61 protein-coding genes and 1 pseudogene (1 of these 62 running past the window's edge) are annotated in these 56,807 nt (G+C 50.7%); 43 read left to right on the top strand and 19 right to left on the bottom strand.

Annotated features, from left to right (window positions below):
- The 8 genes from malX to add form a co-directional block, all read left to right on the top strand.
- Positions 1-1,219, top strand: partial view of a maltose/glucose-specific PTS transporter subunit IIBC gene (malX, locus tag FDW92_RS12760; protein ID WP_042308591.1) — the 3' portion only. 374 nt of this gene lie to the left of the window's left edge; 1,219 of the gene's 1,593 nt are visible here — the last part of the coding sequence; the start codon falls outside the window, past its left edge; the stop codon is at positions 1,217-1,219.
- 10 nt (positions 1,220-1,229) lie between these two features.
- Positions 1,230-2,402 carry a MalY/PatB family protein gene (locus FDW92_RS12755; RefSeq protein WP_042308593.1) on the top strand — a complete coding sequence of 391 codons (1,173 nt, stop codon included), beginning with the start codon at positions 1,230-1,232 and terminating at the stop codon, positions 2,400-2,402.
- A 476-nt stretch (positions 2,403-2,878) separates the two neighbouring features.
- Complete coding sequence (locus FDW92_RS12750) at positions 2,879-3,064, top strand: general stress protein (RefSeq protein WP_006684659.1); 186 nt, start codon at positions 2,879-2,881, stop codon at positions 3,062-3,064.
- A 92-nt stretch (positions 3,065-3,156) separates the two neighbouring features.
- Positions 3,157-3,654, top strand: a complete 498-nt coding sequence (locus FDW92_RS12745) for a ferritin-like domain-containing protein (protein ID WP_038640435.1) — start codon at positions 3,157-3,159, stop codon at positions 3,652-3,654.
- Between the two features lie 24 nt (positions 3,655-3,678).
- Positions 3,679-4,185 carry a ferritin-like domain-containing protein gene (locus FDW92_RS12740; RefSeq protein ID WP_042308595.1) on the top strand — a complete coding sequence of 169 codons (507 nt, stop codon included), beginning with the start codon at positions 3,679-3,681 and terminating at the stop codon, positions 4,183-4,185.
- Positions 4,186-4,235: 50 nt separating this feature from the next.
- Positions 4,236-5,642 (top strand): cytochrome ubiquinol oxidase subunit I, encoded by a 1,407-nt coding sequence (locus tag FDW92_RS12735; RefSeq protein ID WP_042308597.1) that lies wholly within the window; start codon positions 4,236-4,238, stop codon positions 5,640-5,642.
- On the top strand, positions 5,642-6,652 hold the full coding sequence (gene cydB, locus FDW92_RS12730) for a cytochrome d ubiquinol oxidase subunit II (RefSeq protein ID WP_042308600.1): 1,011 nt from the start codon (positions 5,642-5,644) through the stop codon (positions 6,650-6,652). Before FDW92_RS12735 ends, cydB begins: the two co-directional genes overlap by 1 nt.
- 161 nt (positions 6,653-6,813) lie before the next feature.
- Positions 6,814-7,815 (top strand): adenosine deaminase, encoded by a 1,002-nt coding sequence (gene add / locus FDW92_RS12725; RefSeq protein WP_042308602.1) that lies wholly within the window; start codon positions 6,814-6,816, stop codon positions 7,813-7,815.
- 76 nt (positions 7,816-7,891) lie between these two features.
- On the opposite strand, the gene FDW92_RS12720 is transcribed toward add, so the two are convergent.
- Positions 7,892-8,932: an oxidoreductase gene (locus tag FDW92_RS12720; protein WP_042308603.1), complete on the bottom strand. Its 1,041-nt coding sequence runs from the start codon at positions 8,930-8,932 to the stop codon at positions 7,892-7,894.
- Between the two features lie 240 nt (positions 8,933-9,172).
- Here FDW92_RS12720 and blr point away from each other — a divergent pair, with 240 nt between their 5' ends.
- Complete coding sequence (gene blr / locus FDW92_RS12715) at positions 9,173-9,298, top strand: division septum protein Blr (RefSeq protein WP_038643149.1); 126 nt, start codon at positions 9,173-9,175, stop codon at positions 9,296-9,298.
- On the opposite strand, the gene FDW92_RS23065 is transcribed toward blr, so the two are convergent.
- Positions 9,256-9,474 carry a hypothetical protein gene (locus FDW92_RS23065; protein ID WP_167371241.1) on the bottom strand — a complete coding sequence of 73 codons (219 nt, stop codon included), beginning with the start codon at positions 9,472-9,474 and terminating at the stop codon, positions 9,256-9,258. The genes blr and FDW92_RS23065 overlap by 43 nt on opposite strands.
- A 114-nt stretch (positions 9,475-9,588) precedes the next feature.
- On the opposite strand from FDW92_RS23065, the gene ydgT reads away from it, so the two are divergent.
- The 11 genes from ydgT (at position 9,589) to gstA (ending at position 19,432) form a co-directional block, all read left to right on the top strand.
- Positions 9,589-9,804 (top strand): transcription modulator YdgT, encoded by a 216-nt coding sequence (ydgT, locus tag FDW92_RS12710; RefSeq protein ID WP_008784684.1) that lies wholly within the window; start codon positions 9,589-9,591, stop codon positions 9,802-9,804.
- A 91-nt stretch (positions 9,805-9,895) separates the two neighbouring features.
- Entirely contained in the window at positions 9,896-10,336 is a 441-nt protein-coding gene (locus tag FDW92_RS12705; RefSeq protein WP_042308613.1) for a DUF2569 domain-containing protein, read from the top strand.
- 76 nt (positions 10,337-10,412) lie between these two features.
- Positions 10,413-10,994, top strand: coding sequence for an electron transport complex subunit RsxA (gene rsxA, locus FDW92_RS12700; protein ID WP_003029144.1), 582 nt, complete (start codon positions 10,413-10,415; stop codon positions 10,992-10,994).
- Positions 10,994-11,572 carry an electron transport complex subunit RsxB gene (rsxB, locus tag FDW92_RS12695; RefSeq protein ID WP_042308606.1) on the top strand — a complete coding sequence of 193 codons (579 nt, stop codon included), beginning with the start codon at positions 10,994-10,996 and terminating at the stop codon, positions 11,570-11,572. The genes rsxA and rsxB overlap by 1 nt, the downstream gene beginning before the upstream one ends.
- Positions 11,565-13,589 carry an electron transport complex subunit RsxC gene (gene rsxC, locus FDW92_RS12690; RefSeq protein ID WP_137400632.1) on the top strand — a complete coding sequence of 675 codons (2,025 nt, stop codon included), beginning with the start codon at positions 11,565-11,567 and terminating at the stop codon, positions 13,587-13,589. The genes rsxB and rsxC overlap by 8 nt, the downstream gene beginning before the upstream one ends.
- A complete protein-coding gene (gene rsxD / locus FDW92_RS12685) occupies positions 13,590-14,642 on the top strand; it encodes an electron transport complex subunit RsxD (protein ID WP_038640414.1) in 1,053 nt (350 codons plus the stop codon).
- Between the two features lie 9 nt (positions 14,643-14,651).
- Positions 14,652-15,272 (top strand): electron transport complex subunit RsxG, encoded by a 621-nt coding sequence (rsxG, locus tag FDW92_RS12680; RefSeq protein ID WP_042308621.1) that lies wholly within the window; start codon positions 14,652-14,654, stop codon positions 15,270-15,272.
- Positions 15,273-15,275: 3 nt separating this feature from the next.
- Complete coding sequence (locus tag FDW92_RS12675) at positions 15,276-15,968, top strand: electron transport complex subunit E (RefSeq protein WP_038640410.1); 693 nt, start codon at positions 15,276-15,278, stop codon at positions 15,966-15,968.
- The gene (gene nth / locus FDW92_RS12670) at positions 15,968-16,603 is read left to right on the top strand and encodes an endonuclease III (RefSeq protein WP_038640407.1); all 636 of its coding nucleotides are present in this window, start codon (positions 15,968-15,970) and stop codon (positions 16,601-16,603) included. The genes FDW92_RS12675 and nth overlap by 1 nt, the downstream gene beginning before the upstream one ends.
- Before the next feature lie 613 nt (positions 16,604-17,216).
- A complete protein-coding gene (gene dtpA / locus FDW92_RS12665) occupies positions 17,217-18,722 on the top strand; it encodes a dipeptide/tripeptide permease DtpA (RefSeq protein ID WP_042308624.1) in 1,506 nt (501 codons plus the stop codon).
- Between the two features lie 104 nt (positions 18,723-18,826).
- Positions 18,827-19,432, top strand: a complete 606-nt coding sequence (gstA, locus tag FDW92_RS12660) for a glutathione transferase GstA (RefSeq protein ID WP_042308627.1) — start codon at positions 18,827-18,829, stop codon at positions 19,430-19,432.
- Positions 19,433-19,505: 73 nt separating this feature from the next.
- On the opposite strand, the gene pdxY is transcribed toward gstA, so the two are convergent.
- The 5 genes from pdxY to anmK form a co-directional block, all read right to left on the bottom strand.
- On the bottom strand, positions 19,506-20,366 hold the full coding sequence (pdxY, locus tag FDW92_RS12655) for a pyridoxal kinase PdxY (RefSeq protein ID WP_042308629.1): 861 nt from the start codon (positions 20,364-20,366) through the stop codon (positions 19,506-19,508).
- A 64-nt stretch (positions 20,367-20,430) separates the two neighbouring features.
- Entirely contained in the window at positions 20,431-21,705 is a 1,275-nt protein-coding gene (tyrS, locus tag FDW92_RS12650; RefSeq protein WP_032939770.1) for a tyrosine--tRNA ligase, read from the bottom strand.
- Positions 21,706-21,831: 126 nt separating this feature from the next.
- Positions 21,832-22,488, bottom strand: a complete 657-nt coding sequence (gene pdxH / locus FDW92_RS12645; RefSeq protein ID WP_038640396.1) for a pyridoxamine 5'-phosphate oxidase — start codon at positions 22,486-22,488, stop codon at positions 21,832-21,834.
- A 59-nt stretch (positions 22,489-22,547) separates the two neighbouring features.
- On the bottom strand, positions 22,548-22,871 hold the full coding sequence (mliC, locus tag FDW92_RS12640; protein WP_042308632.1) for a C-type lysozyme inhibitor: 324 nt from the start codon (positions 22,869-22,871) through the stop codon (positions 22,548-22,550).
- Between the two features lie 93 nt (positions 22,872-22,964).
- Positions 22,965-24,086 (bottom strand): anhydro-N-acetylmuramic acid kinase, encoded by a 1,122-nt coding sequence (anmK, locus tag FDW92_RS12635; protein WP_042308634.1) that lies wholly within the window; start codon positions 24,084-24,086, stop codon positions 22,965-22,967.
- A 273-nt stretch (positions 24,087-24,359) separates the two neighbouring features.
- Between anmK and slyB the strand changes: the two genes are divergently transcribed.
- On the top strand, positions 24,360-24,827 hold the full coding sequence (gene slyB, locus FDW92_RS12630; RefSeq protein ID WP_003029175.1) for an outer membrane lipoprotein SlyB: 468 nt from the start codon (positions 24,360-24,362) through the stop codon (positions 24,825-24,827).
- A 46-nt stretch (positions 24,828-24,873) separates the two neighbouring features.
- Here slyB and slyA read toward each other — a convergent pair whose 3' ends face one another.
- A complete protein-coding gene (gene slyA / locus FDW92_RS12625) occupies positions 24,874-25,314 on the bottom strand; it encodes a transcriptional regulator SlyA (RefSeq protein WP_019076732.1) in 441 nt (146 codons plus the stop codon).
- Positions 25,315-25,506: 192 nt separating this feature from the next.
- On the opposite strand from slyA, the gene FDW92_RS12620 reads away from it, so the two are divergent.
- The 3 genes and pseudogenes from FDW92_RS12620 (at position 25,507) to FDW92_RS12610 (ending at position 28,646) form a co-directional block, all read left to right on the top strand.
- Positions 25,507-25,743, top strand: a complete 237-nt coding sequence (locus FDW92_RS12620) for a DUF1656 domain-containing protein (RefSeq protein WP_038640388.1) — start codon at positions 25,507-25,509, stop codon at positions 25,741-25,743.
- Between the two features lie 2 nt (positions 25,744-25,745).
- Positions 25,746-26,609, top strand: a complete 864-nt coding sequence (locus tag FDW92_RS12615; protein ID WP_038640386.1) for an HlyD family secretion protein — start codon at positions 25,746-25,748, stop codon at positions 26,607-26,609.
- Positions 26,606-28,646: pseudogene (locus FDW92_RS12610) on the top strand (FUSC family protein). The gene FDW92_RS12615 and the pseudogene FDW92_RS12610 overlap by 4 nt, the downstream one beginning before the upstream one ends.
- On the opposite strand, the gene sodC reads toward FDW92_RS12610, so the two are convergent.
- The 3 genes from sodC to FDW92_RS12595 all read right to left on the bottom strand — a co-directional run bounded on the left by sodC (position 28,622) and on the right by FDW92_RS12595 (position 30,416).
- Complete coding sequence (gene sodC, locus FDW92_RS12605) at positions 28,622-29,149, bottom strand: superoxide dismutase [Cu-Zn] SodC (RefSeq protein WP_042308639.1); 528 nt, start codon at positions 29,147-29,149, stop codon at positions 28,622-28,624. The pseudogene FDW92_RS12610 and the gene sodC overlap by 25 nt on opposite strands.
- Positions 29,150-29,230: 81 nt before the next feature.
- Positions 29,231-30,127, bottom strand: coding sequence for an aldo/keto reductase family oxidoreductase (locus FDW92_RS12600; protein WP_042308642.1), 897 nt, complete (start codon positions 30,125-30,127; stop codon positions 29,231-29,233).
- A gap of 49 nt (positions 30,128-30,176) precedes the next feature.
- Positions 30,177-30,416, bottom strand: a complete 240-nt coding sequence (locus tag FDW92_RS12595; protein ID WP_038640381.1) for a DUF1289 domain-containing protein — start codon at positions 30,414-30,416, stop codon at positions 30,177-30,179.
- A 100-nt stretch (positions 30,417-30,516) separates the two neighbouring features.
- Between FDW92_RS12595 and FDW92_RS12590 the strand changes: the two genes are divergently transcribed.
- The 4 genes from FDW92_RS12590 to rnt all read left to right on the top strand — a co-directional run bounded on the left by FDW92_RS12590 (position 30,517) and on the right by rnt (position 33,516).
- The gene (locus FDW92_RS12590) at positions 30,517-31,116 is read left to right on the top strand and encodes a TetR/AcrR family transcriptional regulator (protein WP_042308645.1); all 600 of its coding nucleotides are present in this window, start codon (positions 30,517-30,519) and stop codon (positions 31,114-31,116) included.
- A gap of 54 nt (positions 31,117-31,170) precedes the next feature.
- Positions 31,171-32,268 carry an alkene reductase gene (locus FDW92_RS12585; protein ID WP_042308647.1) on the top strand — a complete coding sequence of 366 codons (1,098 nt, stop codon included), beginning with the start codon at positions 31,171-31,173 and terminating at the stop codon, positions 32,266-32,268.
- A gap of 97 nt (positions 32,269-32,365) precedes the next feature.
- Complete coding sequence (gene gloA / locus FDW92_RS12580; RefSeq protein ID WP_042308649.1) at positions 32,366-32,773, top strand: lactoylglutathione lyase; 408 nt, start codon at positions 32,366-32,368, stop codon at positions 32,771-32,773.
- Positions 32,774-32,868: 95 nt separating this feature from the next.
- Entirely contained in the window at positions 32,869-33,516 is a 648-nt protein-coding gene (gene rnt, locus FDW92_RS12575; protein WP_016152990.1) for a ribonuclease T, read from the top strand.
- Positions 33,517-33,569: 53 nt separating this feature from the next.
- On the opposite strand, the gene grxD is transcribed toward rnt, so the two are convergent.
- The gene (gene grxD / locus FDW92_RS12570) at positions 33,570-33,917 is read right to left on the bottom strand and encodes a monothiol glutaredoxin 4 (protein ID WP_003832760.1); all 348 of its coding nucleotides are present in this window, start codon (positions 33,915-33,917) and stop codon (positions 33,570-33,572) included.
- Between the two features lie 334 nt (positions 33,918-34,251).
- Here grxD and FDW92_RS12565 point away from each other — a divergent pair, with 334 nt between their 5' ends.
- Positions 34,252-35,079: a C40 family peptidase gene (locus tag FDW92_RS12565; protein ID WP_042308651.1), complete on the top strand. Its 828-nt coding sequence runs from the start codon at positions 34,252-34,254 to the stop codon at positions 35,077-35,079.
- A gap of 127 nt (positions 35,080-35,206) precedes the next feature.
- Complete coding sequence (sodB, locus tag FDW92_RS12560) at positions 35,207-35,788, top strand: superoxide dismutase [Fe] (protein ID WP_003029205.1); 582 nt, start codon at positions 35,207-35,209, stop codon at positions 35,786-35,788.
- Between the two features lie 39 nt (positions 35,789-35,827).
- On the opposite strand, the gene FDW92_RS12555 is transcribed toward sodB, so the two are convergent.
- Entirely contained in the window at positions 35,828-36,997 is a 1,170-nt protein-coding gene (locus tag FDW92_RS12555) for an MFS transporter (RefSeq protein ID WP_042308654.1), read from the bottom strand.
- 175 nt (positions 36,998-37,172) lie between these two features.
- Entirely contained in the window at positions 37,173-37,262 is a 90-nt protein-coding gene (gene cydH, locus FDW92_RS12550) for a cytochrome bd-I accessory subunit CydH (protein WP_003029209.1), read from the bottom strand.
- A 297-nt stretch (positions 37,263-37,559) separates the two neighbouring features.
- Here cydH and purR point away from each other — a divergent pair, with 297 nt between their 5' ends.
- On the top strand, positions 37,560-38,585 hold the full coding sequence (purR, locus tag FDW92_RS12545; RefSeq protein ID WP_038640368.1) for an HTH-type transcriptional repressor PurR: 1,026 nt from the start codon (positions 37,560-37,562) through the stop codon (positions 38,583-38,585).
- On the opposite strand, the gene punR is transcribed toward purR, so the two are convergent.
- Positions 38,582-39,514 (bottom strand): DNA-binding transcriptional activator PunR, encoded by a 933-nt coding sequence (gene punR / locus FDW92_RS12540; protein ID WP_038640367.1) that lies wholly within the window; start codon positions 39,512-39,514, stop codon positions 38,582-38,584. The two genes, purR and punR, sit on opposite strands and share 4 nt — an antisense overlap.
- Positions 39,515-39,627: 113 nt before the next feature.
- Here punR and punC point away from each other — a divergent pair, with 113 nt between their 5' ends.
- Entirely contained in the window at positions 39,628-40,833 is a 1,206-nt protein-coding gene (gene punC, locus FDW92_RS12535) for a purine nucleoside transporter PunC (protein ID WP_042308656.1), read from the top strand.
- A 290-nt stretch (positions 40,834-41,123) separates the two neighbouring features.
- Positions 41,124-42,323, top strand: a complete 1,200-nt coding sequence (gene cfa / locus FDW92_RS12530; protein ID WP_137400631.1) for a cyclopropane fatty acyl phospholipid synthase — start codon at positions 41,124-41,126, stop codon at positions 42,321-42,323.
- On the opposite strand, the gene FDW92_RS12525 is transcribed toward cfa, so the two are convergent.
- The gene (locus tag FDW92_RS12525) at positions 42,298-42,939 is read right to left on the bottom strand and encodes a riboflavin synthase (RefSeq protein ID WP_042308659.1); all 642 of its coding nucleotides are present in this window, start codon (positions 42,937-42,939) and stop codon (positions 42,298-42,300) included. The two genes, cfa and FDW92_RS12525, sit on opposite strands and share 26 nt — an antisense overlap.
- A 217-nt stretch (positions 42,940-43,156) precedes the next feature.
- Between FDW92_RS12525 and mdtK the strand changes: the two genes are divergently transcribed.
- Complete coding sequence (mdtK, locus tag FDW92_RS12520) at positions 43,157-44,530, top strand: multidrug efflux MATE transporter MdtK (protein WP_042308660.1); 1,374 nt, start codon at positions 43,157-43,159, stop codon at positions 44,528-44,530.
- Between the two features lie 38 nt (positions 44,531-44,568).
- On the opposite strand, the gene FDW92_RS12515 is transcribed toward mdtK, so the two are convergent.
- Positions 44,569-45,267 carry an RluA family pseudouridine synthase gene (locus tag FDW92_RS12515; protein ID WP_042308662.1) on the bottom strand — a complete coding sequence of 233 codons (699 nt, stop codon included), beginning with the start codon at positions 45,265-45,267 and terminating at the stop codon, positions 44,569-44,571.
- Between the two features lie 134 nt (positions 45,268-45,401).
- On the opposite strand from FDW92_RS12515, the gene FDW92_RS12510 reads away from it, so the two are divergent.
- The 7 genes from FDW92_RS12510 to FDW92_RS12480 all read left to right on the top strand — a co-directional run bounded on the left by FDW92_RS12510 (position 45,402) and on the right by FDW92_RS12480 (position 51,767).
- A complete protein-coding gene (locus FDW92_RS12510) occupies positions 45,402-46,193 on the top strand; it encodes a PhzF family phenazine biosynthesis protein (protein ID WP_042308665.1) in 792 nt (263 codons plus the stop codon).
- Positions 46,194-46,232: 39 nt separating this feature from the next.
- Entirely contained in the window at positions 46,233-46,541 is a 309-nt protein-coding gene (locus FDW92_RS12505) for a monooxygenase (RefSeq protein ID WP_042308667.1), read from the top strand.
- Positions 46,542-46,766: 225 nt separating this feature from the next.
- On the top strand, positions 46,767-47,162 hold the full coding sequence (locus tag FDW92_RS12500) for a RidA family protein (RefSeq protein ID WP_042308669.1): 396 nt from the start codon (positions 46,767-46,769) through the stop codon (positions 47,160-47,162).
- A gap of 27 nt (positions 47,163-47,189) precedes the next feature.
- Positions 47,190-48,158 carry a threo-3-hydroxy-L-aspartate ammonia-lyase gene (locus FDW92_RS12495; RefSeq protein ID WP_137400630.1) on the top strand — a complete coding sequence of 323 codons (969 nt, stop codon included), beginning with the start codon at positions 47,190-47,192 and terminating at the stop codon, positions 48,156-48,158.
- A gap of 124 nt (positions 48,159-48,282) precedes the next feature.
- Positions 48,283-48,924: a helix-turn-helix transcriptional regulator gene (locus tag FDW92_RS12490; protein WP_042308673.1), complete on the top strand. Its 642-nt coding sequence runs from the start codon at positions 48,283-48,285 to the stop codon at positions 48,922-48,924.
- A gap of 402 nt (positions 48,925-49,326) precedes the next feature.
- Entirely contained in the window at positions 49,327-49,821 is a 495-nt protein-coding gene (locus FDW92_RS12485) for a molybdopterin-dependent oxidoreductase (protein ID WP_042308675.1), read from the top strand.
- Between the two features lie 17 nt (positions 49,822-49,838).
- Positions 49,839-51,767: a GGDEF domain-containing phosphodiesterase gene (locus FDW92_RS12480; protein ID WP_042308677.1), complete on the top strand. Its 1,929-nt coding sequence runs from the start codon at positions 49,839-49,841 to the stop codon at positions 51,765-51,767.
- 88 nt (positions 51,768-51,855) lie between these two features.
- On the opposite strand, the gene FDW92_RS12475 is transcribed toward FDW92_RS12480, so the two are convergent.
- Together FDW92_RS12475 and FDW92_RS12470 are read right to left on the bottom strand one after the other, a co-directional pair.
- Positions 51,856-53,058 (bottom strand): glycoside hydrolase family 88 protein, encoded by a 1,203-nt coding sequence (locus FDW92_RS12475; RefSeq protein WP_042308679.1) that lies wholly within the window; start codon positions 53,056-53,058, stop codon positions 51,856-51,858.
- A 16-nt stretch (positions 53,059-53,074) separates the two neighbouring features.
- Complete coding sequence (locus FDW92_RS12470) at positions 53,075-54,352, bottom strand: oligosaccharide MFS transporter (protein WP_042308681.1); 1,278 nt, start codon at positions 54,350-54,352, stop codon at positions 53,075-53,077.
- Positions 54,353-54,637: 285 nt separating this feature from the next.
- Here FDW92_RS12470 and FDW92_RS12465 point away from each other — a divergent pair, with 285 nt between their 5' ends.
- Both FDW92_RS12465 and FDW92_RS12460 read left to right on the top strand, forming a co-directional pair.
- Positions 54,638-55,501, top strand: coding sequence for an AraC family transcriptional regulator (locus FDW92_RS12465; RefSeq protein WP_042308683.1), 864 nt, complete (start codon positions 54,638-54,640; stop codon positions 55,499-55,501).
- Positions 55,502-55,650: 149 nt separating this feature from the next.
- The gene (locus FDW92_RS12460; protein ID WP_042308685.1) at positions 55,651-56,760 is read left to right on the top strand and encodes an AI-2E family transporter; all 1,110 of its coding nucleotides are present in this window, start codon (positions 55,651-55,653) and stop codon (positions 56,758-56,760) included.
- Positions 56,761-56,807 lie beyond the last annotated feature (47 nt).

Here is a 56,807-nt window from a genome sequence, read left to right as displayed (position 1 = left end):
TGATGCGGCGATCCTGAAAGCCAACAACGTGCAAAATATTCTGGGGATCCAGTCGATCGACACCGGGATCCTCGGCGCCGTTATCGCTGGGATCATCGTCTGGATGCTGCATGAACGCTTCCATAACATTCGTCTGCCGGATGCCCTGGCCTTCTTCGGCGGCACTCGCTTCGTTCCCATCATCTCCTCGGTGGTGATGGGCCTGGTCGGTCTGGTTATTCCCCTGATTTGGCCGGTTTTCGCCATGGGCATTACCGGACTCGGTCACATCATCAACAGTGCAGGTGAATTTGGTCCTATGCTGTTTGGTACCGGCGAACGTCTGTTGTTGCCTTTTGGTCTGCATCATATTCTGGTGGCATTGATCCGCTTTACCGAAGCGGGCGGCACGCAGGAAGTCTGTGGTCATAGCGTGAGCGGTGCATTGACTATTTTCCAGGCTCAATTGAGCTGTCCGACAACGCAAGGTTTCTCTGAAAGCGCAACCCGCTTCCTGTCCCAGGGTAAAATGCCGGCGTTCCTCGGCGGGTTACCGGGTGCAGCGTTAGCGATGTACCACTGCGCACGTCCAGAGAATCGTCATAAAATTAAAGGGTTATTAATTTCCGGTCTGATTGCCTGTGTAATTGGTGGTACGACCGAACCTCTCGAGTTCTTGTTTCTGTTCGTGGCCCCGGTTCTGTACGTGATCCATGCTTTGCTTACCGGTCTCGGCTTCACCGTGATGGCGGTGCTTGGCGTTACCATCGGTAACACTGACGGTAACCTGATCGACTTCGTGGTATTCGGCATCCTGCATGGATTATCTACCAAGTGGTATCTGGTCCCTGTCGTCGCAGCTATCTGGTTTGCGGTGTATTACGTCATCTTCCGCTTCGCCATCACGCGCTTCAATCTGAAGACACCGGGTCGCGAAGTCGAAATGGCCAGCACTATCGAAAAGGTGATGGCTGGATCGCCAGGTAAATCGGGTTATAACGTGCCAGCTATTCTGGCGGCGTTGGGCGGCGCGGAAAACATTGTTAGCCTGGATAACTGCATTACTCGTCTGCGCTTGTCAGTGAAAGATATGTCGCTTGTTAACGTACAAGCTCTGAAGGACAATCGTGCCATTGGCGTAGTACAACTCAATCAGCATAACCTTCAGGTTGTTATTGGTCCGCAGGTCCAGTCAGTGAAAGACGAAATCGCGGTTCTGATGAACACCGTACAGGCTTAAGGACAACAATATGTTTGATTTTTCTAAGGTTGTGGACCGACACGGCACCTGGTGTACCCAGTGGGATTATGTTGCCGACCGTTTTGGCTCAGCGGATCTTCTGCCGTTCACCATCTCTGACATGGATTTTGCAACTGCCCCCTGCATTCTTGAGGCACTTACCCAGCGCCTGTCCCATGGCGTGTTGGGTTACAGCCGTTGGAAAAATGATGAATTTTTGGCGGCTATTCAGCACTGGTTTCTTACGCGTCACAATACAAAAATCGATCCTCAGTCGCTGGTATATGGTCCCTCGGTCATCTATATGGTGTCAGAGCTGATTCGCCAGTGGTCTTCCGCGGGTGATGCGGTGGTTATTCACACCCCGGCTTACGACGCGTTTTACAAAGCTATTGAGGGTAATCAGCGCGTGGTGCGCGCTGTCGAACTTGAAAAACGTACTGACGGTTGGTACTGCGACATGACCGCACTGGAGAATGCCCTGTCTCGCCCAGAGAGCAAAATTCTTCTGCTCTGTAGCCCACAAAATCCGACGGGCAAAGTGTGGACGCGTGATGAGCTGGAAACCATGGCGGAACTGTGTCAGCGCCATGGTGTAAAAGTCATTTCCGATGAGATCCATATGGATATGGTATGGGGTGATCACCCGCATATCCCCTGGAGTAACGTCGCGCGTGACAGCTGGGCGCTGCTCACTTCCGGCTCAAAAAGTTTTAATATTCCGGCACTGACCGGGGCTTACGCGATTATTGAAGACACTCAAAGCCGTAACGATTATCTCAGCGCATTAAAAGGTCGCGATGGTCTTTCCTCACCTGCGGTGCTGGCGCTGACAGCACATATTGCCGCCTATCAACAGGGCGCAAGCTGGCTTGATGCGCTGCGGGATTATCTTGCCAGCAATCTGCATTACGTCGCCCGCGAGCTTAATGCCGCATTCCCCGAACTGAGCTGGCAGGTTCCACAGTCTACCTATCTGGCGTGGATTGACCTGCGTCCGCTTAACATTGATGATCACACATTACAGGAAGCGCTTATCCACCAGCAGAAAGTTGCCATCATGCCAGGATACACCTACGGCGAAGAAGGACGCGGTTTTGTGCGCCTGAATGCCGGATGTCCGCGCTCAAAACTTGAAAAAGGCGTTCAGGGGTTGATTAACGCCATCCGTACAATACGTTAAACAGGTTTGCGCAATGAAAACCTCATTGCGCGCCTTCTCTACCTGACGCTTTACCACCCTGTTTATCCAGCATCGTCGAAAAGCCCGCGTTATCCCTTGCACCGGGGAAAGAAGTTGAGCGTAGACAAAAATGAATATCATGACATTTAATAATGCTATTTTATGTCTGAGCGGAACGCTTCGGTTTTATAATTTATAATTTAAGAAAATTTACAAGAATAACCCTGATTGAGCACTCATATTTTTATTCCCTCTAACTCTCAGACGGTTACGATTATTTATTAATCAAACATCATTCATAATAAGCGAAGCGGTATTTTCCGCAATCCATTGAAAATTATCAATACGGACTGATTCACCTATCAGCATTAAATTTGACTTAATACAAATAGCCGCTAACTTTAAGCCTTGAACAACGACGGATACGAAATTATTTTTTTGTATCTGACTGACATAACCGATATATGAGGTGATATATGGCAGAGCATCGTGGTGGTTCCGGTAACTTCGCAGAAGACCGAGAAAAAGCATCAGAAGCGGGCCGTAAAGGCGGTCAACATAGCGGTGGTAACTTCAAAAACGATCCACAACGCGCATCTGAAGCAGGTAAAAAAGGTGGGCAAAGCAGCCACGGCGGTGGCCGTAAGTCTGACAACTCCTGATAGTTAGCGTTATTTTCATCTTTTAATTAAAAGAGTGTCCTGCGGGTCTGTATGGGGCTCGCAGTTATTTTTAACCTCTAAAGGATATTAATATGCATATGAAAAGCATTGAAGACGTATTTATTCACCTACTTTCAGATACCTATAGCGCTGAAAAACAGTTAACGCGCGGACTGGCTAAACTCGCCAGAGCCGCCTCAAGCGAAAAACTCAGCAAAGCGTTTAATGCCCACCTGGAAGAAACCCAGGGGCAAATTGAACGTATTGACCAAATCGTTGAGCAAGAACCGGGAATTAAGATTAAACGCATGAAATGTGTGGCGATGGAAGGCTTAATTGAAGAGGCTAATGAGGTTATAGAAAGCACCGAGAAAAATGAAGTACGCGATGCAGCATTAATCGCAGCCGCACAGAAAGTGGAACATTATGAAATTGCCAGCTACGGCACACTGGCAACCCTGGCAGAACAACTGGGGTATAAAAAAGCCGTAAAACTCCTCGCAGAAACGCTTGAAGAAGAGAAACAAACCGATCTGAAATTAACCGATCTGGCGGTTGGTAACATTAATAAAGACGCTGAAAAACGATAACCATACTGACTCGAGGAAATTACGATGAATCACTTAGAACATTACCATGACTGGCTACGCGATGCGCACGCGATGGAAAAGCAAGCGGAGTCAATGCTGGAATCGATGGCGAGTCGTATCGATAATTATCCTGATTTGCGTGCCAGAATTGAGCAACATATTAATGAAACAAAAAGGCAAATTACCCTGCTGGAAGAGATCCTCGATCGAAACGATATCTCGCGTTCTGTATTAAAAGACTCCATGAGTAAAATGGCCGCTTTTGGTCAGTCGATTGGCGGCATGTTTCCTTCTGACGAAATTGTAAAAGGCGCAATCAGCGGCTATGTATTCGAGCAATTTGAAATAGCCTGCTACACATCGCTTTTGGCCGCTGCCACAAAGGTCGGTGATACCGCCTCTATCCCCGCTATCGAAACGATTCTCGCTGAAGAACGTGAGATGGCCGACTGGCTGGTTAAACATATTCCGCAAACGACAGAACAATTTCTCTTACGCTCTGACGCTGACGGTGTTGTAGCCAAAAAATAATCTCATTACGCTCTGCTTCAGGCAGAGCTTCCTCGGATGGGGTCTGTACCGTGCCTGAACTTGACGCTTTTTATTTAGCCCGTTTTCAGTTCGCCTTCACTGTCTCTTTCCATATTCTTTTTCCCGCGATTACGATTGGACTGGCCAGCTATCTGGTGGTGCTGGAGGGGATGTGGCTGCGCACGCGAAACAATCTCTGGCGCTCGCTCTATAATTTCTGGCTGCAAATCTTCGCCGTCAATTTTGGGATGGGTGTCGTATCCGGCCTGGTCATGGCTTATCAGTTTGGTACCAACTGGAGCGGCTTTTCGCAATTTGCCGGCAGTATTACCGGACCACTGCTGCTTTATGAAGTCCTGACCGCCTTTTTCCTCGAAGCGGGCTTCCTTGGCGTAATGCTATTCGGCTGGAACAAAGTATCTCCAGCGCTGCATTTCTTCACCACCTGTATGGTGGCGCTGGGCACGTTGCTATCTACCTTCTGGATCCTGGCTTCCAATAGTTGGATGCAAACACCTCAAGGTTTTAGCCTCGAAAATGGGCATGTCATTCCCCAGGATTGGCTGGCTATCGTATTTACCCCTTCCTTTCCGTATCGCTTATTGCATATGTCGATTGCTGCTTTTCTGAGTAGCGCGATGTTCGTTGGCGCATCTGCCGCCTGGCATTTACTGCGGGGTAACGATACTCCTGCCATTCGTAAAATGTTTTCGATGGCGCTGTGGATGGCTCTGATTGTCGCCCCTATTCAGGCGGTTGTTGGAGATATGCATGGCCTCAATACCCTTGAGCATCAGCCTGCAAAAATAGCGGCCATTGAGGGGCACTGGGAGAACCCCCCCGGAGAGGCAACGCCATTGACGCTGTTTGGCATGCCTGACATGGAGGAAGAGCGCACCAAATACGCTCTGGCGATCCCTGCGCTGGGCAGTCTGATTCTGACCCATAGTCTGGACAAGCAGGTTCCTGCGCTGAAGGATTTTCCCAAGGAAGATCGCCCCAACTCCGCGATTGTATTTTGGTCGTTTCGCATCATGGTTGGCATGGGCGTGTTGATGATCGCCCTGGGTATCTGCAGTGTCTGGTTACGTTGGCGCAAGCGCCTGTACCATTCCCGTCCATTCCAATGGTTTGCACTTTTGATGGGGCCGGCCGGACTATTGGCCTTATTGGCCGGTTGGGTGACCACGGAGGTTGGCCGCCAGCCCTGGGTCGTATACGGCTTTTTGCGCACCCGTGATGCCGTTTCGTTGCACAGTACAACGCAAATGGTCATCAGTTTGCTGGTATTTATCGTCGTTTACAGCACCGTCTTTGGCGTGGGTTACCACTACATATTCAGACTGATTAAAAAAGGTCCTCAGCCGGTCAGTGAACTGACCTCACAAACCGATGGCACCCCTGCGCGTCCGCTTTCCGCCGCAGAACCGGTAACGGATGAAGAGGAGAAAATCTGATGGACATCGATATCACCGTAATCTGGTTTATTATCATTGTCTTTGCCACGCTGATGTACATCGTAATGGATGGTTTCGATTTGGGCATTGGTATGTTGTTTAGCATTGTACATGCCCCCGGCGAACGAGATGTGATGGTGAACAGTGTGGCCCCCGTCTGGGACGGGAATGAAACCTGGCTGGTGCTCGGTGGGGCCGGTCTCTTTGGCGCCTTCCCTCTGGCTTATGCTGTGATTGCTGACGCACTGGCAATTCCACTCACGATGATGCTAATTGGGTTGATTTTTCGCGGTGTGGCGTTTGAGTTTCGCTTTAAAGCCACGCCGTCGCATCGGCTATTTTGGGATTACGCATTTGCCGGTGGATCGTTGCTGGCGACCGTGAGTCAGGGGATCGTTGTTGGCGCCGTGATTAACGGTTTCGATATAGCAGACCGTCGCTTTGCCGGGTCGGCATTGGATTGGTTGACCCCATTTAATGTATTTTGCGGCCTCGGACTGGTTGCCGCCTATCTGTTACTCGGCAGCACCTGGCTGATAATGAAAAGCGATGGCGCGCTTCAGGAACGGATGCGTAAATTAACGCGCCATGTTCTGCTCGCTCTGCTGGCGGTTATTGCCGTGGTCAGCATCTGGACACCCCTTAACTGGCAATACATTGCAGAACGCTGGTTCACGCTACCTAATTTCTACTGGTTTGTGCCGGTCCCCATTCTGGTGACGATACTCAGTCTGTGGATTTGGCGTCTGAGCAGCGACAACACCAGCCATGCACGACCTTTTATCCTGACGCTGGGATTGATCTTTCTGGGATTTAGCGGCTTAGGTATCAGCCTGTGGCCCTATATTATTCCGCCGCATGTTACCTTGTGGGATGCAGCGGCTCCCCCTGCAAGCCAGATGTTTATGCTGGTTGGCACGCTTATTATTATTCCGGTCATTCTGATGTATACAGCATGGAGCTACTATGTCTTTCGCGGCAAAGTATCTGACGGAGAAGGCTACCATTGACCAGGATAGCGCGCCGATCGCCTGACTCATTGAAAACCTGAAATATATGTCCACAATGTTCCACTTTTACAAAGTGTTGGCGCACTTTATTCAAAGTTTTTAGAGAATTATGATTCTGTTGTATAATGCCCTGCACTTTACCTAAAAATACGAGTGCGACCATGATTGATACTTCTCTCCCCTTAACCGACGTCCATCGCCACCTTGATGGTAACATCCGTGCCCAAACGATCCTCGATCTGGGTCGCCAGTTTAATTTAACCCTCCCGGCGCAGACGCTGGAAACGTTGATTCCTCATGTGCAAGTGACGTCAACCGAGCCTGATTTGGTCAGCTTTTTATCCAAACTGGACTGGGGCGTAAAGGTTCTGGCCTCGCTGGACGCCTGCCGCCGCGTCGCGTTTGAAAATATTGAAGATGCCGCACGCAACGGCCTGCACTATGTTGAACTACGTTTTTCCCCAGGCTATATGGCAATGGCCCACCAACTCCCTGTAGCAGGCGTGGTTGAAGCCGTAATTGCAGGCGTGCGCGAAGGCTGCAAAGCCTTTGGCGTTGAAGCGCGTTTAATTGGCATTATGAGTCGTACCTTCGGCGAAGCCGCCTGCCTGCAGGAACTTGATGCGCTGTTAGCACACCGTGATCATATTACTGCGCTGGATTTGGCCGGTGACGAACTGGGCTTCCCGGGTAGTTTGTTCCTGTCACACTTCAACCAGGCACGCGATGCAGGCTGGCATATCACCGTCCATGCCGGCGAAGCCGCGGGACCAGAAAGTATCTGGCAGGCCATTAAAGAATTGGGCGCTGAACGCATTGGTCATGGTGTTAAAGCGGTCGAAGATCGTGCGTTGATGGATTACCTCGCCGAGCATCGTATCGGCATTGAATCCTGCCTGACATCGAACATTCAGACCAGCACCGTCGCTGCGCTGGCGACCCATCCGCTGAAAACATTCCTTGAACATGGCGTTGTGGCCAGTCTGAATACGGACGACCCGGCAGTTCAGGGTGTCGATATTATTCACGAGTACACTATTGCCGCGCCTGCCGCAGGTTTAACTCGCGAACAGATCCGCCAGGCACAAATCAATGGTCTGGAAATGGCATTCCTGAGTAACGAAGAGAAACGTACGCTGCGCGAGAAAGTCGCCGCAGCGTAACGCTTATCCGGCCTACGTGGCGTTGCATTGTGGGCCGGATAAGATGCCAGGGCATCGCCATCCGGCATGTGTCTTATCAGGCAAGGCATAGCGTAGAGCGGTGTTTCGCGGACTCAATACCAAGCTCAATCAGCTCCATAATCTGGATAGCTTGTCTCGCCGGGACCGGGTTTTCACCGTTACCGTTCAGCGCATCACGGATGCCTGCATAGTACGCCGGGTAATTGCCCGGCACGGTCAGCCAGGTCTCTTCAACCCGCTCATCGCCTTCAACTCGCGTCAATACACCATCGCGCATGTCGTAACCCCAGTCTTCCTGAGGCAGACGCTCACCATTTTTCAGACGTTCTTCCTGTGGATCAAGACCATACTTGACGTAGCTCCCACGTGAGCCGTGCACGATATAGCGGGCCGATTCTGCGGCCGCCAGCATGGTTCCATGTAAAATCACACGACGCTGCGGATACGTCAGAATGGCATGGAAGTAATCTGTCGATTGCGCCCCCGGACGCAGTTGCGCCAGATCCACAGTCATACTGACCGGCAAACCAAACAGATTAATCGCCTGATCCAAAAGATGTGGCGCTAAATCATACCAAATACCGCTTCCCGGACCGCCTTGTTCACGCCAACGGTCACGAACCTGTGGGCGGAAACGATCGAAGTGGGATTCAAAATAGGCAACTTCGCCCAAAACACCATCCGCCAATAACGCTTTCAAGGTCAGAAAATCACTGTCCCAGCGCCGGTTATGGAAAACAGAGAGTACGCGTCCCAGACTACGCGCAAGTGCATCCAGCTCACGAGCTTGTGACAGTGTCACGGTGAAAGGTTTATCAACAACCACATGTTTACCCGCTTCCAGTGCAGCCTTCGCTAACGGGAAGTGCGTGTCATTTGGCGTAGGGATCACAATCAGGTCAATATTAGGATCGTTAAAAAGGTGCTTCGGTTCAGCAACAACCGTCACTGTAGGCCAGTCGGCCTTCACTTTTGCTTCATCACTACTGGACACCACAGCCAGTTCCAGGCCCGGTGTGCCCACAATCAGGGGGGCATGGAAGGTTTTACTGGCGTAACCATAGCCGATTAGCCCAACGCGGATGTTGTCACTCATGTTATTGCCTCTCAATTCAGACCGACCTATTTCACACCATACCTTGCAACGTCTCAATAGTTTAATAACCTTTGCGCTACAAAGGATTTTTATTAACTTAAGTCAAACATATGCTTCTTAAGCTGAATTTGCCGCGAAAAAGTGGCTGAAATCGTTCCCAATCTTCTTGCTGTATTATGGAGAGATTAGTAACATTTGCAGCCTGTGTTTATGGATAAATCAAAGCAAATGTCATCAGTAATGAATCGTCTTATTGAGTTAGCAGGTTGGATTGTTCTTGCGGTCTCCGTGATCCTGCTGGGTATTGCCAATCATATTGACAATTACCAGCCACCGGAACCAATTGCAGCAGTGCAGAAAAAATAAGCGTCATCGGCCTTTTCGCCCAGCAATTCACCTTCACGCATTGCTGGGTCCGGCTGTAAAAGATCCAATTCTGTCAAAAAAAGCGAATTATGCCGCATCCCGCTCCCGCGCGTATTGCCTGCGATCGCGAAGCGCGCTAACCTTGCCGCAGGCGTACATAGCGCCTGCTTTTTCACAGGTATGCATACTCTTCTTACATTTGCGCGCAAATCCGCTTTTACCTGTGCACATTGTTTATTTCTTAATATTTACTACTCCGTTGGTATTATTTTATATATGGATCGCTCTTTATGACTGTTCAGGATTACTTATTAAAATTCCGTAAAATTAGTTCACTCGAAAGTCTGGAAAAACTATTCGATCATCTTAACTACACGCTCACCGACGATAACGACATTATCAATATGTACCGTGCAGCAGACCACCGTCGCGCGGAGCTCATCTCCGGCGGTCGTCTGTTTGACGTCGGTCAGGTACCTAAATCAGTCTGGCATTACGTGCAATAAAGAAGAAAGTAGCGCTCAACGTTAAAAGCTTTATAATAATTGCCCCAAAATGAATGGCATGTTTGATCGCGCGCGTAAACCTGGAGAAGAGATGACTACCACACCGGCACAACGTATCGGAGGCTGGCTACTTGGGCCATTGGCCTGGCTGTTAGTTGCGTTGTTGAGTGCTTCGCTGGCGTTGTTACTTTACGTCACTGCGCTGGCCACACCGCAAACCTTCCAAACGCTTGGTGAGCAAAGTACGACCAATTTGTTGTTATGGGGCGTCTCTTTTATTACGGCTATCGCCATGTGGTATTACACGTTATGGCTGACGATTGCGTTTTTCAAACGCAGAACCTGCGTGCCGAAGCACTATATTTTATGGCTGCTGATCTCTGTGTTACTGGCGATTAAAGCGTTTGCGTTTTCACCCGTCCCGGACGCCTTTGCCGTGCGCCAACTGCTGTTCCCTTTGTTAGCAACAGCACTGCTGGTGCCCTATTTCAAGCGCTCACAGCGCGTTAAGTCGACGTTTGTGAACCCGTAATAACCCTACAGTTAACCTGTTGTCGCCTGTTGTAGATTGTCAGATAATAGGCGGCTTTTTTATTTCAGGCCGAAAAATGACTGATTACCTGCTGCTGTTTGTCGGAACTGTACTGGTCAACAACTTTGTACTGGTTAAGTTTCTGGGGCTCTGCCCGTTTATGGGCGTTTCCAAAAAACTGGAAACCGCAATGGGTATGGGCCTTGCCACGACGTTTGTCATGACGCTGGCCTCCATTTGCGCATGGTTGATTGATACCTGGATCCTTATTCCGCTCAATCTCATCTATCTGCGCACGCTAGCTTTTATTCTGGTCATCGCCGTCGTCGTGCAATTTACCGAGATGGTGGTCCGTAAAACCAGCCCTGCGCTATACCGCCTGTTGGGGATCTTCTTACCGCTGATCACCACAAACTGTGCGGTGTTGGGGGTAGCGTTGCTGAATATTAACCTCGGCCATAACTTCTTACAGTCGGCGCTATACGGCTTTTCCGCCGCCGTCGGCTTCTCACTGGTAATGGTACTGTTTGCCGCTATTCGCGAACGTCTCGCTGTGGCAGACGTCCCTGCTCCGTTTCGCGGTAATGCGATTGCGCTGATTACCGCCGGTTTAATGTCATTGGCCTTTATGGGCTTTAGTGGTTTGGTGAAGTTGTAATGAATGCTATCTGGATTGCCGTTGCCGCAGTGAGTCTGCTGGGTCTGGCGTTCGGCGCTATTTTGGGTTACGCCTCGCGACGTTTTGCCGTTGAGGATGATCCGGTCGTGGAGAAAATTGATGAAATTCTCCCGCAAAGCCAGTGTGGGCAGTGCGGCTATCCGGGCTGTCATCCCTATGCTGAAGCGATCGGCTCGCAGGGTGAAAAAATCAATCGTTGCGCGCCCGGTGGTGAAGCGGTGATGTTAAAAATCGCTGCCCTGTTGAACGTCGACCCGCAGCCGATTGATGGTGATGAACAAGATGTTACGCCCGTGCGAATGCTGGCAGTCATTGATGAAAATAATTGTATTGGTTGCACAAAGTGCATTCAGGCCTGTCCGGTCGATGCCATTGTGGGTGCGACCCGCGCCATGCACACAGTGATGAGCGATCTCTGCACCGGCTGCAACCTGTGCGTTGACCCATGTCCAACGCAATGTATCGAATTACGCCCGGTGGCTGAGACGCCCGATAGCTGGAAATGGGATTTAAACACTATCCCTGTGCGCATCATTCCTGTGGAAAAACATGTTTAAGTTATTCTCTGCATTCAGAAAAAACAAAATCTGGGATTTTGATGGCGGCATTCATCCACCAGAAATGAAGACCCAGTCAAACGGTACGCCGCTGCGGCAGGTTCCGCTGGCGCCGCGCTTCGTTATTCCCCTGAAACAACATATTGGCGCGGAAGGTGAACTGTGTGTCAACGTGGGCGACACCGTCCTGCGTGGCCAGGCGTTAACCATCGGACGCGGCAAAATGCTGCCGGTACATGCGCCAACGTCAGGTACTGTTGTGGCTATCGCGCCGCACTCCACCGCACATCCTTCGGCATTAGCAGAGCTAAGCGTCATCATTGATGCCGATGGCGAAGACCGCTGGATTGAGCGTGATGGCTGGGCCGATTACCGCTCCCGTAGCCGGGAAGAGCTTATTGCACGTATTCATCAGTATGGCGTCGCTGGCCTGGGCGGCGCAGGTTTCCCAACCGGCGTTAAGCTACAGGGCGGCGGTGATAAAATTGAAACCCTGATCATCAACGCCGCCGAATGTGAGCCGTACATTACGGCAGATGACCGCCTGATGCAGGACTGCGCGGCGCAGGTCGTCGAAGGTATCCGCATCCTCGCGCACATTCTTCAGCCGCGTGAGATCCTGCTGGGAATAGAAGATAACAAACCGCAGGCAATTTCCATGCTGCGTGCGGTGCTGGCCGATTCGCACGATATCAGCTTACGCGTGATCCCGACAAAGTACCCGTCAGGCGGCGCCAAACAGTTAACACAAATTCTGACCGGCAAACAGGTACCCCATGGCGGACGCTCCTCAGATATTGGCGTGCTGATGCAAAACGTCGGGACCGCCTACGCAATCAAACGCGCGGTCATTGACGGCGAACCCATTACCGAGCGTGTTGTGACGCTTACAGGCGAAGCCGTCAGCCGTCCGGGCAACGTCTGGGCGCGATTAGGGACGCCGGTTCGTCATCTGCTCAGCGACGCGGGTTTCTGCCCTTCCGCCGACCAGATGGTGATTATGGGCGGGCCGCTGATGGGGTTTACGCTGCCGTGGCTGGATGTACCGGTGGTGAAGATAACCAACTGCCTTCTGGCCCCCTCTGCCAGTGAAATGGGTGAAACGCCGGAGGAGAAAGGTTGCATTCGCTGTAGCGCCTGCGCCGATGCCTGCCCGGCCGATCTTCTGCCGCAGCAACTCTACTGGTTCAGTAAAGGGCAGCAGCACGATAAAGCCACAACTCACAATATTGCAGACTGTATCGAATGCGGCGCTTGCGCATGGGTATGCCCGAGCAACATTCCGCTGGTGCAGTATTTCCGCCAGGAAAAGGCCGAGATTTATGCTATTAGCCAGGAAGAAAAACGCGCCGCAGAAGCCAAAGCACGTTTTGAAGCCCGACAGGCGCGACTTGAGCGTGAAAAAGCCGCACGTCTTGAACGCCACAAAAGCGCTGCCGTACAGCCTGCGGCTAAAGATCATGATGCCATCGCCGCCGCGCTGGCTCGCGTAAAAGAGAAACAGGCTCAGGCAATGCAACCGGTTGTTATTCAGGCTGGCGAAAAACCTGACAATAGCGCAGTGATTGCCGCTCGCGAGGCGCGTAAAGCACAGGCTCGTGCGGCCCGAGCGGAAAATTCAAACAAAATTGAAGACAGCAGCGCGGGTACCGACCCGCGTAAAGCCGCCGTTGAAGCGGCTATCGCCCGCGCCAAGGCCCGTAAACTTGAGCAACAGCCGGTTACTGAAACCGCTGAACCGGTTGACCCACGTAAAGCGGCAGTCGAAGCGGCTATCGCCCGCGCCAAAGCCCGTAAGCTTGAGCAGCAGGCGGTGACTGAAACCGCTGAACCGGTGGATCCGCGCAAAGCCGCCGTCGAAGCGGCAATCGCCCGCGCCAAAGCCCGTAAGCTTGAGCAGCAGCCGGTGACTGAAAGCGCTGAACCGGTGGATCCGCGTAAAGCCGCCGTCGCGGCCGCTATCGCACGCGCCCAGGCTAAAAAAGCCGCACAGCAGCAGGTTGTAAACGAGGAATAAATGGTATTCAGAATAGCAAGCTCCCCTTATACCCATAACCAACGTCAGACATCACGCATCATGATGTTGGTGTTACTTGCTGCATTGCCGGGAATCGTCGCGCAGCTGTGGTTCTTTGGCTGGGGGACGTTGTTGCAGATCGTTCTGGCCGCCATTAGCGCTATCGGCGCCGAAGCGGTCGTACTTAAACTGCGGAAACAACCCATTGCGCCGATTTTAAAAGATAACTCCGCGCTCCTTACGGGGTTGCTGCTGGCCGTGAGTATTCCTCCGCTGGCCCCCTGGTGGATGGTGGTATTAGGCACGGTATTTGCCGTTATCATTGCAAAACAGCTGTATGGCGGCCTCGGACAAAACCCGTTCAATCCAGCGATGATTGGCTACGTCGTACTGCTTATCTCATTCCCGGTGCAGATGACAAGCTGGCTGCCGCCGCAGGAAATTGCAGCCACGGTACCCGGATTCTTTGACGCTCTGAACGTAATCTTTACCGGACATACCGCGGGCGGCAGCGATATGAACGCGCTCCGTATGGGAATCGACGGCATCAGCCAGGCTACGCCCCTTGATACCTTCAAAACTTCTCTGCATGCGGGACGAACGGTTGAACAGGTAATGCAGTACCCGATTTACAGCGGCATGCTCGCGGGCGCCGGATGGCAGTGGGTTAACCTTGCCTGGTTGGCTGGCGGCATTGTGCTGTTATGGCAAAAAGCGATTCGCTGGCATATCCCGGTTAGTTTCCTGCTGTCGCTCGCTGTTTGCGCTACTTTAGGCTGGATTTTCTCGCCAGAGTCGCTGGCATCGCCTCAGTTACATCTACTTTCTGGCGCGACGATGCTCGGCGCTTTCTTTATTCTTACCGATCCCGTTACGGCATCGACCACCAACCGTGGTCGCCTGATTTTTGGCGCGCTTGCGGGTTTGTTAGTATGGTTAATCCGCAGTTTTGGTGGCTATCCTGATGGCGTGGCCTTTGCCGTGTTGCTGGCAAATATTACGGTTCCCCTGATTGATTATTACACCCGCCCTCGCGTGTACGGACATCGCTAAGGACAACATATGCTGAAAACGATTCGTAAACACGGTATTACTCTGGCGCTATTTGCCGCTGGATCTACGGGGTTAACCGCGGCAATCAATCAATTAACCAAATCCACTATCGATGAACAAGCGGCGTTGCAGCAAAAAGTATTGTTTGATCAGGTTCTGCCTGGCGATCGCTACAATAACGCGTTGTCTGAGAGTTGCTATCTGGTGAATGCGCAGGCGTTAGGTAAAGGGACTCACCGTGTATATATCGCGCGCCAGGACGATCGACCTGTTGCGGCAATTCTCGAAGCCACTGCCCCAGATGGTTATTCCGGGGCTATTCAGCTGTTGGTCGGTGTGGATTTCACAGGTACCGTATTGGGTACACGTGTGACTGAACATCATGAAACACCGGGGCTGGGCGATAAAATCGAACTGCGTCTGTCTGACTGGATCACCCACTTTAGCGGCAAAACGATCGGCGCGGGTAACGATGCCCACTGGGCTGTGAAGAAAGATGGCGGCGACTTCGACCAGTTTACTGGCGCAACCATTACGCCGCGTGCGGTAGTTAATGCGGTGAAACGCGCCGGTTTATATGCGCAGACGTTGCCAGCGCAACTCCCTCAACTTAGCGCCTGTGAAGAATAAACCATGAGCGAAATTAAAGATGTCATTGTCCAGGGGTTATGGAAAAATAACTCCGCGCTTGTGCAGTTACTTGGCATGTGCCCGCTGCTGGCGGTAACCTCTACCGCAACCAATGCGTTAGGCCTGGGACTGGCGACTACGCTCGTCCTGACGCTGACCAACCTGACCATTTCAGCCCTGCGTCGCTGGACGCCCTCTGAAATTCGTATTCCGATTTATGTCATGATCATCGCTTCCGTTGTGAGTGCGGTACAGATGCTGATTAATGCTTACGCTTTTGGTCTGTATCAGTCTCTTGGCATCTTTATCCCACTGATTGTGACTAACTGTATTGTTGTTGGTCGTGCTGAAGCCTTCGCGGCTAAAAAAGGCCCGGCATTATCCGCCCTTGATGGTTTCTCTATCGGTATGGGCGCAACTGGCGCCATGTTTGTTCTGGGTTCGCTACGTGAAATAATTGGTAACGGTACGCTATTTGATGGCGCAGACGGTTTACTTGGCAGTTGGGCTAAGGTACTACGTGTAGAGATCTTCCATACCGACACGCCGTTTCTGCTGGCTATGCTGCCACCGGGCGCGTTCATTGGCCTGGGCCTGATGCTGGCGGTGAAATATCTGATTGATGAGAAAATGAAGAAACGTCGTGCCGAAGCGGCTGTCGCAGACAGTCCGGTTGGTGAAACAGGGAATGTGTAATGAACAAAGCAAAACGGCTGGAAATACTGACACGCCTGCGTGATAACAATCCGCATCCGACAACTGAACTGAATTTTACATCGCCGTTCGAACTGCTGATTTCGGTCTTGCTCTCCGCGCAGGCCACCGATGTCAGCGTCAATAAAGCCACGGCTAAGCTGTACCCTGTCGCCAATACCCCTGCCGCTATGCTGGAGCTCGGCGTAGACGGGGTTAAGTCCTACATCAAGACAATCGGGTTGTTCAACAGTAAAGCGGAGAACGTGATCAAAACCTGCCGCATTCTGCTGGAAAAACATAATGGTGAAGTGCCAGAAGACCGGGCCGCATTAGAAGCCCTGCCCGGTGTTGGGCGAAAAACAGCCAATGTGGTGTTAAATACCGCCTTTGGCTGGCCTACCATTGCGGTAGATACCCATATTTTTCGCGTCTGTAATCGCACGCAATTTGCGCCAGGCAAAAACGTCGAGCAGGTAGAGGAAAAATTACTGAAAGTCGTACCGAGTGAATTTAAAGTCGATTGCCATCACTGGTTAATCCTTCATGGCCGCTACACCTGTATTGCGAGAAAACCGCGCTGCGGTTCTTGCATCATCGAAGATCTCTGCGAATTCAAAGAGAAAGTTGATATCTGATACTGATGGGGCGTTCTCTTTGCCCCTTTGACACATAACGATTAGTTATGCACTCCCTAAACAATCTTTTCCCGTCGATGATGCCATTCAACTGCGCATTTCTAACGCATTATTCTTGCGTATAAACACCTGAGCAGGTTAATCGTTTTTTTAGTAATAGAAATTTCTATCTATACGTGATGCAGATCACTCAGACAACACAATGTTAAATAATTTTTATTTTTTAGTTAAAGTGACAATCAGATGACCTTACTGAACAGTTTCTAAACAAAACATTACACTGACTATTTTTCAGATAATGGCCTATATCACTGGATTCAACCGTAAATAGCAGAACATATCGCCACATTGCGGTTTTTGGGTTGCTTAAACAGTGTAAAAATCTGCGATTTTTCAAATGAAGAAATTTAACGCTAGATAACATTTCTCTGTACCGATGATTTCACCACCCAGGATATATGTAACAGATTATTACAAACCACTTGTCTGAATGGTCAAGATAGTGAACATTACTTGCCGTTTCCCCTCCCACTATAACAATCGGACGGATGAACTTGATTCATCACGTACCTGAACACCCCCGTTGATATGGGATGTAAAAAAAGAGGTAAAAGTGTCTACTGCAAACAATAAACCAACAGAAAGCGTTAGTTTAAACGCCTTCAAACAACCGAAAGCGTTCTATCTCATTTTCTCGATAGAGCTGTGGGAACGTTTTGGTTATTACGGCCTGCAAGGGATTATGGCCGTCTACCTGGTTAAGCAACTGGGTATGTCAGAAGCGGATTCCATCACCCTTTTCTCGTCCTTTAGCGCACTGGTGTATGGTCTGGTTGCCATCGGCGGCTGGTTAGGTGATAAAGTTCTGGGAACAAAACGTGTCATTATGCTGGGCGCCATTGTTCTGGCCATCGGTTATGCGCTGGTTGCATGGTCCGGTCACGATGCTGGTATTGTTTATATGGGCATGGCGGCCATCGCGGTCGGTAACGGCCTGTTTAAAGCCAACCCATCCTCCCTGCTCTCTACCTGCTATGCAAAAGATGACCCGCGTCTTGATGGTGCATTTACCATGTACTATATGTCCGTCAACATCGGTTCATTCTTCTCTATGCTGGCAACGCCATGGTTAGCTGCGCGTTACGGCTGGAGCACCGCGTTCGCGCTGAGCGTCGTAGGTATGCTGATCACCGTGGTTAACTTCGCATTCTGTCAGCGCTGGGTTAAACAGTACGGTTCTAAACCTGACTTTGAGCCGATCAACTTCCGTAACCTGCTGCTGACCATCGCTGGCGTTGTGGTTCTGATCGCGATTGCGACCTGGCTGCTGCACAACCAGGAAATCGCCCGTATGGTTCTGGGTGTGATTGCCATTGGTATCGTATTTATCTTCGGTAAAGAAGCCTTCACCATGCACGGTGCTGCGCGTCGTAAAATGATCGTCGCCTTCATTCTGATGCTGGAAGCGATTATCTTCTTCGTGCTGTACAGCCAGATGCCGACCTCACTGAACTTCTTTGCGATTCGTAACGTTGAACACTCTATTCTGGGCATTGCTTTTGAACCTGAGCAGTACCAGGCGCTGAACCCGTTCTGGATCATCATTGGTAGCCCAATCCTCGCCGCTATCTATAACAAGATGGGTGATACGCTGCCGATGCCGACCAAGTTCGCGATTGGTATGGTGCTGTGCTCCGGTGCGTTCCTGATCCTGCCGCTGGGTGCGAAATTCGCCACCGATGCGGGCATCGTTTCCGTTAACTGGCTGATCATTTGCTACGGTCTGCAAAGTATCGGTGAGCTGATGATTTCCGGTCTGGGTCTGGCCATGGTGGCGCAGCTGGTTCCGCAACGTCTGATGGGCTTCATCATGGGTAGCTGGTTCCTGACCACTGCCGGTGCAAACATCATCGGCGGTTACGTCGCTAACATGATGGCAGTTCCAGAAAACGTGACTGACCCGCTGATGTCTCTGGAAGTCTACGGTCGTGTGTTCCTGCAGATTGGTGTTGCAACGGCGGTTATCGCTGTTCTGATGCTGCTGACGGCGCCGAAACTGAATCGTATGACTCAGGACGATGACGCTAATGAGAAAGCCTCTAAGGCCGCGACAGCGTAATTCTCAGGGAAACTCATTTTCAGGCCGCTAACTGTTGTTAGCGGCTTTTTTTTTGCCAGAGGTAGCACTACCATACGATAAACCTCAGCCAAAAGGAGTTACCGATGAAACTGTTCTACAAACCGGGCGCTTGTTCTCTCGCTTCCCACATCACACTTCGTGAGAGCGGTAAAGATTTCACGCTGGATGGTGTCGATTTGATGAAGAAACGTCTGGAAAACGGCGATGATTTTTTCGCGGTAAACCCAAAAGGACAAGTTCCCGCGCTGCTGCTGGACGACGGTACATTACTGACCGAAGGCGTCGCCATCATGCAATACCTGGCGGACACAGTGCCAGACCGCCACCTCCTCGCCCCTACCAGCAGTCTCTCCCGTTACAAAACCATCGAATGGCTAAACTACATTGCGACAGAATTGCATAAAGGCTTTACCCCGCTGTTCCGTCCCGATACGCCGGAAGACTTCAAGCCAACCGTTCGCGCGCAGTTGGAGAAAAAAATGCAGTACGTGAATGAATCGCTGAAAGATGAGCAATGGATCTGCGGCCCACGCTTTAGCATTGCAGACGCTTATCTGTTCACCGTGCTGCGTTGGGCTTATGCGGTTAAGCTGAATATGGCAGGATTAAGCCATATCGAGGCGTATATGGCGCGTATGGCTGAACGCCCGGCGGTTGCCGCAGCGTTGAAGGCTGAAGGGTTGAATTAATTGGTGTTGCCGGGTAGCGCTTGCGCTTACCCGGCCTGTACACCCGATAAGCGTGAGCGCCATCGGGCGTTGATTACAACTGCGTCGCGCTAAAGTAGTGTTCAGGCTTCGCGATACGATCCTGAGCGGCCACCACCTGCAACTCATACTCATGCATTTCTTTGGTGGCGATCATCACTTCATACACTGCCGCAGTCACATGCTCAAGCGCCTGCTGTAAAGACGCGCCCTGCAGCAGTTTCACCAGCAGCAAGCCGCTGGTAACGTCACCCACGCCAACCGGCTGACGCGCGCCAAAATCAACTAACGGTCGACTGATGTGCCACGCTTGTTCAGCCGTGACCAGCAACATCTCGAAACGATCGGTGCTGATACCCGCGCGAGCCAGATGCTTCACCAGCACAATTTCTGGCCCCTGGGCGATCAGCTCACGGGCAGCCATCACCGCTTCAGTCACATTGTGAACCGCATGTTCGCACAGAATTTCGAGCTCAACCAGGTTCGGGGCAATAATGTCGCTGGCCGGAAGCGCATGACGCACATGAAATTCCGCCACGCCCGGCGCGACGATACACCCTTTCTCCGGATGCCCCATCACGGGGTCACAAAAGTATTTTGCCCGCGGATTGGCCGCTTTAACCTGGCGCACAATACCCAGAATATGCTCACCCTGCTCGGCCGAGCCAAGATAGCCGCTCAGTACTGCATCACAGGTCTGGAGTTTATCGATATCGGCAATACCCTTCACGATTTCAGTCAGATGAGTCGGCGGCATAACGCAACCGGTCCATTTGCCGTACTGCGTGTGGTTAGAAAACTGCACGGTATTCAGCGGCCAGACATTTGCGCCAAGACGACGCATCGGAAATTCTGCCGCGCTGTTTCCCGCATGACCAAAAACAACGTGGGACTGGATGGCGAGGATATTTTTCATTTTACTTATCACAACCCTGAAAAAATAAAGGGGCGTAGTTTCCCACGCCCCTGCTAACTAAATCTTACTTCCAGCAAATCAGACAATAGTTCTTCTTGCCACGACGCAGTAACGTGTAGCGCCCGAAGAGGATATCGCTCTCCTGGAAGAAATATTCTGGATCGGATTGCTTCTCACCGTTGATGGTCACCGCGTTAGACGCAATGGTCTTACGCGCCTGGCCGCGAGACGGTTGCAGTTCGGAATCCACCAGCGCCTGCATCAGATCCGCACCTTTCTCCATCTCAATCATCGGCACGCCATCCTGCGCCAGCTGTTCGAAATCCGCTTCGCTCAAATCGCTCAGGTTGCCGTTGAACAAGCTTTCAGTAATGCGTTTTGCTGCAACCAGACCTTCTTCACCGTGAACCAGACGCGTGACCTGCTCAGCCAGAACATACTGGGCGCGCGGGGCTTTACCACTGTTCTTATCTTCTTCTTCCAGCGCATTGATCTCTTCAATGTCCATGAACGTGAAGAATTTCAGGAAGCGATAAACGTCCGCATCGGCGGTGTTGATCCAGAACTGGTAGAATTTGTACGGACTGGTTTTCTTCGGATCCAGCCACACTGCGCCGCCTTCGGTCTTACCGAATTTGGTGCCATCCGCTTTGGTGATCAGCGGAACGGTCAAACCAAATACCTGATTCTGGTGCAGACGACGGGTCAAATCGATACCGGAGGTAATGTTACCCCACTGGTCAGAACCACCAATCTGCAGCGCCACGCCGTGCAGTTTATTCAGGCAGGCAAAGTCATAGCCCTGCAGCAGATTGTAAGAAAACTCGGTAAAGGAGATCCCCTGATCGTCACGGTTCAGACGTTGCTTTACCGCTTCTTTGTTGATCATCTGGTTAACAGAGAAGTGTTTGCCGATATCACGCAGGAAAGTCAGCACATTCATACCGCCAAACCAGTCGTAGTTGTTCGCAGCAATCGCCGAGTTGTCGCCACAGTCGAAATCGAGGAACGGTGCAACCTGCTTACGGATTTTATCCACCCACTCCTGCACGGTGTCTTCGGTATTCAGTTTACGCTCGGCAGCTTTGAAGCTCGGGTCACCAATCAGACCGGTCGCGCCACCTACCAGTGCAACAGGCTTATGGCCTGCCTGCTGGAAGCGTTTCAGGCATAACAATGGAACCAGATGCCCCAAATGCAAGCTGTCAGCGGTAGGATCGAAGCCGCAATAGAGCGCGATCGGGCCTTGCGCCAGTCGCTCTGCTAACGCTTCCTCGTCCGTCACCTGGGCCACCAGCCCCCGCTCTTGCAATTGTTTAATCAAGTTACTGCTTGCCATCAAAATCTCCATGTATAAAACGACTGCACCTTTGCCGGTACACGACTTTTCGCCTGATGCGAAAGAAACATAGAATAAAGCGCCGGATTGATCAGCACCAGCGCTTAAAACAAGAATTTTGCATCTTTAGGGGGCCAGACGATCAATTTTCCACGCGTTATCTTCACGTTGGTATAAAAAACGATCGTGCAGACGATTTTCGCCGCCCTGCCAAAACTCCATTTGTTCAATACTCACGCGAAAGCCGCCCCAGAAACTGGGTAACGGAACTTCCCCTTGCTGAAACTTCTGCTTCAGCTCAAGGAATTTGCTTTCAAGAATGCCGCGAGCGGAGATCCGGCTGGACTGTTTAGATACCCAGGCGCCAATCTGGCTGTCGCGTGGGCGACTGTGGAAGTATTTCACGACTTCGAGCGTGGATAAACGCTCAGCCTTGCCGATCACCATCACCTGCCGTTCCAGGGTATGCCATGGGAACAACAGGCTGATACGGGGATTTTTCTCGATTTGGTGCGCCTTGCGGCTACCGAGGTTGGTATAGAAAACCAGCCCTTTGTCATCATAATGTTTGAGCAACACGATGCGCTGATACGGCTGACCATTTTCATCGACGGTCGCAACAACCATAGCAGTAGGGTCTGCCAGTTTGGCATCGCAAGCTTGCCCCAGCCAACGCTCAAACAGCGCAAGGGGTTCGGCGGGAAGATCGTGGCGGCGAAGACCGCCTTTCGTGTATTCACGGCGCAGATGCGCGATTTGCTGCAATTCGTCGTTGTCAGACATGATGTTAGGCTACGGATTGTCAGTGGGTGACGCTATTGTGCGCCGCCCAGGTGAAAATCTCAACGCTTCGGGTTCTGTAACTGACAGTTATTTAGCACAATTCTGTCTCGTTTATAGACCGTTGCCTCGTCGCCTTTAGACCAGAAGACGTAGATACCATCCGTATAGCGCGCCCCCGATGCCGAGATGCCCTGTTTGAGGTTCAATAGCTGATTATCATAAACAAAGTTCACTTCCTGGCGCGTATTGTTCAGCTTCACGGTAAGCGGTTTTTCGTCACAACGGTATTCGAGCGTGTCGGTTTGCATACGTTCAACAAATTGGTTGTACACGCTGCACCCGCTAAGCAGTACCGGCAGACATACTAACAACAGTTTTTTCATAGCCCTATCCTGAAGACTTTCCTGGTCCCGGAGGGTAATGGCACCCTCCCTAATATCCCTAGTTTACCGACATACCGCGCTGAATAATTTCAGTTAACTCTGAGTTCGTGGATTGGCAGGATAAATCGCCCCTAACACGCTCGGCTCTGACGCGCCGGTCACAGAAGGTAAATTTCCCGGTAATCCGGCCAACGTTCGCCACGCCAGCCAGGCAAAGGCTAACGCTTCCATATCGTCGCCGCTAATCCCGGCGTCATCGGTAGAAGTGACTTCGGTACCTGGTAATAATGCTGCCAGACGCATCATCAGCAGAGGATTACGACTTCCGCCGCCACATACCATGAGTCGATCACAGCCGCCGCTTAACAAGACCTGCTCTGAAATGGTGACTGCCGTCAGTTCGGCAAGCGTCGCCTGTACATCTCGTGGGCTGATTCCCGGGAACTGCGCCAGATGACGCTCTATCCAGCCGTAATTAAAATACTCACGTCCTGTGCTTTTAGGGGCAGGCGCGGAAAAATAAGGGTCGTTAAGCATATTTTGTAGCAACGGCAGGACCACCGTTCCTGAAATGGCCCACTGCGCATCTTTGTCGTAGGGTTGACCGCATTGCCGCCAGACCCAAGCATCCATCAGCATATTGCCCGGTCCGGTGTCGTATCCGCGAACGGGTTGTTGCGGAATAAGCAACGACAAATTGGCAATTCCGCCGATGTTCAGTACCATCCGCCGCTCTGTGGGATGGGCCAATAGAGCCTGATGAAACGCAGGAACTAACGGCGCGCCCTGCCCACCGAGCGCGATATCACGCCGACGAAAATCGCCGACGACGGTTATCCCGGTACGCGCGACAATCTGATTGTTATCCCCAATTTGTAGCGTGTGCGGCGCAGCGCCGTTCGGTTCATGCCACACGGTTTGTCCGTGGCAACCAATCGCTACGATATCCTGCGGTTTCAATTTTTCCTTCGCCAGCAGCGCATTTACCGCCTCGGCAAAAAGATAACCCAGTTGCGCGTCCAGTTGTCCAAACTGAGAAAGCGTAAGCTGCTGCCCCTGGCAGATATCAAGAATCGCCTGTTTTACATGAATGGGGATAGGCCAGGTCAGACTCGCCTGCTGTGCAACCATCGTTTCATCTATTGTCGCCAGCACAACATCGACGCCATCAAGGCTGGTTCCAGACATAACACCGATAAAACGGCCCGATTTCATACGTCATCCTTTTAAGCAAATTAGCCTTGACACTCAACCATAAAGTGCAGACTAATGCCATGCTTCCTGAATGATTTTTGAGAGGAAATCATGTCAATGGTCGCTTAATTACATCAATTATATGAATGATTCGTTTATACTCGGTTGATCCGATTTCGGTTAAGATTTTCATATTGTGCCAGTGGCACATGTGACCTCAGGCTCACAAATGCCATATAATTTAACCATGATGGGGCGTTATTAGCGTTTCGTGGTGACAAAGGAGATTTGTAAATGATTAAACGTGTGCTGATTGTTTCATTAATGGGCGTATCTTTAGCGGGCTGCGTGAACAATGATAGCCTTTCCGGCGACGTATATACCGCATCCGAAGCGAAACAAGTTCAGAACGTTACCTACGGTACGATTGTTCATGTTCGTCCGGTGCAAATCCAGGGTGGCGATGACGCTAACGTAATTGGCGCTATCGGTGGTGCGGTGCTCGGCGGGTTCCTGGGTAACACCGTCGGCGGCGGTACGGGTCGTTCATTAGCGACGGCTGCTGGCGCAGTTGCCGGTGGCGTCGCGGGTCAGGGCGTACAAGGCGCGATGAATAAAACCCAGGGTGTCGAACTGGAAATCCGTAAGGATGATGGTAATACCATTATGGTGGTTCAGAAGCAGGGCGCGACCAAATTCTCTGCTGGTCAGCGCGTTGTTATGGCGAACAACGGCAGCCAGGTTACCGTGTCTCCACGTTAATCGAATTTACGTGTGGTCAGGCACTGGCCACACGTCATCTCTCGTCTCAGCCCTGCGACTGCAGTTCAATAATATTGTGTTCCAGTCTGGCGACCAGTTTAATCAGCAGATCAATTTCCTCAGCTGAAATCCCTTCCAGAATCTCTCCACGTGTCTTGTTGATAACCGCTTCCATATCTGCGATCAGTGGTTCGGCTTTCTCAGTCAGTTTAATTCTCTTTGCCCGACGATCGCTGGCGCAAGTCTGTCGTGAAATGAGTCCCTTTTCTTCCAACTGGTCGAGCGTACGTACCAGCGAAGGCTGTTCGATGCCAATCGCTTTAGCCAGCTGGATCTGCGATTGATCCGGCGGCAACTGATGAATGTTGTGCAGCGTAACCCAATGCGTCTGCGTCAACTCCAGAGGTTTCAGGCGATGGTCAATCAGAGCACGCCAAATGCGCACCAACCGTGCCAGATCAGAACCTAATGGCGATTCCAATTTCATCTCCTTATAATTAGCTTGCTAAGTTATTGTGCTGATTTTAGAATAGTGTGCAGCATTTGTATTCTCAAAACAAATGTATTGCCAAATTTGCTTACCGGTTGACATTTTTTCAGACATTATGTGTTACAGAGACTCATCGTCTCTTTTTTGCTAAACCTATAGCAATGCTCTCTTCCGTCAAGGATTTTGCCCGTGAAGTTTATGTTTAATGCAACAGGATTGCCCCTACAAGATTTAATGATCGGTGCATCTGTCTACTTCCCTCCCATTTTCAAGGCGTTTGTCGCAGGGTTTATTCTCTGGTTGGTTGTTCATCGCCTGCTGCGCGACTGGATTTATTCCGGTGAGATCTGGCATCCCCTGTTGATGGATCTGTCTCTCTTTACGCTTAGCGTAGGTCTGGCCTTTGTTATGCTGATTGTGTGGTGATTATGTCGCTCAAAACCATTAAATACTTCTCAACCATTATAGTCGCTGCAATCGCAGTTTTTGCCGGATGGTGGATGTGGAATTACTATATGCAGTCGCCCTGGACACGTGATGGCAAAGTGCGTGCAGAGCAGGTCAGCATCACACCGCAGGTTTCGGGCAGCATTAATGAACTCAATATAAAAGATAACCAATTCGTGAATAAAGGGGATGTCCTGTTTACTATCGACAAGACGCCGTTTCACATTGCTGAACTGAATGCGCAAGCACAGCTGGCGAAAGCGCAATCCGATCTGGCAAAAGCGAATAATGAAGCCAATCGTCGTCGTCATTTATCGCAAAATTATATCTCAGCCGAAGATCTGGATACCGCCAACCTCAACGTAAAAGCGATGCAGGCAAGCGTTGAAGCAGCCGAGGCCAGTTTGCGCCAGGCGCAATGGCAATTGTCGCAAACGGTCGTCAAAGCGCCCGTAGCGGGCTGGGTCACTAACCTTTCAACCCGCACCGGCGACTACGCCTCAACCGGTAAGCCGCTGTTTGCTCTTGTCGACAGCCACTCTTTTTATGTGATGGGGTATTTTGAAGAAACTAAGTTGCGTCACATACGCGAAGGCGCACCGGCGTTAATTACGCTCTACAGCGGCAACGTTAAGTTACAGGGTCACGTCTCCAGCATTGGTCGCGCGATTTATGACCAGAGTGTAGAAAGCGATTCCGGTCTGATTCCCGACATCAAGCCAAACGTGCCGTGGGTACGTCTGGCGCAGCGTGTCCCTGTGCGCATTGAATTTGACGCTTTGCCGCAGGATGTCACACTGGTCTCTGGTACCACCTGTAGCGTCTCTATCGGCCAGCGTAAATGAAAATGCCCCACCTGACGCCAGGCAATTGGCCATGGTTTAAAGCCACGCCGGCACAGTGGCGTTATGCGCTGCGTAACACCATTGCGATGTGTCTGGCGTTAACCTTCGCCTATTATCTGAATCTGGACGAACCCTATTGGGCGATGACCTCGGCGGCAGTGGTGAGTTTCCCTACCGTCGGCGGGGTCATCAGCAAAAGCCTGGGTCGTGTTGCCGGTAGTTTACTTGGCGCGACAGCCGCGCTGATTATTGCCGGCCATACCCTCAATGAACCGTGGCTTTTTCTGCTGAGCATGTCAGTCTGGATCGGCTTTTGTACCTGGGCCTGCGCGCATTTTACTAATAACGTCGCCTACGCCTTTCAACTGGCGGGTTACACGGCGGCGATCATTGCGTTTCCGATGGTCAATACCGTCGAGATCACGCAGTTATGGGATATCGCGCAGGCCCGCGTATGCGAGGTCATTGTGGGTATCTTGTGCGGGGGTATGATGATGATGATCCTACCCAGCACCTCCGATGGCACCACGTTGCTTACAGCACTGAAAAACATGCATACGCGTTTGCTCGAGCATGCCAGTTTGCTCTGGCAACCGGAGACGACGGATGCCATCCGCACGGCACATGAAGGTGTTATCGGCCAGATTCTGACCATGAACCTGTTGCGTATACAGGCGTTCTGGAGTCACTACCGCTTTCGCCGCCAAAATGCCTTACTCAATTCGCTGTTGCATCAGCAGCTACGTATGACCAGCGTGATTTCCAGCCTGCGCAGAATGCTGCTGAACTGGCCTAATCCTCCCGCTAATACCCGCGATATTATTGAGCAATTACTTGGCGCGCTGGTCAAATCCAATACCGACAGCTATACCGTCGCGCGTATTATCGCCCCACTGCGTCCCGTCGATGCCCGCGATTATCGACACGTCGCCTTCTGGCAACGACTGCGCTATTTTTGCCGCCTCTACTTACGTAGCAGCCATTACCTGCATTTGCTGGAAAATGGCGTTACCGCCGAACGTATCAATGTTGCTCGTACGCCAGGGCTTGCCCGCCATACCGATAATGCGGAAGCTATCTGGAGCGGGTTACGCACGTTCTGCACTTTGATGCTTATCGGCGCATGGAGCATTGGCGCACAATGGGAATCAGGATCTGGCGCACTCACGCTCGCGGCCATCAGCAGCGTGTTGTATTCCGCCGTTGCCACGCCCTTCAAATCACTTTCCTTGTTAATGCGCACGTTGGTTCTGCTGTCGCTGTTTAGCTTTGTGGTCAAGTTTGGTTTGATGGTACAAATTACCGATCTCTGGCAGTTCATCCTGTTTCTCTTCCCGCTCCTCGCCACCATGCAGCTGTTAAAGCTACAAATGCCTGCGCTGGCGGGGCTTTGGGGACAGCTTATCGTGTTTATGGGATCGTTCATCGCGGTAACGAATCCTCCGGTATACGACTTTGCTGATTTTCTGAATGACAATTTGGCGAAAATCACCGGCGTGGCATTGTCATGGCTGGCATTCGCTATTCTACGCCCCGGATCGGATGCGCGGAAAAGCCGCCGTCATATACGCGCCCTGCGTCGGGATTTTGTCGATCAGCTCAGCCGACATCCTGCACTCAGTGAGAATGAATTTGAGTCGTTGACCTATCATCACGTCAGCCAGCTGAGTAACAGTCAGGATGCGCTGGCGAGGCGTTGGTTATTACGTTGGGGGGTTGTCTTGCTGAACTGCTCGCATGTGGTGTGGCAACTGCGTACCTGGGAGGCGCGCTCAGATCCGCTGGCTCGCGTCAGGGATGTGTGTATCTCGTTGCTACGCGACGTGATGAGTGAGCGCGGCGTCCAACAACGACCGTTGAATGCCACGCTAAGCGAGCTACAGCGTATCTGTGATACGCTCGCCCACCATCATCAACCTGCAGCGCAAGAGCTGTCGGCCCTCGTCTGGCGGCTGCACTGCTCGCTGTCACAGCTTGAACAGGCGCCACCACCGGGTACGCTAAGCAGCTGACTATTTGATAACGCCGCAGGCGTAGCGCGCTCCGCCACCGCCAAGCGGTTTCGGTTGATCGGACATATTATCGCCGCCCACGTGAATCATCAGCGCCTTACCTTTTATCTCATCCAGGGATTTAAGCCGCGGCGCAACGACCGGTGTTGTGGCGTTACCGTCGTTATTCACCACCAGCAACGGCAGGTCACCCATGTGACCTGCACCTTCCGGGCCTTCGTGTTTACCCGTTTGGTGAGGATCGTAATGCCCTCCCGCTGATTCCGCCGCTGAAGCCTTCCCGTCTTTAATCGCCGGTTGGCAACTGCCGTTGGCATGCACATGGAAACCATGTTCACCCGGAGGCAACGCTTTCAAATCGGGGGTAAATTCCAGCCCTTTCCCGGTTTCAGTAATTGAGACAGTACCAATCGCCTGGCCGACGCCTTGCGACGTCACCAGATTCATCGTTACTTTTTCTTCTTCACTGGCAGCCTGCGCACCTGCACAGGCCAGTAAGGTAATAATGGCTAAACTCAAACGCTTCATAAGACCTCCGTCTAAAAGGTGTCTGATTGATAAGTGTAAACCAGTGACACAAATTTGAACGGTGAAGCGCCAAAAACGCGATTAAGGTACGTCGTAACCCAGCGCGGCTTTACGGATGCGGAACCATTGTTGGCGAGACATGCTCAGCGCTTCGGACTCAATGGCGGCACGAACACGCTCGATTTTACCCGAACCAATAATCGGCAGCGGTTGCGAAGGCAGACGTAAGATCCAGGCGTACACCACCTGCTCGATGGACTGCGCGTTCAATTCTTCTGCGATCGCGGCCAGTTCATTGCGCAGCGGCTGGAAGGCATCGTCATTAAACAGACGACCGCCCCCCAGACAGGACCAGGCCATCGGACGGATACGCAGCTGTTGCAGTTGATCTAATGTGCCATCCAGCAGGAGTGGCTGATGTACCGGTGAAATTTCAACCTGGTTGGTCGCCAGAGTGAACGGCAGACGCGATTGCAACAGCGAAAACTGCGCGGGGGTGAAGTTAGAGACGCCAAAGTGACGCACTTTGCCGCTATGGTGCAATTTTTTAAATGCGTCGGCCACATCGTCTGCATCCATCAGAGGATCGGGACGATGGATCAGCAGCAAATCAATATGATCGGTCGCCAACAGCTTTAGCGATTGTTCCGCGCTGGCAATAATATGGGCGCTGTCGGTAATGTAGTGCCCGAGCGCATTTTCCGTGCGCGCCGTCGTGGCGATCCCGCATTTGGTGACAATCTGCATTTTCTCACGCAAATGCGGAGCCAGTTTCATCGCCTCGCCAAACGCTGCTTCACACTGGTATCCGCCGTAAATATCGGCGTGATCGACGGTGGTAACGCCAAGGTCAAGATGCTCTTCAATAAAGCTGACTAACTGACGCGTGGACATATTCCAGTCCATCAGGCGCCAGTAACCCATCACAAAGCGAGAAAATTCCGGGCCTTGCGGCGCAATAGTAATACGCTGAACCATAGCAGCTTCCTTATAAATGAATGTGCATCGAGTATACGCAATTACGCTTTTAAAAGAGTGAAGGTTGTTGCGGTTCTTCTGGTGGGTTGGGTTTATTTGCACGTAATTTACGCATCAGGCGCTGGCGACAAAGGCGCAGCACGTCCTGCTTTTCGGCATCGCTCATTTTTTGCCAGTTAAAACGCTCATCCCGGCTACGAAAACAGCCACGGCAAAAGCCGCGCTCGTCAGACTGACAGATACCACGGCATGGGCTCTGGACGGGGAAAAATTCCAGCTGTTCTGCCACATCCCCTCCTTTAGTAAGATTGATATATCTATTGAAGACGTTAACTGAATTTCTCGCAAGCGCTATTGCATTAGACCGACTGGTCTATTATGCTTCTTTCATGAACAAAGTCACTGAACACGATACACGCGAACATCTTCTGGCGACTGGCGAGCTGCTGTGCATGCAGCGCGGCTTCACCGGCATGGGCTTGAGTGAGCTACTAAAAACCGCTGAAGTGCCTAAGGGTTCGTTTTATCACTATTTTCGCTCAAAAGAAGCGTTCGGCGTCGCGATGCTGGAACGCCACTATGCGGCTTATCATCAGCGATTGGCTACGCATTTTGATACGGGGGCGGGAAACTACCGCGACAGGATTCTGGCCTATTATCAGGAAACCCTGAATCAGTTTAGCCAGCACGGCATTATTAGCGGCTGTTTAACCGTTAAACTGTCTGCCGAAGTGTGCGATCTGTCAGAAGATATGCGTACAGCGATGGATAAAGGCGCACGGCACATCATTGCGCTGTTAGCGCAGGCACTGGAGAAAGGTCGGGCAAATCATTGCTTGTCTTTCGTTGGTGAGCCATTACAGCAGGCACAGGTTCTGTATGCACTGTGGCTGGGCGCCAATCTGCAGGCCAAGATTTCTCGTAGCGCCACACCGCTGGAAAATGCGCTGGCGCACGTTAAAACCATCATTACGACGCCTGCCGTTTAACAGGCGTTTTTATTTCTTTTATTACTAGACGACCGGTCTATTCAGGAGTGCCACATGTCATCTGAAAAACTGTTTTCCCCACTGAAAGTGGGTGCCATTACGGCGGCAAACCGCGTTTTTATGGCGCCATTGACGCGTCTGCGCAGCATTGAGCCTGGCGACATCCCTACTCCGCTGATGGCCGAGTATTATCGTCAACGCGCCAGCGCGGGACTCATCATCAGTGAAGCGACGCAGATTTCCGCCCAGGCGAAAGGTTATGCCGGAGCGCCGGGGCTACACAGCGAAGCACAGATTGCCGCATGGAAGAAAATCACTGCAGCCGTACATGCTGAGCAAGGTCATATTGCTGTCCAGCTGTGGCACACCGGGCGCATCTCCCACGCCAGTCTGCAGCCAAACGGCCAGGCCCCTGTAGCACCTTCCGCGATTAGCGCCGGTACCCGCACATCACTGCGCGATGAAAACGGTCTGGCGACGCGTGCCGATACTTCTATGCCGCGTGCACTCGAAACGGAAGAAATTCCGGGTATTGTTAATGATTTCCGTCAGGCAATTGCTAACGCGCGTGAAGCGGGTTTCGACATGGTAGAACTGCACTCCGCCCATGGCTACCTGCTGCACCAATTCCTGTCGCCAACCTCTAACCAGCGTACCGATCAATACGGCGGTAGCGTCGAGAATCGTGCGCGTCTGGTACTGGAAGTTGTCGATGCCGGTATTAAAGAATGGGGTGCCGATCGCATTGGTATTCGCGTCTCTCCGATTGGCTCTTTCCAGAACGTCGACAACGGTCCGAATGAAGAAGCCGACGCGCTGTATCTGATCGAGCAATTGGGCAAGCGTGGCATCGCTTATCTGCATATGTCTGAGCCAGACTGGGCCGGTGGTGAGCCGTATTCCGACGCGTTCCGCGAGAAAGTGCGTGCACGTTTCCACGGTCCGATCATTGGCGCGGGCGCTTACACGCCTGAAAAAGCCGAAACGCTGATCGAGAAAGGTCTGATCGACGCCGTTGCTTTTGGTCGCGCTTATATCGCTAACCCGGATCTGGTGGCGCGTCTGCAACATAAAGCGGAACTGAACCCACAGCGCGCCGAAAGTTTCTACGGCGGCGGCGCGGAAGGTTACACCGATTACCCGACCCTCTAACGTCACAATCTCCGTTCTGCCATTGATAGCGGCGTAACAACGCCGCTATACTAAAACAACATTTTGAATGTATTAGCCATTTTCGAAGGGGAAAAAGATGCGTTTACTTCATACCATGCTGCGCGTGGGTGACCTGCAGCGTTCCATCGAGTTTTATACCAACGTGCTGGGCATGAAGCTGCTGCGTACCAGCGAAAACCCTGAATACAAGTACTCTCTGGCCTTTGTTGGCTACGGTCCTGAAACCAGTGAAGCGGTGATCGAGCTGACCTATAACTGGGGCGTTGAAAAATATGAGCTGGGCACCGCCTACGGTCATATCGCCCTGAGCGTAGACAACGCGGCTGAAGCCTGTGAACGTATTCGTCAGAACGGTGGTAACGTGACGCGTGAAGCTGGCCCGGTAAAAGGTGGCACTACGGTGATTGCGTTTGTTGAAGATCCGGACGGCTACAAAATTGAACTGATTGAAGAGAAAGACGCCGGGCGCGGCCTGGGCGACTAACCTCCCCCTCGGGCGCAGATCGTCTGTGCCCGTAGTTTTATCATCATCATTTTGCCATAATACGCGCTGCAATTTTCCCGTATTAAGAGACCCAGATGTCCGATAACGCTCAACTTTCCGGTCTGTGTGACCGTTTTCGTGGTTTTTACCCTGTCGTCATTGATGTCGAAACCGCAGGGTTTAATGCCAAAACCGATGCGCTGCTTGAGATCGCAGCCATCACATTGAAAATGGATGAACAAGGCTGGCTGATGCCGGACACGACGTTACATTTCCACGTAGAGCCGTTTGAAGGGGCAAATTTGCAGCCTGAAGCGCTCGCCTTTAACGGTATTGACCCTAACAATCCTTTACGTGGCGCGGTCAGCGAATACGACGCTCTGCATGCCATCTTTAAAATGGTACGTAAAGGCATTAAAGACAGCGGCTGCAATCGGGCAATCATGGTGGCGCATAACGCCACATTCGACCACAGTTTTATGATGGCCGCTGCAGAACGCGCCTCACTGAAACGTAACCCGTTTCACCCGTTCGTTACCTTTGATACTGCGGCATTAAGCGGTCTGTCGCTGGGGCAAACTGTGTTATCAAAAGCATGCCTGGCGGCAGGAATGGAATTTGATGGCACTCAGGCGCACTCGGCGCTGTATGACACCGAACGTACGGCCGTGCTGTTTTGCGAAATCGTTAACCGCTGGAAACGTCTCGGCGGCTGGCCTCTCCCCGTGCCGGAAGAGGCATAACGGACCGATAAAAAAAGCGACCATCACAGGTCGCTTTTTTACTTCAGCTGATATTACTCAGCGTCCGGCTCTTCGGTTTTGTACTTCGCCGCTGTTTCTTTAATCAGCTGCTGCAACTCACCGCGCTGGTACATTTCAATGAGAATGTCACAGCCGCCAACCAGCTCACCATCAACCCACAGCTGCGGGAAGGTCGGCCAGTTTGCGTATTTCGGCAGCTCGGCGCGAATATCCGGGTTCTGCAGAATATCAACATAAGCAAAGCGTTCACCACAGGCGGACAGCGCCTGTACGGCCTGAGCGGAGAAACCGCAGCTTGGCAGTTTAGGGGAACCTTTCATGTACAGGAGAATCGGGTTTTCAGCGATCTGGCGCTGGATTTTTTCGATAGTGGTGCTCATTATCTTGCTTCCTTAAACTTCTTTTACGGCAGTAGTCTGACATTGTAGCGGGTCAGGCAGGCAACGGAAAATAACATTTTCATTACGCGTTATTATTTTATCGTTTGCCGTTAAAAGTTGCATTCATAATCTTACTTACCCACTCAAAGTGCATGGTCTTGATTATTTGTTCACCAATCACACCTTGAATTGCTGTTTTTTTTTGCGGTCGGTAACGAAACGCAGGGTTAAACAAAAAAAGCTATTAACTTTCCCCGTTTCGATAGATTAGAATCATCAAGTTTTGAAAATCACACGCAGGTATGATAGACCTGCCTTACCAGAGGACTGCTCAGTGGCGCGGATAAACCGAATCTCGATCACGCTCTGTGCTTTACTTTTTACTACACTGCCTTTTACGCCTATGGCTCATGCTTCCAAGCAGGCCAGAACGACACCTACCAGTTCCCACACCGTCAAGACGGTAGATAAAAAGAAAAGCGCAACAACCAGCCAAAAAACAGCAAAGACCAACAAGAAATCGGCAACAAAGACCACCAGCAAAACCAGTAAAACAGCCTCCTCTTCTAAAAAACGCACAGCCACTCCGGCAAAATCGACAAAAACTGCAAACCGTCGCAGTAAAACTGCCGCAGCACAAACCGCTGCCGTTACCTGGACTGAAAAATGTACGCCGCGCAAAGGTCATAAGCCACGCTGCGTGAAGGTGAAAACTGCCGCACCGACGACGCTTGCTGAGGCACATAAAGTTAAAGTGCAGAAAGCGACTAAAACCGCGATGTCCACCCTGATGAACCAAATCGGCAAACCTTACCGTTGGGGCGGGTCTTCGCCAAGAACAGGCTTTGATTGCAGCGGTCTGGTCTATTACGCCTATAAAGATCTGGTTAAATTCCGCATTCCGCGTACGGCGAATGAAATGTACCACCTGCGCGACGCCGCACCGATTGAACGTGGCGAGCTGAAAAACGGTGATTTGGTCTTCTTCCGCACGCAAGGTCGCGGCACAGCCGATCACGTTGGTGTTTACGTTGGAAACGGTAAATTTATTCAGTCACCACGCAGCGGTCAGGAAATTCAAATCACCTCTCTGAGCGAAGATTACTGGCAGCGCCACTATGTGGGCGCTCGTCGGGTAATGACACCGAAAACAATTCGCTAAAAACTTACCCTACAGAACATGCTGTAGGGTAAGTTCTTCTTTTGCATAACCTTTCAATTTGCTACCCTATCCTTACTCACAATGAGGCTATTGTGTGTACTCAATATAAATAATAAGGAGAGAAGCAATGTCGTTTGAATTACCTGCATTACCGTATGCCAAAGATGCTCTGGCACCGCACATTTCTGCCGAAACGCTGGAATACCACTATGGCAAACACCATCAAACCTACGTGACCAATCTGAACAACCTGATCAAAGGCACGGCGTTTGAAGGTAAATCACTGGAAGAGATCGTGCGTAGCTCTGAAGGCGGTGTATTCAATAATGCTGCACAGGTATGGAACCACACGTTCTACTGGAACTGCCTGGCGCCGAACGCAGGTGGCGAACCGACCGGTAAACTGGCCGATGCAATTGCCGCCTCCTTTGGCAGCTTTGCGGATTTCAAAGCGCAATTCACCGATGCCGCGATCAAAAACTTCGGTTCTGGCTGGACCTGGCTGGTTAAAGGAACGGATGGCAAACTGGCTATCGTTTCCACTTCCAACGCAGGTACTCCGCTGACGACCGACGCGACGCCGCTGATGACCGTTGACGTATGGGAACACGCCTACTACATCGATTATCGCAATGCCCGTCCTGGCTACCTGGAACACTTCTGGGCGCTGGTGAACTGGGAATTTGTTGCGAAGAACTTCGCAGCATAAAATGATAACGCAGAAGGGATCCCCTTCTGCGTTTTAGTGTTAGCTGGAGGCTGTGCAGAGTTCTTCAGGTTGTCTTCTTGCCGAGATAAAGACCAGCAATAACGCAAGCCCCGCCACAATAGCTCCCATCACCGGCACAAAACTGTAGCCCAGGCCACCGGAAATTACCGCCCCACCGGCTGCCGCACCTAACGCATTCCCCAGGTTAAACGCGCCAATGTTGACTGATGATGATAACCCTGGCGCTTCGCTGGCAACGCGCATCACCCGCATCTGCAACGGCGGAACCACCGCAAACGTCGCCGCGCCCCAGACTACCATACTGACCGCCGCCCCCAGTTCATTACGCGCCAGGAGGGGAATAGCCAGCATAATAACCATCAACAACAGCAAAAAGCCTTTAAGCGTACCGTTGACAGAACGATCCGCCAGTTTGCCGCCAAGATAGTTACCGATCGAGAAACCAACGCCAATTAATACCAGCATTCCGGTCACAAACGCCGGTGTGGCATGGGTAATGCTGTGCAGCACCGGCGAAATGTAAGTATAAAGCGTGAACATCGCGCCGGCGCCCAGCACGGTGGTCAGCAGAGCCGACAGCACCTGTGGGCGCATAAGTACCGCCAGTTCGCTGCGGACATCGGGGCGCGCGCCTGCCCCACCTTTTGGTAATGAGAAGAACAGGCTGGCCATAGCGATGACGCCCAGACCCGCCGTCGCCATAAACGACATCCGCCAGCCGATAGTTTCACCAAGCCACGTCGCCGCGGGAACACCGCCAATATTGGCAATCGTTAACCCCATGAACATGGTTGCCACGGCGCTGGCCTGCTTATATTTAGGTACCACGCTCGCGGCGACCACAGAGCCGAGACCAAAAAATGCCCCGTGGTTAAGACTGGTCAAAATACGCGACAGCATCAGCGTAGTGTAATCCGGCGAGATAGCTGAAAGCACGTTGCCCAGCGTGAAAATCGCCATCAGGAATATCAGCGCATTACGTCGCGCACGATGGGACAGCAGCAGGGTCATCAGCGGAGCCCCCACCATCACGCCAACCGCATACGCGCTGATCAGCATCCCGGCCGCGGGAATCGAGACATCCACCCCTTTGGCAATCACGGGCAATAATCCCATTGGCGAAAATTCGGTGGTGCCAATGCCAAACGCGCCGATCGCCAGCGCCAGTAAGGGATAATTGATTTTCATATATCGACTCCGTAACGTCGAGCCGTGGCGCGACATAAAATAAGAGTCAAAAGCATGACATTGATCGCAAAATTAATAAAGTTAACAAAATTGCAAAAGACTTTTGCTTATTCGCAAACAATAGAGGGGAAACAGATGCGGAGAGGATGAGGGAGAGCTAACTCCCTCGGGGAAATCAATGCAGCGCTGCGGTCAGGCCACCCGCGACGATCAAACCCAGAACAATAATGGTAGTCACTAACGAAAATTTCAGATCGGTGCTCATCAAGTTTTCTCCTTTTTATTCCCACACAAAAAGTGATATTGCGCATTTTTACACACTTGAAAGCAAAAATCTCTCACGATTTATATTGATAACTGCTTTTAACTCTTCCCCTTTTCGTTAAGATCAGACAAAATTCCACGCTTACTTGATTAGCGTACCGGCCATTGACCCCTTCCTGACGTTCCGTGTCGTTTTCCCGGCGTGCCGCAACCCCTACGTTGCGTTAAGGGTGTGTGAAGGCAAACGTTTACCTGGAGTATTCTCAGGAGCTTAGGATATGGTCTGGAGTGAGATGTAATGGCAACAATTAAAGATGTAGCGAAGCGAGCAAACGTTTCCACTACAACCGTATCACACGTAATTAACAAGACGCGCTTTGTCGCGGAAGAAACGCGTAATGCGGTTTGGGCTGCGATCAAAGAGCTGCACTATTCTCCAAGCGCAGTAGCGCGCAGCCTGAAGGTGAATCACACCAAGTCTATCGGCTTGCTGGCGACCAGCAGTGAAGCGGCCTATTTCGCCGAAATTATCGAAGCCGTTGAGAAAAACTGTTTCCAGAAAGGCTATACCCTGATTCTGGGTAACGCATGGAACAGTCTTGAAAAACAGCAGGCCTATCTGTCGATGATGGCGCAAAAGCGCGTTGATGGTCTGCTGGTGATGTGTTCTGAGTATCCGGAATCTCTGCTTTCGATGCTCGAAGAGTATCGCCATATTCCGATGGTTGTGATGGACTGGGGCGAAGCTAAAGCTGATTTTACCGATACGGTCATTGATAACGCTTTCGAGGGCGGTTACATGGCGGGTCGGTATCTGATAGAACGCGGCCATCGCGAAATTGGCGCGATCCCGGGCCCTATGGAGCGGAACACCGGGGCCGGTCGTCTGGCTGGCTTTATGAAAGCGATGGAAGAAGCGCTGATTAAGGTTCCCGAAAACTGGATTGTACAGGGCGATTTTGAACCTGAATCTGGTTATCGCGCCATGCAGCAAATTCTTTCACAGTCGCATCGTCCGACCGCCGTCTTCTGCGGTGGCGATATCATGGCGATGGGCGCGCTGTGCGCTGCTGACGAGATGGGACTGCGCGTACCACAGGATGTCTCGCTCATCGGTTATGATAACGTGCGCAACGCCCGCTTCTTCACGCCAGCACTGACGACCATTCATCAGCCTAAGGACTCACTGGGTGAAACGGCCTTCAACATGCTGTTAGACCGTATCGTGAATAAACGCGAAGAGTCGCAGTCGATCGAGGTTCATCCGCGTCTGGTAGAGCGCCGCTCCGTTGCTGACGGTCCATTCCGCGATTATCGTCGTTAAGCCTGTTGTGCGGGGGCCTCATCTGGCTCCCGCAGCCATTCTTTATTCAGCGTTTCGCTATCCCCCAAATAATCCAGCAACCAACTCAGTGCTGGCGAGGTATCGTTCTGTTGCCATGTCAGACAACACGCGGCATCAGGAAAGGGATTCTCCAACTGCAGCGAGACCCATTTACCGCTATCAATCCACGGCTTGGCAAAATGTGTTGGTACCATGCCCACACACAATCCCGCAGATAAACAGGTCGCGGAAGATTCCCAGTCAGGAACCACAACGCGCTTTTGGTTATCCAGTAACCAGGTAATACGCTTCGGCAATGTACGTGAGGTATCTTCGCGCACCAGCGACGGCCAGTTGCGCAACGTATCATCGCTTAGCGGCCCCGACATTGACGCCAGCGGATGATGGCTGGCCACCACGCAGCTCCAGCTCAGCATGCCCATGTCGCGGAAGGTATAGCGCCCCCCTACCGGGATGGCCTGTGTGGCGCCAATAGCCAGCTCTACACGCCCATCGGAAAGCGCATCCCAGACGCCATTAAACACTTCCTGAAAAACCAGCAGTTCCACATCGTCAAAGTGGCGATAGAAATCTACAATCATCTGTCGGGTACGTTCGGGACGGACAATGTTATCTACTGCGATTGCCAGTTGTCCTCGCCAGCCGTTGGCGATTTGTTGACATTGCTGACGAGTGATCTGCATTTTTTTGATAACAGAGCGCCCTTCTTTTAAAAACCACGCACCAGCAGGCGTTAATTCCACATCGCGATGACGTCGCTCAAAAAGCGGTACAGCCAGCCACTCCTCCAGTTGGCGCACGGTGTAGCTTACCGCCGAAGGTACGCGGTGCAGCTCCTGCGCGGCTGAACTAAAACTGCCGTTACGCGCAACCGCATCAACCACTTCAAGTGAATATTCCGACCACATATTCTGCCTGCAAAAAATTTGAAATCAGTAAGCAAATATTAGCGTTTCACAGCGAGAATTACACTCACTACACTCAGCGGCATTGTTCTACTGCTAAAAAAAGAGAAATGATGATGCAACCTGGGAAAGGTTTTTTAGTCTGGTTGGCGGGTCTTAGCGTGCTTGGCTTTCTGGCGACGGATATGTATCTGCCCGCCTTTGCCACGATTCAGTCCGATCTACAAACACCTGCCTCTGCCGTCAGCGCCAGCCTAAGTTTGTTTTTAGCGGGTTTCGCCGTCGCGCAACTTCTGTGGGGACCGCTCTCAGACCACTATGGTCGTAAACCGATTTTACTGCTGGGTTTATCTATCTTTGCGCTGGGTAGTCTGGGTATGCTGTGGGTTGAAAACGCCACAGGGTTGTTGGTATTGCGCTTTATTCAGGCTGTTGGCGTCTGTGCCGCGTCGGTTATCTGGCAGGCGCTGGTCACCGACTACTACCCATCACAAAAAGTAAACCGCATCTTTGCCACCATTATGCCGCTGGTCGGGTTATCTCCGGCTCTCGCGCCGTTATTAGGTAGCTGGATTCTGGTCCATTTCTCCTGGCAGGCCATTTTCGCGACCCTGTTTGCTATTACACTGATTCTGATGCTTCCGGCCCTGCGTTTAAAACCGACGGTTCAAGCACGCGACGACAGCCAGGATAAACTGACTTTCGCCACACTGTTGCGCTCGAAAGCATACCGTGGAAACGTACTCATTTATGCCGCCTGTTCCGCAAGCTTTTTCGCATGGCTGACAGGGTCACCGTTCATTCTTAGCGAAATGGGCTACAGCCCGGCAGTGATTGGCCTGAGCTATGTTCCACAAACTATCGCTTTCTTAATTGGTGGTTACGGCTGCCGTGCGGCGCTGCAAAAATGGCAAGGCCGCCAGCTGCTGCCATGGTTACTGATACTTTATGCCATTAGCGTTGTAGCCACCTGGGCTACCGGCTTTATTCATCATGTTGCCCTGGCTGAAATCCTGATCCCATTCTGCGTAATGGCGATCGCGAACGGCGCAATCTACCCTATCGTTGTCGCTCAGGCGTTACGTCCTTTCCCACAGGCCACAGGGCGCGCAGCTGCATTGCAAAATACGCTGCAACTGGGTTTATGCTTCCTGGCAAGCCTTGTGGTGTCATGGTTGATCGCCACCCCGCTGCTCACCACCACCAGCGTGATGCTGACTACTGTGCTGCTGGCAGGCATGGGTTACAAAATGCAATCGCAGACCGATAACGCCTCACAAACAGAGGACCAGGGGCAAATTGCCCATAGTGAGTCTCACTAATAATTGTTGCGGGCAATTAGTTAGTCCGCTAACAATTTTCTATTGAATCGTCAAAAAATCAGGCTTATACTGATTTCCAGTTGTTACAAAAACGATAATTTTTAGGTATTAACGGGGACAAGAACGTTCCCGTTTTTCCACGGATGGCCTTTTCGGTAAGGGTTTCTCCCTTCCTCTGTTCTACGTCGGATTAAAGATTCGCGGATTAATTCCGTGAGATTTCTCACAAAGCCCAAAAAAGCGTCTACGCTGTTTTAAGGTTCTGATCACCGACCAGTGATGGAGAAGCTATGAGTTCATCGTGTATAGAAGACGTCAGCGTACCGGATGATGACTGGTACCGCATCACCAATGAATTATTGAGCCGTGCAGGTATTACCATTAATGGTTCGGCAGCGGCGGATATTCGCGTCAAAAACCCCGATTTTTTCAAACGCGTACTGCAGGAAGGATCGTTGGGTTTGGGTGAGAGTTATATGGACGGCTGGTGGGAGTGCGATCGGCTGGACATATTTTTCACCAAAGTGTTGCGCGCCGGGCTTGAAAATCAACTCCCCCGCCACTTCAAAGATACCTTACGTATCGCCACGGCACGGCTGTTCAATTTACAGACCAAAAAACGCGCATGGGTTGTCGGCAAAGAACATTACGATCTGGGCAACGACCTGTTTACCCGCATGCTTGATCCCTACATGCAGTATTCTTGCGCCTACTGGAAAGATGCCGATACCCTGGAATCTGCCCAACAGGCGAAGTTAAAAATGATTGCCGAAAAATTGCAGTTGAAGCCGGGTATGCGGGTGCTTGATATTGGTTGTGGCTGGGGTGGCTTGTCCCATTTTATGGCATCGCAATACGGTGTGAGCGTGGTAGGTGTGACCATCTCGGCAGAGCAGCAGAAAATGGCGCAAGCGCGTTGCGCGGGACTGGATGTCACCATTTTGCTGCAAGATTACCGCGACCTGAACGATAAATTTGATCGCATTGTCTCCGTCGGCATGTTTGAGCATGTTGGTCCGAAAAACTACAAAACCTATTTCGATGTTGTCGATCGTAATTTAAAACCGGACGGTCTCTTTTTGCTGCACAGCATCGGTTCGAATAAAACCGACAATAATGTTGATCCGTGGATTAATAAATACATCTTCCCGAACGGCTGTTTACCGTCAGTTCGCCAGATTGCCAACGCCAGCGAGCCGCATTTTGTGATGGAAGACTGGCATAATTTTGGCGCAGATTACGACACCACGCTGATGGCATGGCACGAGCGCTTCATGCGTTCCTGGCCTGAAATCGCCGATAACTATACCGAGCGTTTTAAACGGATGTTCAGCTATTACCTGAACGCCTGCGCCGGTGCGTTTCGTGCTCGCGATATCCAGCTTTGGCAGGTGGTTTTCTCCCGCGGTGTTGAGCACGGTCTGCGCCCCCGTGCTAACGGGGGCGTTTTGTTTCTGACCGGATTCAGACCTCGCCCGCTACGTTACTGATGGCGCTTTCGCGCGCAGCCAGTACACGTTCAACGGTATCAACAACCGCCTGCGTTTGCGGATCGATTTCGATATTAACCCGCGCACCCAGCTTTTTCTTACCCAGCGTCGTACGCTCCAGCGTTTCCGGGATCAAATGCACGCAAAAGCGCGTTGGCGTGACTTCGCCGACCGTCAGGCTGATGCCGTCAATGCCGATAAATCCCTTGTACAGGATATATTTCATCAGCGATGGGTCCTGAACTTTAAACCATACCTGCCGGTTATTTTCCGAAGTCAAAATTTTAGACACCTCGGCGGTGGTCATAATATGGCCCGACATTAAATGCCCGCCAATCTCATCGCTGAATTTTGCCGCACGCTCAACGTTAACCATATCCCCGACCTTCAGGTCGCCCAGGTTGGTGATACGCAGCGTCTCTTTCATCAGATCAAAGCTTATGTGGTTACCGTTGATTTCGGTTACCGTCAGGCAACAGCCATTGTGGGCAACCGATGCGCCGGTCTCCAGCGCATCCAGCATATATTCAGGCAACTCCACGACATGCGTACGAAAATTTGGTTTTTCATCAATGGACACCAATTTTGCGGTGCCCTGCACAATACCCGTAAACATACTTCTCACTCCTGAACTCAATTAAGACATCTCTGCCCAGCACAATAGCAGGTGGAAATTCAGGTTGCCAGCAGTGCGCCACCGCTGCCTGTTTTTTCACTGGAGAATTACGTATTCCTCGCTACAATAGACTGAAATTTCCCCAGCTTTTTCTCCTTGCTGCCATATAAGGCGGCTTTTTTAGTCTCTCAAATAACAACAATATAGTGGTGTACACGTGCAAAAGTATGTAAGTGAAGCGCGTCAGTTATTAGCTCTGGCAATTCCGGTGATTCTTGCGCAAATCGCTCAAACCGCAATGGGATTCGTCGATACCGTCATGGCGGGCGGATACAGCGCGACGGATATGGCGGCCGTTGCCATTGGTACGTCCATCTGGCTGCCAGCTATTCTGTTTGGCCACGGACTCCTGCTGGCGTTGACGCCGGTCATTGCCCAACTCAATGGTTCTGGCCGCCGCGATCGTATCGCCCATCAGGTACGCCAGGGATTCTGGCTGGCTGGTAGCGTCTCCGTTTTGATTATGGTCGTGCTGTGGAATGCGGGATACATTATCCGCTCCATGCACAACATCGACCCGGCGCTGGCCGATAAAGCCGTCGGTTATCTGCGCGCATTGCTATGGGGTGCGCCGGGGTATTTGTTTTTCCAGGTAGCGCGTAACCAGTGCGAAGGGCTGGCCAAGACTAAACCGGCAATGGTGATGGGGTTTATCGGTCTGCTGGTGAACATCCCGGTTAACTATGTTTTCATCTATGGACATTTAGGTATGCCGGAACTTGGCGGCGTGGGCTGTGGCGTGGCCACGGCAGCGGTTTACTGGGTAATGTTTGCCGCCATGCTGTCTTACGTCAAACACGCGCGTTCAATGCGTGATATCCGTAATGAGCGCGGCTTCCAGAAGCCAGACACTGCGGTGATGAAGCGTCTCGTGCAGCTGGGTTTACCCATCGCGCTGGCGTTATTTTTCGAAGTGACGCTGTTTGCTGTGGTTGCGCTGCTGGTTTCCCCGCTGGGGATCGTCGATGTGGCCGGGCACCAAATCGCGCTGAACTTTAGTTCGTTAATGTTCGTTCTGCCGATGTCGCTGGCGGCCGCTGTCACTATTCGTGTCGGTTATCGTTTGGGTCAGGGTTCCACGCTGGAGGCGCAAACGGCGGCCCGAACCGGTCTGGGCGTTGGTGTCTGCATGGCGGTTGTGACGGCGGTTTTCACCGTGACCTTCCGGGAGCACATTGCCCTGCTCTACAACGATAACCCGGAAGTGGTCGCTCTGGCGGCGCAGCTCATGTTACTGGCCGCGGTGTATCAAATATCGGACTCTATCCAGGTTATTGGCAGCGGTGTTCTGCGCGGTTACAAAGACACGCGCTCTATCTTCTTTATCACCTTTACAGCCTACTGGGTGCTGGGTCTGCCAAGCGGCTATATTCTGGCGCTCACCGATCTGGTGGTCGACAGGATGGGACCTGCGGGTTTCTGGATGGGCTTTATTATCGGTCTGACCTCTGCGGCCGTCTTAATGATGCTGCGGATGCGTTATCTGCAACGCCAGCCGTCAGCCGTCATTTTGCAGCGCGCGGCACGATAACCTCACAAAAGCCGCCGTCTGGCGGCTTTTTTACACCTTCAGAAGGGACTGGCGTTTTCGGCATTCACCCATTGTTCGCTGACAGGATGCCTGAAACGCAATGCGCTGGCATGCAGCATCAGTCGCGGAGTGAGTTCAGTGCCTGGCAGCAGACGCCCGCCATACAAATCGCACCCTAAAATAGGATGTCCCAACTGCTGACAGTGGATCCGTAGTTGATGGGTACGCCCGGTTTCAGGCGTCAGTTGTACGCGTGTTAAGGGGAGTAATTCCTCGTTCTCCTGGCGATGAACAAAACGCTCAACAACCTGATAGCGCGAGCGCGCAGGCTTGCCGTTAACGGCGCAAATCGTCATCAGCGGAAACAGCGCCGGATCTTTGCTAATCGCTGCGTCAATAATCCCTGCATCGTTTTCCACATGCCCGCATAGCAGTGCGCTGTATACCTTCGTCACCATGCGCTGACTAAACTGCTGGCACAGCGCGGCGTTGATAGCCTTGTTACGGGCCACCACCATTAGCCCGGAGGTGCCGAAATCAAGCCGATGGACCAGCGTGCAACCGGGAAAAATCTGTACCAGCCGGTGATGTACCGAATCGAGATTGTGCGGATTTTTCCCCGACAAGCTGAGCAGCCCGGTGGGTTTATTGATAAGCAGCAAATGCTCGTCCTGATAGAGAATCTCTATCTGGTCATAACAAGGCGGGGCAATAAAGGTATCAAGAATGGTAGACATCAGGCGGCCAGGATGGAGTGTGGGCACGGATGATAACGAATTTTCACTGTACTGGCGAATAGGCTCGCTTAACTAATGGCACTCATTGCATGGTAGAGTGGGCATTATCCGGCATGCGAAGAGAGGGTTACACTGTGCAACAAATCGATTTTTATATGGTAGATGCCTTTAGCACCACGACGTTTGGCGGTAATGCCGCCGCAGTATGTCCGCTCGCAGACTGGTTGCCCGATGAAACATTATTAAAAATGGCGCAGCAGCATAACCAGTCGGAAACCGCTTTCTTTGTCGCCAATGATAATGGCTTTGAGCTACGTTGGTTTACCACGCAGGGAGAAATCAATTTGTGTGGGCATGCCACGCTTGCCGCAGCGCATGTCATTTTTGAACATCTGGATTACCCGGACACAACTCTCCATTTTGCCACCCGATTTGTTGGTCCGCTGACGGTCACACGCAGCGGTCAATGGCTGACGCTTGATTTTCCTGCCTGGCAAAGCGACCCTGTCGTACCGCCCGCCTTATTGTTGGAAACTTTAGGCATCGCCGAATGTAAAGAAGTTCGCGTGGCGCGCGACTATATGGTCGTAATGGAGAACCAGCGCCAGGTCGAGGCTGTACGCCCGAATATCCACGCCATGATCCCGCTAGGGAAAATGGTTTGTATCACCGCGCCAGGTGACGGGGAATACGATTTCGTCAGCCGTTTCTTCTGCCCGGGCGAAGCCGTCGCGGAGGATCCTGTCACAGGTTCGGCGCATAGCATGCTCATTCCTTACTGGGCAGAGAAACTGAACAAAACACAAATGCTGGCGCGTCAGGTATCTGGGCGCGGTGGGGATTTACGCTGCCAACTGGCGGGTTCTCGCGTTTATATTGGTGGGCAGGCAACAACTTACCTGACGGGTAAAGTGCTGCTACGCTAACCCTCTTACACGTTACATAACCCAATCCAGGGAGGAAGTATGTCTAACAAACTGCTGCAGATTCACTTTAATTTTCATGGCCCGTTTGGCTCCGAGATGTCGCAACAACTTGTTGAACTGGCCGAATCCATCAATCAGGAGCCGGGCTTTATCTGGAAAATCTGGACCGAGAACGAAGCAAATCATGAAGCCGGTGGCATCTATATGTTTCAGGATCAAGACACCGCGCTAGCTTATGTTAAAAAGCATACAGCCCGTCTGAAGCACCTGGGGGTGGAAGAGGTGTTTTTCAAAATCTTCGATATCAATGAGCCGTTGAGTAAGATTAACCACGGTCATATTGACTAACGTTTTTAGCTTAAACGCCCTGTTCCGGGGCGATACCGCCTCCCCCCGTTTTCCCCTCACTCATACCCCAGCACCCGCTATATAGCGGGTGCCACGTTTGCTTTAGTTCACAAAATCAGCACCCATGAAAACTATCACTAGCCGACCGAAGCATGAAGGCGTATAAGTAATACAAACAGTATTAATTAATACAAAATGAATCATCGAAAACCAAGGAGATCGCTTATGTCCCCAGACATTACGCTCAACGCTTCACCAGGCAGTTTTCCCCCGGCAGGTCATTACTCGCACAGTACAACGGCAGGTGGTTTTGTGTTCATTTCTGGACAGCTGCCGGTCACCCAGGATGGCGAAAAAAAAACCGATGCGTCTTTTGAAGAACAAACCAGATTGGCCCTGCAAAATGTCGATGCCTGTCTGGCAGGTGCTGGAGTCTCGCGTCAGCACCTGGTTTCAGTACGCGTCTATGTCACGGATATTAACCAGTGGCCGACATTTAACAGGATCTATGGTGAGTGGATCGGTGATTTTCGCCCTGCCCGTGCTGTCGCTGGAGTTGCCGAACTTCATTACGGTTTTGCCGTAGAAATCGAAGCGATGGCTTTGGCCCCACAGGCCTGATTTATAACTGTATACAGGTGAATAAAAATGACTGATATGACACTGCCTGATTATAACGATATTGTCGCTGCGGCAGAGCGCATCGCAGATTATGCCAACAAAACGCCGGTGATGACGTCGCGTACGGTTAATGAAGAATTTGGCGCTGAAGTCTTCTTTAAATGCGAAAACTTCCAGAGAATGGGCGCGTTCAAATTTCGCGGCGCTATGAATGCGCTACGCCAGTTCACGCCACAACAACGGACTGCGGGCGTCGTGACCTTTTCTTCGGGAAATCATGCACAAGCCATCGCCTTGTCGGCAAAATTGTTAGGAATCCCGGCGACAACTATCATGCCGCATGATGCCCCGGCTGCCAAAGTTGCCGCGACCAAAGGGTATGGCGGAAATGTCGTGATTTACGATCGCTATACTGAAGACAGAGAAAAAATTGGTCAGAATCTGGCTGAGAAACAAGGGCTAACGCTGATCCCTCCTTACGATCATCCGCACGTTATTGCGGGCCAGGGTACCGCAACGAAAGAGTTGATTGAGGAAGTGGGACCGTTAGACGCCCTTTTCGTATGTCTGGGTGGCGGCGGTCTGCTATCCGGTTCCGCGCTGGCAGCGAGACATCTCTCCCCTGACTGTATGATCTATGGCGTAGAACCTGAGGCAGGCAATGACGGTCAGCAGTCTTTTCGCAGCGGCAGCATTGTTCATATTGATACACCGAAAACCATAGCCGATGGCGCGCAAACTCAACACCTTGGGCAGTATACGTTTGCGATTATTCAGCAAAACGTGAACGATATTCTGACTGTCTCAGATACTGAATTAGTCACTGCGATGAAATTTATTGCAGAACGAATGAAAATCGTCGTAGAGCCAACTGGCTGTCTGGGTTTTGCCGCCGCCAGAGCACGCAAATCTGAACTCCAGGGTAAGAGAATCGGCATTATTATCAGCGGTGGAAACGTGGACATCAGCCGCTATGGTGCATTCCTGGCCGGATGATAAGCAAGGTATCTGCCATGCAGATACCTTATTCCTGTCTGTATATTCCAGTCTGGAAAAGCGATCCCCGCTCACTGTAAACTGCTCGCAATCATGGCAAAAGGCATCACTGCAGGAGACTGGCATGCCAAAAACCGACAATAACTCGCTTCTCAGCCAACTTGATACTATCGCCAGAGGGTTAAGCGAAACCTTTTCTCCCTTTTGTGAAGTGGTTGTTCATGACCTCAAAAAACCTGAACATGCCATTTTGTCCATCCATAATAATCTTTCCGGACGTAAACCTGGCCAACCAGCAACAGAACTGGGTCTGGCACGCATAGCATCGCCAGACTTTCCCAACATCATCGCTAACTACAGCAATCAATTTGCTGATGGACGTCCGGTAAAAAGCACCTCCATTGGCATCAAGGGTGAGGACGGTAAATACGTCGCGGCACTGTGCCTTAATGTTGATATGACGTTGTTTCGCGGTATGCAGAGCGCGCTTGCGCGATTTACTGAAACCGAAAACTCCCCCATAAAGGAGCATATCGATCCCGGTAGTAACGAAGTTATTCGCCAACGTATCGATGACTTTGCCGCCAAACGCGCGACCACGGCGCGCGCACTCAAACCTGAAGACCGTAAGTTATTGATTCAACAACTCCGTAAAGAAGGCCTACTGAACGTACGAAAATCAATGGATACCGTGGCGCAGCATTTAGGCGTATCGCGAGCCACCGCTTACCTGTATGCCCGCCAGTCAGCACAAATGCACGAATAAGCTGATTCAGGCAGGCATACCTGCCACAACTTGCCGGTCAATGATTACTGGAACGAAGCACGCCCATATGCAGAGGGCTGCTTTGCTGCCAGGAATTATCATCCAACGAAAAACGGCACCTTATGACTGCATAAAAATAAACCTTGGCATTCGTAGGTATTTATTTGCGCTGACTGAATAGATAGCTTATTTTTAAACTGACGGGGTAAATTTTAGCGGTACTTTAAATGACGACATCGATCTTACTTAATCAAAGCATAAAACACCACCACGCTAACCCACTGATTTCATTGAATGAAAAAATAAATAAACGTACTGTAAAATAATATCCATACAGTATATATAAATAGCATAATATCTAAATTATAATCTTTTTACATCCAGTAGTCAGGTGAGGCCAGAATGCGGTTATTAGTCATGTTGTTAAGCTTAGTCGTCTCTACACAGCTCTGGGCAGGTGAACTTTCCAAACCTACGGGCCAGGTCCTTCTAACAGTGTCCGGTAATATAGAAAATACAAATGAAGACGGGAAAGCCACTTTTGATACCGCCAGCCTCGAGAAACTGGGCATGGTAAGTTTTCAGACCACCTCCCCTTGGTATAATGGACGCACGACTTTTACGGGTATTCCACTACAAAAGCTCATGGATTTTGTTGGGGCGAAAGGCTCGGTTGTAAAAGTTACTGCACTCAATGACTACACCACCGTTATCCCTCTCGATGATTTCAAGAAGTACAATGTCATTCTTGCTTTAAAAATCAACGGAAAATACATGCGAATTCGAGATAAAGGCCCGTTATTCATTGTGTATCCCTATGACAGCATACCTGAACTAAATAATCAGATTTATTACTCAAGATCAGCCTGGCAGGTCAGTAGAATGGATATTGAGTAAGCGTTCAGAGGAACATCATGAACAGAATACTGGCTGGCATCATATTTTTTCTTTTTATATCTACTGGGTATATTTCTTTCTTAGTCCATGAAAGACAGCAAGAGTTACAGAAACTGACTCACTACACCGATTCATGGTCCGCTGCACAAATGGTATCACAATATTACCGATTCGAATCATTGCTTGGTCTTTATACTATCGATAAAACGATGAACCTCGACGAGGTGCGCCTGCGCCTCGATATTATGCTTAGCCAGAGTGATTTGATAAAAGAAGGTGATTTGGGGCACTATATAGAGAGCAATCAAGCGCACAGTGAATTGGCGATCAAACTTGAAAACATCCTTAACTATCTGGATGTTAACCTCGAGAAAATGGACCGTTCAGAACTTCAGACATACCTGAAAAAAATGCATACGCTGGATTCGCAACTTGGCCGCCTTTCATCCGGTGCGTTAAATAAAGATGTAAACTCGATCAATAACGCCAACCTTAAAATTCAAACTCTGTACTATATTTACTCGGCGACATCTGTTCTGCTGATCATACTGAGTGCGATACTGGGTGTACTGATATTCTTCCAGAACAGAAATATTCTGCGAGCGCATCTTCAGGTTAAGAGCCTTGCTGAAGAGCTGCAGAAATCTAAAGAAAAGTTGCAAATCCAGAATGCAAAACTGGAATATGACGTCTACCATGATTCACTTACTGATATGAATAACCGCCAATTTTTCTGGGGGAATTTAAATCAAACAATCGAGATGGCAGAAAAAAACAACGATTCTGTGACAGTGATGCTGTTTGATTTGGACCGATTCAAAGAGGTTAATGATACCTATGGTCATGATGCCGGTGATGTTTTATTACGCCAGATATCGGACCGTCTGATTTCGATGAGCCATACTTCAGATACGCTGTATCGCTTAGGTGGGGATGAGTTTGCGTTTCTCTCAAGTGGTCTGACGGAGAGCCAGGCCGTTTCGCGAGCCCAAAAGATATGTGATTTTATCAGCCAGCCCTACACTATTTATAACACAATTATAAACATAACTACCTGTGTTGGAATTGTTATATCAGAAACAGAGCGCCGCTCCGATTATCTTTATAAATTTGCAGATCTGGCCCTGTATGAAGCCAAAAATGAAGGTTCAGGCAAGATAAAAGTCTTCCGGCAATGGATGTTAGAAAAGCTGCAAGAAAGCAGAACGCTTGAGCATGATATGGCGATGGCCATAGTGAATAAAGAATTCGTGGTTTATTATCAGCCTATTGTGGATTCTTTTAGCCGGGAAATTTACAGTTATGAAGCCCTCATTCGTTGGATACATCCTCTAAAGGGTCTCCTGTCGCCGGATAGCTTTATTCCTGTTGCTGAAAAAACAGGCATGATTAACGAAATGGGGAAATCTGTACTAGAAATTGCCTGTACGGAAGCGGCGTCCTGGGCGATTCCGGCCAAAATTTCAGTCAATGTCTCGCCTGTCCAGCTAAGCAGCAAAGCCTTTGCCGGAATAGTGCAAACTATCCTGAAAGAAACAGGACTCCCCGCTCAACGTCTTGAACTGGAGGTCACTGAATCCTCTATTTTTACTGAGAGTAATACGCCGATGAATACACTTAACAAGCTCAGAGCTCTGGGGGTAAAAATCTCCATCGATGATTTTGGTACCGGGTATTCTTCTCTTTCGCGGTTGAGCCGGCTTGCCTTCGATAAAATAAAAATAGACAAGTCCTTTGTACATTCACTCGCTACCCAGGACGATGCCCTTAATATTATCAAACTCATTACTGGCATGGCGAAGTCCCTTAATATGAAAGCTGTTGCAGAAGGTGTTGAAACGCAAGAGCAACTGGAAAAACTTCAGGCACTGGGTTGCGATTTCGCACAAGGATATCTGTTTGGTAAGCCTCAACCGGGAATTGATGGGAAAATCAGACACGGCTAAATCACGGCGGATATCCCTGGCAGCTAAAGTCGGGCAACAAAACTGTTGCCCGACTTTTAATATTTCATACGCTTAGTGATAATTGCCTCTACCAATAAGACGTCCAGCACTGGCGCACGCGAATTAACGCTTCAAGATAAAAATAGTCTCCCCAGGAACAACATTCATCAACGCCTTTACCAGCTGGCATATGATAAACCGAGTGCATCAGTAACCCTTCACATTCCGGTTCATCCGTAGAGAGATAGCGCTTCGTCAGCGATTGTACAATCCGCAAAGCCACTTCCTCATACTGCATCCGACCTGCATCTGTCGCCGGTAATGCTTTCGCTAGCTCCAGCAGACCACAGGCAGCGATAGCGGCAGCCGAACTGTCGCGTACGGCGCCAGTGTTATTCAAAGCCAGATCCCAGTGACAAATAGAGTCCTCAGGCAGGCGGTTGATAAAGTAATGACTCAGGCTGCGGGTCAGGCTGACGAACTCAGATTTTCCCGTATACAGATAGCTAAGCATGAATCCGTAAATCCCCCACGCCTGACCACGTGCCCAGCATGAGCTATCGCTGTGTCCCTGGTGCGTATTGCCAAACCGCGGCTCACCGGTCACAACATCTATATAGTAGGTGTGATACGTCGATGCATCGGGCCGTACGATATATTTCGCTGCCTGCATGGCATGAGATAAGGCCGCGTCAGCAAAGACCAGATTCCCCGTCTGTTCGCTTGCCCAGTAGAGCAGCGGTAGATTCATATTACAGTCGATAATCATTCGTCCCTGCTGCTCCGGATCCGTCAGGTCTCCCCATGCCTGGATAATACCTGCCGTTGGGTTATAGCGTTGCATCATCATTTCAGCCGCATGCAAGGCGATATCGCGTGCGGCTGCGTTCCCGGTCAGTTGCCACGCGTTTACACACGACAATGAATACAGAAAGCCTAGGTCATGAGTATCTGTTTCAATACGGTTTACCAGACGATGAGCAAAAGAAGTAATGAATCGCTCAGCAGCCTGACGGTATTTACTATCGCCGGTTATCTCCCACAATAGCCAGAGCTGCCCTGTCCAGAAACTGTTTGTCCATTGGTTATTTTCAGCGGGTTGCCATTTCCCACCTTCACAGGCCTCATTGGGAAATTTATCGCCAAGCGCATACAGCGTTCGATCAATTCGTGACGAAATATACGGTATTGCTTTATCTAACTCTTTTTTCAATGCCTGACGATCAACCGGGGCGGCGTATGACACGCGCAAGGGTTCAGTAACGACATTAGCCGTTTTATTAGTAATCATAATTATCCTGTTATTACTATTTGGAAGTTTTAATAGTCTGAGAGCGCAATATATCAGCACGCGGTGTTAATATCTTTTTTCCCGCATGGCTACAAGAAAGCGTGAAAGCGGAAATTAGCGTAAACAGCAGTGCGCAGACACCCATAATTAAAAAGGTATGTGCAAACCCTATTTTATCGTATAAATAACCAGCAGGTGGCGCCACGACAACAGAACCAACATATACCATTGCCTGATAACCCAACAAATACATGGTGGCGTTAACGCGTTTGTGAAAATGTTCAGCGATATATTTAAATACAGAGATTAACAGTAACGCTATTTCCACACCGTAAAATGGTTTAATAATTGAAATCATAATTGGGTCGACTGTTAAACCAGAAAGGATCAGACGGCCCCCCACAACTAACCCGCACAGCAGCAACCCCTTCTTGGCACCATAATAGTTAACCAGCGTGGGAATAAACATCATCATCAGGAATTCAATACCAGCCTGGAGCGTCCCCAGGTAACCATACCAGGCATTGCCCTGCTCTTTGGTGGCAAAGAAAGAGACAAAGTAACGGGGAAATTGCTGTTCTGCTACAAACATCATCCACGCGACACCTGCGACATACAGACTAAACATCCAGAATTTTCGGTTTTGCATCAGCGCAATGACATCGGCAAAGACAATTTTATTTTCGGAGATAACCGAGTTATTTCGTAGCTGCTCATCACCAATCTTCAGGCTCAACAACACCTGCAGCATGACTACGGAGGTGGTACTGCTCAGTATAAAGTTGGCGGTTGGCGTGTAGTTGAACAATACGCCGGAAACCGAAGCCGCCAGCGCCCACCCTAGCGATCCCCACATTCGGATACGGCCAAACTCCAGGCCGTAAAGGCGACTGAAACGGTCGGCATAGGATTCTGCGGCAGCCACTCCCGCATACCATCCCAGGCTTAAATAGAATGCACCAATAATAATGCCGAGCATCGTATGACTCAGCAGTAAAGGCTGGTAAATCACCACAAAAAACGGTGCCATTAATGCTGAGGTGGCGCAGACAAAATAGAGAAGCCATTTGCTCATGCCTATTTTATCCATGATATAACCATATACTGGTTTCATAACCACGGCAAACACACCATTAACCGCGAATACTGTACCAATTGTTACGCTATCAAGACCAACTTTTTGACTCAGCCATAATGCATATAAGCCGAAGCTGGATGACCAGGTAAAGAAATAGAGAAAAATAAAGCTGCTCATTTTGAGCTGCGCTAAACGAGTCGGGGCAATCGCGTTCATGATGCGGCTCCAGCATTATCTCGACAATGATAAGTATAAATAAAAAAAACCGAAGATTTAATTGCAATCATAATCCACTACCTCTTATGAAGTATTTATAGACTCAGTACTACTGGCGACAACCAGGTGCTGACGGACGGAGATTAGTATTTTTGTTTCCTACAGCAGCGTGAGCATGTTCACAAAAACAGTTCGATTTTTAAGTTTGATTGGATTTACGGACAGATATTCAGCAATATCTTTAATATATAGCAGCAAAACTTAATTCTGTTGTCATGGTAAAAAATGAACGAGCCACAAAAACTTGAAAGAATTGCGATGGGGAATGAAGTGATTTCCTTTCAGCGTCCAATGGGCGCGAGTGTTCATTATTACCATTGGCATCAATGCATTGAGTTTTTATATATTTCAAAAGGGTACGGCATCGTCGTCGTTGATAAACAACACTATACAGCAAAGCCGGGCAGACTTTTTATTTTCCCACCGTTTCGCTTGCATAAGGTGCAGGTTGATGTTGCACCGAACAATCCGTCTTATCGTACGGCTATGCATATTGAGCACAATGAAGTAATCAGTGCCTTGCAGATGTTTCCCCGCCACCAGGCTCAGTTTGCAGCACTCTCTGGCACCCATGCTCCGGCACAAATTCACGATCTCAGTGAACATGCGGACTATATTGCCTATATCCTCGATCGGTTTGAATCACTTAAGGGCAACGGGTATCAATCGGCCAGTGATGTTGCTTTTCTGGTAATGCAACTTCTGGACTTTCTTCCCCTGCAACCGCGGAGTGTAGTGCACCAACAGCAGACCGTGGCGGCCCGCATTATGCAGTGGATAGAAGAGCATTATCAGCAGAAATTTTCACTCGATGATTTAGCTGCGGATATTGGTTTTTCACGCAGCTATACCTCGCGAATTTTCCGTCAACAAACCGGTGGCGGGATCCAGGAATATATACTCACCCGCAGGATTAAAAAAAGCTGCGATTTATTGCGCTACTCATCACTGAACGTGACGGAGATTGCCGAGCATGTGGGTTTTACGGAAATGACCTATTTCATTACCTGTTTTAGAAAAATGATGGGGCAATCTCCTTTGCAATACCGCAAACAATACGATGAAGACACTGGCCACGATACGGCGTAAAGAACGTCATTTTTATCGCATTGACGGACACTGTCTAATCAAACCCGAGTCCATACCCGCCTGGTATTAAGCAGAGATCTTCAGCAAAAGTTGGTAAATCCTCAGAACGGTTCTATAGTCGGGACTGCTTCTCATTACAGGATTCACCGATGCGATTTAACGGACTGACCAAAGGTTTCTTCATTTTCATACTGGCCCTCGTTACCTGGGCGTTCTTCGATGTGCTGTCCCCCTACTTTTCCGCCATTTTGTGGGCCGCGATATTAACGACTATCTTTAACCCGGTAAAAAACAGGCTGCGCAGCGCACTTGGCGAACGCAACGGGCTGGCATCGTTAATAACCATCGCCATTATCTGTCTGATTGTCTTTATCCCGCTTATGGTGATCCTGTCATCGCTGGCCATTGAACTCAATGTGGTGTACACCAAACTGCAACAAAACGACACGCAGTTTCCCGAAGTCGTCACCACTATTCTTTCGTATCTTCCTGGCTGGGCGAGAGGATTCCTCGCAGAACACAATCTGGATAATGTTGCAGAAATCCAGAAAAAGCTGTCCGACATTGTGTTGCAAGGCGGGCAGTACCTTGCGGGCAGCGCATTCCTGATCGGTAAAGGGACATTCGGCTTTGCCATCAGCTTTGGCATCATGCTGTATCTGCTGTTTTTCTTGTTAAAAGATGGACCTTATCTGGTGCGCCAGATTCTGGACTCATTACCACTTTCTGATTTTGCCAAACAGCACTTGTTCGCCAAATTTGTCGGCGTAACGCGCGCAACCGTCAAGGGCACAGCGGTTGTGGCTTTAGTTCAGGGGATTCTTGGCGGCATAGCTTTTGCGATTGTGGACATTGATGGCAGCGTTCTGTGGGGCGCATTAATGGCGTTTCTGTCTCTGGTGCCTGCCGTCGGCTCGGCAATCGTCTGGGTCCCCGCGGCCATATTCCTCTTCGCTACGCACCAACTGTGGCAAGGGCTGTTTATCGTTGGGTTCTTCGTGATTATCGTCGGGCTGGTGGACAACATCCTGCGCCCGCTTTTGGTAGGAAAAGACACCAAAATGCCGGACTACCTGATTCTGATAACCACCCTCGGCGGGATGGAGATTTACGGTATCAATGGGTTTGTGATTGGCCCCCTGATCGCCGCGCTATTCATTACCTGCTGGAACCTGTTTTCCGGGCGCGATCATGCAGGTAACGTGGAAGGAATCGACGAAGCCTTTATGGAAGAAGGAAAAAATCCTCCAGATTTATGATGTCAGGACGATAACAGAAGGCGGCCCTGGGCCGCCCTTTTTTTTTT

The organism is Citrobacter sp. wls706 (assembly GCF_005281305.1).
Classification (GTDB): Bacteria; Pseudomonadota; Gammaproteobacteria; order Enterobacterales; family Enterobacteriaceae; genus Citrobacter; species Citrobacter werkmanii.
This window is presented reverse-complemented; position numbering and strand designations above follow the sequence as displayed.

Excerpts from the sequence above, each read along its gene's own strand:
- FDW92_RS12755 (WP_042308593.1), top strand. The coding sequence starts at position 1,230 with ATGTTTGATTTTTCTAAGGTTGTGGACCGACACGGCACCTGGTGTACC.
- FDW92_RS12750 (WP_006684659.1), top strand. The coding sequence starts at position 2,879 with ATGGCAGAGCATCGTGGTGGTTCCGGTAACTTCGCAGAAGACCGAGAA.
- FDW92_RS12745 (WP_038640435.1), top strand. The coding sequence starts at position 3,157 with ATGCATATGAAAAGCATTGAAGACGTATTTATTCACCTACTTTCAGAT.
- FDW92_RS12740 (WP_042308595.1), top strand. The coding sequence starts at position 3,679 with ATGAATCACTTAGAACATTACCATGACTGGCTACGCGATGCGCACGCG.
- cydB (WP_042308600.1), top strand. The coding sequence starts at position 5,642 with ATGGACATCGATATCACCGTAATCTGGTTTATTATCATTGTCTTTGCC.
- add (WP_042308602.1), top strand. The coding sequence starts at position 6,814 with ATGATTGATACTTCTCTCCCCTTAACCGACGTCCATCGCCACCTTGAT.
- FDW92_RS12720 (WP_042308603.1), bottom strand. The coding sequence starts at position 8,932 with ATGAGTGACAACATCCGCGTTGGGCTAATCGGCTATGGTTACGCCAGT.
- blr (WP_038643149.1), top strand. The coding sequence starts at position 9,173 with ATGAATCGTCTTATTGAGTTAGCAGGTTGGATTGTTCTTGCGGTCTCC.
- ydgT (WP_008784684.1), top strand. The coding sequence starts at position 9,589 with ATGACTGTTCAGGATTACTTATTAAAATTCCGTAAAATTAGTTCACTC.
- FDW92_RS12705 (WP_042308613.1), top strand. The coding sequence starts at position 9,896 with ATGACTACCACACCGGCACAACGTATCGGAGGCTGGCTACTTGGGCCA.
- rsxA (WP_003029144.1), top strand. The coding sequence starts at position 10,413 with ATGACTGATTACCTGCTGCTGTTTGTCGGAACTGTACTGGTCAACAAC.
- rsxB (WP_042308606.1), top strand. The coding sequence starts at position 10,994 with ATGAATGCTATCTGGATTGCCGTTGCCGCAGTGAGTCTGCTGGGTCTG.
- rsxC (WP_137400632.1), top strand. The coding sequence starts at position 11,565 with ATGTTTAAGTTATTCTCTGCATTCAGAAAAAACAAAATCTGGGATTTT.
- rsxD (WP_038640414.1), top strand. The coding sequence starts at position 13,590 with ATGGTATTCAGAATAGCAAGCTCCCCTTATACCCATAACCAACGTCAG.
- rsxG (WP_042308621.1), top strand. The coding sequence starts at position 14,652 with ATGCTGAAAACGATTCGTAAACACGGTATTACTCTGGCGCTATTTGCC.
- FDW92_RS12675 (WP_038640410.1), top strand. The coding sequence starts at position 15,276 with ATGAGCGAAATTAAAGATGTCATTGTCCAGGGGTTATGGAAAAATAAC.
- nth (WP_038640407.1), top strand. The coding sequence starts at position 15,968 with ATGAACAAAGCAAAACGGCTGGAAATACTGACACGCCTGCGTGATAAC.
- gstA (WP_042308627.1), top strand. The coding sequence starts at position 18,827 with ATGAAACTGTTCTACAAACCGGGCGCTTGTTCTCTCGCTTCCCACATC.
- pdxY (WP_042308629.1), bottom strand. The coding sequence starts at position 20,366 with ATGAAAAATATCCTCGCCATCCAGTCCCACGTTGTTTTTGGTCATGCG.
- tyrS (WP_032939770.1), bottom strand. The coding sequence starts at position 21,705 with ATGGCAAGCAGTAACTTGATTAAACAATTGCAAGAGCGGGGGCTGGTG.
- pdxH (WP_038640396.1), bottom strand. The coding sequence starts at position 22,488 with ATGTCTGACAACGACGAATTGCAGCAAATCGCGCATCTGCGCCGTGAA.
- mliC (WP_042308632.1), bottom strand. The coding sequence starts at position 22,871 with ATGAAAAAACTGTTGTTAGTATGTCTGCCGGTACTGCTTAGCGGGTGC.
- anmK (WP_042308634.1), bottom strand. The coding sequence starts at position 24,086 with ATGAAATCGGGCCGTTTTATCGGTGTTATGTCTGGAACCAGCCTTGAT.
- slyB (WP_003029175.1), top strand. The coding sequence starts at position 24,360 with ATGATTAAACGTGTGCTGATTGTTTCATTAATGGGCGTATCTTTAGCG.
- slyA (WP_019076732.1), bottom strand. The coding sequence starts at position 25,314 with ATGAAATTGGAATCGCCATTAGGTTCTGATCTGGCACGGTTGGTGCGC.
- FDW92_RS12615 (WP_038640386.1), top strand. The coding sequence starts at position 25,746 with ATGTCGCTCAAAACCATTAAATACTTCTCAACCATTATAGTCGCTGCA.
- sodC (WP_042308639.1), bottom strand. The coding sequence starts at position 29,149 with ATGAAGCGTTTGAGTTTAGCCATTATTACCTTACTGGCCTGTGCAGGT.
- FDW92_RS12600 (WP_042308642.1), bottom strand. The coding sequence starts at position 30,127 with ATGGTTCAGCGTATTACTATTGCGCCGCAAGGCCCGGAATTTTCTCGC.
- FDW92_RS12590 (WP_042308645.1), top strand. The coding sequence starts at position 30,517 with ATGAACAAAGTCACTGAACACGATACACGCGAACATCTTCTGGCGACT.
- FDW92_RS12585 (WP_042308647.1), top strand. The coding sequence starts at position 31,171 with ATGTCATCTGAAAAACTGTTTTCCCCACTGAAAGTGGGTGCCATTACG.
- gloA (WP_042308649.1), top strand. The coding sequence starts at position 32,366 with ATGCGTTTACTTCATACCATGCTGCGCGTGGGTGACCTGCAGCGTTCC.
- rnt (WP_016152990.1), top strand. The coding sequence starts at position 32,869 with ATGTCCGATAACGCTCAACTTTCCGGTCTGTGTGACCGTTTTCGTGGT.
- grxD (WP_003832760.1), bottom strand. The coding sequence starts at position 33,917 with ATGAGCACCACTATCGAAAAAATCCAGCGCCAGATCGCTGAAAACCCG.
- sodB (WP_003029205.1), top strand. The coding sequence starts at position 35,207 with ATGTCGTTTGAATTACCTGCATTACCGTATGCCAAAGATGCTCTGGCA.
- FDW92_RS12555 (WP_042308654.1), bottom strand. The coding sequence starts at position 36,997 with ATGAAAATCAATTATCCCTTACTGGCGCTGGCGATCGGCGCGTTTGGC.
- cydH (WP_003029209.1), bottom strand. The coding sequence starts at position 37,262 with ATGAGCACCGATCTGAAATTTTCGTTAGTGACTACCATTATTGTTCTG.
- purR (WP_038640368.1), top strand. The coding sequence starts at position 37,560 with ATGGCAACAATTAAAGATGTAGCGAAGCGAGCAAACGTTTCCACTACA.
- punR (WP_038640367.1), bottom strand. The coding sequence starts at position 39,514 with ATGTGGTCGGAATATTCACTTGAAGTGGTTGATGCGGTTGCGCGTAAC.
- punC (WP_042308656.1), top strand. The coding sequence starts at position 39,628 with ATGCAACCTGGGAAAGGTTTTTTAGTCTGGTTGGCGGGTCTTAGCGTG.
- cfa (WP_137400631.1), top strand. The coding sequence starts at position 41,124 with ATGAGTTCATCGTGTATAGAAGACGTCAGCGTACCGGATGATGACTGG.
- FDW92_RS12525 (WP_042308659.1), bottom strand. The coding sequence starts at position 42,939 with ATGTTTACGGGTATTGTGCAGGGCACCGCAAAATTGGTGTCCATTGAT.
- FDW92_RS12515 (WP_042308662.1), bottom strand. The coding sequence starts at position 45,267 with ATGTCTACCATTCTTGATACCTTTATTGCCCCGCCTTGTTATGACCAG.
- FDW92_RS12505 (WP_042308667.1), top strand. The coding sequence starts at position 46,233 with ATGTCTAACAAACTGCTGCAGATTCACTTTAATTTTCATGGCCCGTTT.
- FDW92_RS12500 (WP_042308669.1), top strand. The coding sequence starts at position 46,767 with ATGTCCCCAGACATTACGCTCAACGCTTCACCAGGCAGTTTTCCCCCG.
- FDW92_RS12495 (WP_137400630.1), top strand. The coding sequence starts at position 47,190 with ATGACTGATATGACACTGCCTGATTATAACGATATTGTCGCTGCGGCA.
- FDW92_RS12490 (WP_042308673.1), top strand. The coding sequence starts at position 48,283 with ATGCCAAAAACCGACAATAACTCGCTTCTCAGCCAACTTGATACTATC.
- FDW92_RS12485 (WP_042308675.1), top strand. The coding sequence starts at position 49,327 with ATGCGGTTATTAGTCATGTTGTTAAGCTTAGTCGTCTCTACACAGCTC.
- FDW92_RS12480 (WP_042308677.1), top strand. The coding sequence starts at position 49,839 with ATGAACAGAATACTGGCTGGCATCATATTTTTTCTTTTTATATCTACT.
- FDW92_RS12475 (WP_042308679.1), bottom strand. The coding sequence starts at position 53,058 with ATGATTACTAATAAAACGGCTAATGTCGTTACTGAACCCTTGCGCGTG.
- FDW92_RS12470 (WP_042308681.1), bottom strand. The coding sequence starts at position 54,352 with ATGAACGCGATTGCCCCGACTCGTTTAGCGCAGCTCAAAATGAGCAGC.
- FDW92_RS12465 (WP_042308683.1), top strand. The coding sequence starts at position 54,638 with ATGAACGAGCCACAAAAACTTGAAAGAATTGCGATGGGGAATGAAGTG.
- FDW92_RS12460 (WP_042308685.1), top strand. The coding sequence starts at position 55,651 with ATGCGATTTAACGGACTGACCAAAGGTTTCTTCATTTTCATACTGGCC.